The organism is Nocardiopsis sp. CA-288880 (assembly GCF_050955985.1).
GTDB lineage: Bacteria > Actinomycetota > Actinomycetes > Streptosporangiales > Streptosporangiaceae > Nocardiopsis > Nocardiopsis tropica.
The window spans coordinates 5,633,598-5,690,714 of the sequence record NZ_CP192105.1 but is presented as its reverse complement, the minus strand read 5'-3'; the positions used below and the strand labels follow the sequence as shown (position 1 = coordinate 5,690,714).

General features: G+C 74.2%; 51 protein-coding genes and 1 riboswitch (2 of these 52 running past the window's edge). Of the genes, 35 read left to right on the top strand and 16 right to left on the bottom strand.

Annotated features, from left to right (window positions below; translation table 11 throughout):
• On the top strand, positions 1–1,051 hold the 3' portion of the coding sequence (gene metE, locus ACQPYD_RS24650) for a 5-methyltetrahydropteroyltriglutamate--homocysteine S-methyltransferase (protein WP_433697893.1). The gene continues 1,241 nt to the left of window position 1, outside the view; the window shows 1,051 of its 2,292 coding nt (coding positions 1,242–2,292); its start codon lies off the left edge, out of view; it ends in the stop codon at positions 1,049–1,051.
• 226 nt (positions 1,052–1,277) lie between these two features.
• Here the strand turns inward: metE and ACQPYD_RS24645 are convergent, their stop codons facing one another.
• Positions 1,278–2,288 carry a DUF3558 domain-containing protein gene (locus ACQPYD_RS24645; protein ID WP_433697892.1) on the bottom strand — a complete coding sequence of 337 codons (1,011 nt, stop codon included), beginning with the start codon at positions 2,286–2,288 and terminating at the stop codon, positions 1,278–1,280.
• 504 nt (positions 2,289–2,792) lie between these two features.
• A complete protein-coding gene (locus tag ACQPYD_RS24640) occupies positions 2,793–3,827 on the bottom strand; it encodes a coiled-coil domain-containing protein (RefSeq protein WP_433697891.1) in 1,035 nt (344 codons plus the stop codon).
• Positions 3,828–4,525: 698 nt separating this feature from the next.
• Here ACQPYD_RS24640 and ACQPYD_RS24635 point away from each other — a divergent pair.
• From ACQPYD_RS24635 to ACQPYD_RS24605, 7 genes are all read left to right on the top strand, one after another.
• The gene (locus ACQPYD_RS24635; protein ID WP_433702123.1) at positions 4,526–5,482 is read left to right on the top strand and encodes a methionine ABC transporter ATP-binding protein; all 957 of its coding nucleotides are present in this window, start codon (positions 4,526–4,528) and stop codon (positions 5,480–5,482) included.
• Positions 5,479–6,222 carry a methionine ABC transporter permease gene (locus ACQPYD_RS24630; RefSeq protein WP_433697890.1) on the top strand — a complete coding sequence of 248 codons (744 nt, stop codon included), beginning with the start codon at positions 5,479–5,481 and terminating at the stop codon, positions 6,220–6,222. Before ACQPYD_RS24635 ends, ACQPYD_RS24630 begins: the two co-directional genes overlap by 4 nt.
• 109 nt (positions 6,223–6,331) lie before the next feature.
• Positions 6,332–7,201, top strand: a complete 870-nt coding sequence (locus tag ACQPYD_RS24625; protein ID WP_433697889.1) for a MetQ/NlpA family ABC transporter substrate-binding protein — start codon at positions 6,332–6,334, stop codon at positions 7,199–7,201.
• A 158-nt stretch (positions 7,202–7,359) separates the two neighbouring features.
• Positions 7,360–8,760: a GH1 family beta-glucosidase gene (locus tag ACQPYD_RS24620; protein ID WP_433702122.1), complete on the top strand. Its 1,401-nt coding sequence runs from the start codon at positions 7,360–7,362 to the stop codon at positions 8,758–8,760.
• 178 nt (positions 8,761–8,938) lie between these two features.
• Positions 8,939–9,973: a LacI family DNA-binding transcriptional regulator gene (locus ACQPYD_RS24615; protein WP_433697888.1), complete on the top strand. Its 1,035-nt coding sequence runs from the start codon at positions 8,939–8,941 to the stop codon at positions 9,971–9,973.
• A 121-nt stretch (positions 9,974–10,094) separates the two neighbouring features.
• A complete protein-coding gene (locus ACQPYD_RS24610; RefSeq protein ID WP_267945897.1) occupies positions 10,095–10,319 on the top strand; it encodes a hypothetical protein in 225 nt (74 codons plus the stop codon).
• A 35-nt stretch (positions 10,320–10,354) separates the two neighbouring features.
• The gene (locus tag ACQPYD_RS24605) at positions 10,355–11,029 is read left to right on the top strand and encodes a hypothetical protein (protein ID WP_433697887.1); all 675 of its coding nucleotides are present in this window, start codon (positions 10,355–10,357) and stop codon (positions 11,027–11,029) included.
• A 24-nt stretch (positions 11,030–11,053) separates the two neighbouring features.
• Here ACQPYD_RS24605 and ACQPYD_RS24600 read toward each other — a convergent pair whose 3' ends face one another.
• Positions 11,054–12,190, bottom strand: a complete 1,137-nt coding sequence (locus tag ACQPYD_RS24600) for a M15 family metallopeptidase (protein WP_433697886.1) — start codon at positions 12,188–12,190, stop codon at positions 11,054–11,056.
• A gap of 744 nt (positions 12,191–12,934) precedes the next feature.
• On the opposite strand from ACQPYD_RS24600, the gene ACQPYD_RS24595 reads away from it, so the two are divergent.
• The 13 genes from ACQPYD_RS24595 to ACQPYD_RS24535 all read left to right on the top strand — a co-directional run bounded on the left by ACQPYD_RS24595 (position 12,935) and on the right by ACQPYD_RS24535 (position 26,735).
• Positions 12,935–16,198 carry a nitrate- and nitrite sensing domain-containing protein gene (locus ACQPYD_RS24595; protein WP_433702121.1) on the top strand — a complete coding sequence of 1,088 codons (3,264 nt, stop codon included), beginning with the start codon at positions 12,935–12,937 and terminating at the stop codon, positions 16,196–16,198.
• A 232-nt stretch (positions 16,199–16,430) separates the two neighbouring features.
• Entirely contained in the window at positions 16,431–16,832 is a 402-nt protein-coding gene (locus tag ACQPYD_RS24590; protein ID WP_014909276.1) for a roadblock/LC7 domain-containing protein, read from the top strand.
• 107 nt (positions 16,833–16,939) lie between these two features.
• Positions 16,940–17,347, top strand: a complete 408-nt coding sequence (locus ACQPYD_RS24585) for a DUF742 domain-containing protein (protein WP_267945894.1) — start codon at positions 16,940–16,942, stop codon at positions 17,345–17,347.
• Positions 17,348–17,381: 34 nt separating this feature from the next.
• A complete protein-coding gene (locus tag ACQPYD_RS24580; RefSeq protein WP_017565656.1) occupies positions 17,382–17,975 on the top strand; it encodes a GTP-binding protein in 594 nt (197 codons plus the stop codon).
• A 100-nt stretch (positions 17,976–18,075) separates the two neighbouring features.
• Positions 18,076–19,815, top strand: coding sequence for a DUF885 domain-containing protein (locus ACQPYD_RS24575; protein WP_433697885.1), 1,740 nt, complete (start codon positions 18,076–18,078; stop codon positions 19,813–19,815).
• Positions 19,816–20,009: 194 nt separating this feature from the next.
• Positions 20,010–20,582, top strand: a complete 573-nt coding sequence (locus ACQPYD_RS24570; RefSeq protein ID WP_433697884.1) for an HIT family protein — start codon at positions 20,010–20,012, stop codon at positions 20,580–20,582.
• Positions 20,583–20,764: 182 nt separating this feature from the next.
• The gene (gene pgsA / locus ACQPYD_RS24565; RefSeq protein WP_433702120.1) at positions 20,765–21,415 is read left to right on the top strand and encodes a phosphatidylinositol phosphate synthase; all 651 of its coding nucleotides are present in this window, start codon (positions 20,765–20,767) and stop codon (positions 21,413–21,415) included.
• A 21-nt stretch (positions 21,416–21,436) separates the two neighbouring features.
• Positions 21,437–22,381, top strand: coding sequence for a phosphatidylinositol mannoside acyltransferase (locus ACQPYD_RS24560; protein WP_433697883.1), 945 nt, complete (start codon positions 21,437–21,439; stop codon positions 22,379–22,381).
• 7 nt (positions 22,382–22,388) lie between these two features.
• Positions 22,389–23,582 (top strand): glycosyltransferase family 4 protein, encoded by a 1,194-nt coding sequence (locus ACQPYD_RS24555; protein ID WP_433697882.1) that lies wholly within the window; start codon positions 22,389–22,391, stop codon positions 23,580–23,582.
• A 61-nt stretch (positions 23,583–23,643) separates the two neighbouring features.
• Entirely contained in the window at positions 23,644–24,177 is a 534-nt protein-coding gene (locus ACQPYD_RS24550) for a hypothetical protein (RefSeq protein ID WP_433697881.1), read from the top strand.
• Between the two features lie 188 nt (positions 24,178–24,365).
• The gene (gene pdxS / locus ACQPYD_RS24545) at positions 24,366–25,277 is read left to right on the top strand and encodes a pyridoxal 5'-phosphate synthase lyase subunit PdxS (protein WP_433697880.1); all 912 of its coding nucleotides are present in this window, start codon (positions 24,366–24,368) and stop codon (positions 25,275–25,277) included.
• A gap of 103 nt (positions 25,278–25,380) precedes the next feature.
• Positions 25,381–25,989 (top strand): pyridoxal 5'-phosphate synthase glutaminase subunit PdxT, encoded by a 609-nt coding sequence (gene pdxT / locus ACQPYD_RS24540; protein WP_433697879.1) that lies wholly within the window; start codon positions 25,381–25,383, stop codon positions 25,987–25,989.
• Positions 25,986–26,735, top strand: a complete 750-nt coding sequence (locus ACQPYD_RS24535; RefSeq protein ID WP_267945886.1) for a YebC/PmpR family DNA-binding transcriptional regulator — start codon at positions 25,986–25,988, stop codon at positions 26,733–26,735. Before pdxT ends, ACQPYD_RS24535 begins: the two co-directional genes overlap by 4 nt.
• Positions 26,736–27,011: 276 nt before the next feature.
• On the opposite strand, the gene ACQPYD_RS24530 is transcribed toward ACQPYD_RS24535, so the two are convergent.
• Both ACQPYD_RS24530 and ACQPYD_RS24525 read right to left on the bottom strand, forming a co-directional pair.
• Positions 27,012–27,881, bottom strand: coding sequence for an alpha/beta fold hydrolase (locus ACQPYD_RS24530; RefSeq protein WP_433697878.1), 870 nt, complete (start codon positions 27,879–27,881; stop codon positions 27,012–27,014).
• 164 nt (positions 27,882–28,045) lie between these two features.
• On the bottom strand, positions 28,046–29,323 hold the full coding sequence (locus ACQPYD_RS24525) for an NAD(P)/FAD-dependent oxidoreductase (RefSeq protein WP_433697877.1): 1,278 nt from the start codon (positions 29,321–29,323) through the stop codon (positions 28,046–28,048).
• A gap of 462 nt (positions 29,324–29,785) precedes the next feature.
• Here ACQPYD_RS24525 and ACQPYD_RS24520 point away from each other — a divergent pair, with 462 nt between their 5' ends.
• Together ACQPYD_RS24520 and ACQPYD_RS24515 are read left to right on the top strand one after the other, a co-directional pair.
• Positions 29,786–31,351 carry an MFS transporter gene (locus ACQPYD_RS24520; RefSeq protein ID WP_433697876.1) on the top strand — a complete coding sequence of 522 codons (1,566 nt, stop codon included), beginning with the start codon at positions 29,786–29,788 and terminating at the stop codon, positions 31,349–31,351.
• Positions 31,341–31,898 carry a TetR/AcrR family transcriptional regulator gene (locus ACQPYD_RS24515; RefSeq protein ID WP_433697875.1) on the top strand — a complete coding sequence of 186 codons (558 nt, stop codon included), beginning with the start codon at positions 31,341–31,343 and terminating at the stop codon, positions 31,896–31,898. The genes ACQPYD_RS24520 and ACQPYD_RS24515 overlap by 11 nt, the downstream gene beginning before the upstream one ends.
• A 234-nt stretch (positions 31,899–32,132) precedes the next feature.
• On the opposite strand, the gene ACQPYD_RS24510 is transcribed toward ACQPYD_RS24515, so the two are convergent.
• A complete protein-coding gene (locus ACQPYD_RS24510; protein WP_433697874.1) occupies positions 32,133–33,191 on the bottom strand; it encodes a tartrate dehydrogenase in 1,059 nt (352 codons plus the stop codon).
• Between the two features lie 215 nt (positions 33,192–33,406).
• Here ACQPYD_RS24510 and ACQPYD_RS24505 point away from each other — a divergent pair, with 215 nt between their 5' ends.
• Positions 33,407–34,279 (top strand): LysR family transcriptional regulator, encoded by an 873-nt coding sequence (locus tag ACQPYD_RS24505; protein WP_433697873.1) that lies wholly within the window; start codon positions 33,407–33,409, stop codon positions 34,277–34,279.
• A gap of 15 nt (positions 34,280–34,294) precedes the next feature.
• Here the strand turns inward: ACQPYD_RS24505 and ACQPYD_RS24500 are convergent, their stop codons facing one another.
• Positions 34,295–34,720 carry a PPOX class F420-dependent oxidoreductase gene (locus ACQPYD_RS24500; RefSeq protein WP_433697872.1) on the bottom strand — a complete coding sequence of 142 codons (426 nt, stop codon included), beginning with the start codon at positions 34,718–34,720 and terminating at the stop codon, positions 34,295–34,297.
• 148 nt (positions 34,721–34,868) lie between these two features.
• On the opposite strand from ACQPYD_RS24500, the gene ACQPYD_RS24495 reads away from it, so the two are divergent.
• On the top strand, positions 34,869–35,378 hold the full coding sequence (locus tag ACQPYD_RS24495) for a hypothetical protein (protein ID WP_433697871.1): 510 nt from the start codon (positions 34,869–34,871) through the stop codon (positions 35,376–35,378).
• A gap of 147 nt (positions 35,379–35,525) precedes the next feature.
• Here the strand turns inward: ACQPYD_RS24495 and ACQPYD_RS24490 are convergent, their stop codons facing one another.
• The 5 genes from ACQPYD_RS24490 to ACQPYD_RS24470 form a co-directional block, all read right to left on the bottom strand.
• Entirely contained in the window at positions 35,526–36,923 is a 1,398-nt protein-coding gene (locus ACQPYD_RS24490) for an adenylosuccinate synthetase (RefSeq protein WP_433697870.1), read from the bottom strand.
• Positions 36,920–37,915, bottom strand: a complete 996-nt coding sequence (locus ACQPYD_RS24485) for a hypothetical protein (RefSeq protein WP_433697869.1) — start codon at positions 37,913–37,915, stop codon at positions 36,920–36,922. Before ACQPYD_RS24485 ends, ACQPYD_RS24490 begins: the two co-directional genes overlap by 4 nt.
• Before the next feature lie 58 nt (positions 37,916–37,973).
• Positions 37,974–39,095, bottom strand: a complete 1,122-nt coding sequence (locus ACQPYD_RS24480) for a J domain-containing protein (protein WP_433697868.1) — start codon at positions 39,093–39,095, stop codon at positions 37,974–37,976.
• A gap of 97 nt (positions 39,096–39,192) precedes the next feature.
• Entirely contained in the window at positions 39,193–40,029 is an 837-nt protein-coding gene (locus ACQPYD_RS24475; RefSeq protein WP_433697867.1) for an NUDIX hydrolase, read from the bottom strand.
• A gap of 51 nt (positions 40,030–40,080) precedes the next feature.
• Complete coding sequence (locus ACQPYD_RS24470; protein WP_433697866.1) at positions 40,081–40,770, bottom strand: DUF998 domain-containing protein; 690 nt, start codon at positions 40,768–40,770, stop codon at positions 40,081–40,083.
• A 97-nt stretch (positions 40,771–40,867) separates the two neighbouring features.
• Between ACQPYD_RS24470 and ACQPYD_RS24465 the strand changes: the two genes are divergently transcribed.
• From ACQPYD_RS24465 to ACQPYD_RS24435, 7 genes are all read left to right on the top strand, one after another.
• Positions 40,868–41,509, top strand: coding sequence for a TetR/AcrR family transcriptional regulator C-terminal domain-containing protein (locus tag ACQPYD_RS24465; RefSeq protein ID WP_433697865.1), 642 nt, complete (start codon positions 40,868–40,870; stop codon positions 41,507–41,509).
• A 146-nt stretch (positions 41,510–41,655) separates the two neighbouring features.
• Positions 41,656–42,204, top strand: a complete 549-nt coding sequence (ruvC, locus tag ACQPYD_RS24460) for a crossover junction endodeoxyribonuclease RuvC (RefSeq protein WP_267950462.1) — start codon at positions 41,656–41,658, stop codon at positions 42,202–42,204.
• A gap of 51 nt (positions 42,205–42,255) precedes the next feature.
• Positions 42,256–42,870, top strand: a complete 615-nt coding sequence (ruvA, locus tag ACQPYD_RS24455) for a Holliday junction branch migration protein RuvA (RefSeq protein ID WP_433697864.1) — start codon at positions 42,256–42,258, stop codon at positions 42,868–42,870.
• 14 nt (positions 42,871–42,884) lie between these two features.
• Positions 42,885–44,036 (top strand): Holliday junction branch migration DNA helicase RuvB, encoded by a 1,152-nt coding sequence (gene ruvB / locus ACQPYD_RS24450; protein WP_433697863.1) that lies wholly within the window; start codon positions 42,885–42,887, stop codon positions 44,034–44,036.
• 348 nt (positions 44,037–44,384) lie between these two features.
• Positions 44,385–44,750: a preprotein translocase subunit YajC gene (gene yajC / locus ACQPYD_RS24445; protein ID WP_330160450.1), complete on the top strand. Its 366-nt coding sequence runs from the start codon at positions 44,385–44,387 to the stop codon at positions 44,748–44,750.
• Positions 44,751–44,868: 118 nt separating this feature from the next.
• Entirely contained in the window at positions 44,869–45,423 is a 555-nt protein-coding gene (locus tag ACQPYD_RS24440; protein WP_267945868.1) for an adenine phosphoribosyltransferase, read from the top strand.
• Positions 45,424–45,964: 541 nt separating this feature from the next.
• Positions 45,965–48,139, top strand: a complete 2,175-nt coding sequence (locus ACQPYD_RS24435; RefSeq protein WP_330160452.1) for a RelA/SpoT family protein — start codon at positions 45,965–45,967, stop codon at positions 48,137–48,139.
• A gap of 128 nt (positions 48,140–48,267) precedes the next feature.
• Here the strand turns inward: ACQPYD_RS24435 and ACQPYD_RS24430 are convergent, their stop codons facing one another.
• The 4 genes from ACQPYD_RS24430 to ACQPYD_RS24415 form a co-directional block, all read right to left on the bottom strand.
• Entirely contained in the window at positions 48,268–48,735 is a 468-nt protein-coding gene (locus ACQPYD_RS24430; protein ID WP_433697862.1) for a nitroreductase/quinone reductase family protein, read from the bottom strand.
• A 170-nt stretch (positions 48,736–48,905) separates the two neighbouring features.
• Complete coding sequence (locus ACQPYD_RS24425) at positions 48,906–50,096, bottom strand: acyl-CoA dehydrogenase family protein (RefSeq protein WP_433697861.1); 1,191 nt, start codon at positions 50,094–50,096, stop codon at positions 48,906–48,908.
• Complete coding sequence (locus ACQPYD_RS24420; protein ID WP_433697860.1) at positions 50,093–51,454, bottom strand: CaiB/BaiF CoA transferase family protein; 1,362 nt, start codon at positions 51,452–51,454, stop codon at positions 50,093–50,095. Before ACQPYD_RS24420 ends, ACQPYD_RS24425 begins: the two co-directional genes overlap by 4 nt.
• 7 nt (positions 51,455–51,461) lie before the next feature.
• Positions 51,462–51,845: a DUF3870 domain-containing protein gene (locus tag ACQPYD_RS24415; protein ID WP_433697859.1), complete on the bottom strand. Its 384-nt coding sequence runs from the start codon at positions 51,843–51,845 to the stop codon at positions 51,462–51,464.
• A gap of 351 nt (positions 51,846–52,196) precedes the next feature.
• Positions 52,197–52,311: riboswitch (SAM riboswitch) on the top strand.
• A 60-nt stretch (positions 52,312–52,371) separates the two neighbouring features.
• Here ACQPYD_RS24415 and ACQPYD_RS24410 point away from each other — a divergent pair.
• The 3 genes from ACQPYD_RS24410 to ACQPYD_RS24400 form a co-directional block, all read left to right on the top strand.
• Entirely contained in the window at positions 52,372–53,742 is a 1,371-nt protein-coding gene (locus ACQPYD_RS24410) for an aminotransferase class V-fold PLP-dependent enzyme (protein ID WP_433697858.1), read from the top strand.
• Positions 53,743–53,998: 256 nt separating this feature from the next.
• Positions 53,999–54,808 (top strand): ABC transporter ATP-binding protein, encoded by an 810-nt coding sequence (locus ACQPYD_RS24405; protein ID WP_433697857.1) that lies wholly within the window; start codon positions 53,999–54,001, stop codon positions 54,806–54,808.
• A protein-coding gene (locus tag ACQPYD_RS24400) for an FtsX-like permease family protein (protein WP_433697856.1) crosses the window boundary here: on the top strand, positions 54,805–57,117 show its 5' portion. 279 nt of this gene lie beyond the right edge of the window; 2,313 of the gene's 2,592 nt are visible here — the first part of the coding sequence; it begins with the start codon at positions 54,805–54,807; the stop codon falls past the right edge of the window. The genes ACQPYD_RS24405 and ACQPYD_RS24400 overlap by 4 nt, the downstream gene beginning before the upstream one ends.

Genomic DNA, 57,117 nt, shown 5'->3' with positions numbered 1-57,117 from the left:
GGACGCCTACGAGCGCCCCCAGGACAGGGGCGCCCCCACGGACACGCCGCTGACCACGACCACCATCGGGTCGTTCCCCCAGACCGCGGAGCTGCGCCGCGCCCGCGCCGCGCACCGCCGGGGCACCCTGGCGGAGGACGCCTACAAGCAGATCCTCCGGGAGGAGATCGACCGGGTCGTCGCGCTCCAGGAGGAGATCGGGCTGGACGTGCTCGTGCACGGCGAGCCCGAGCGCAACGACATGGTCCAGTACTTCGCCGAGCAGCTGGAGGGCTACGCCACCACCGAGAACGGCTGGGTGCAGTCCTACGGTTCGCGGTGCGTCCGCCCGCCGATCCTGTTCGGCGACGTCTCGCGCCCCGAGCCGATGACCGTCGAGTGGATCACCTACGCCCAGTCGCGCACCGACAAGCCGGTCAAGGGCATGCTGACCGGCCCGGTGACCATGCTCGCCTGGTCGTTCGTGCGCACCGACCAGCCGCTGGGCGACACCGCCCGCCAGGTGGGTCTGGCACTGAGGGACGAGGTCGCCGACCTGGAGCGCGCGGGCATCCGCCACATCCAGGTGGACGAGGCGGCCCTGCGCGAGCTCCTGCCGCTGCGCGAGGAGCGGCGCGCCGCCTACCTGGACTGGGCGGTGAACTCCTTCCGCCTGGCCACGTCCGGTGTGTCGCCGTCCACGACGATCCACACGCACATGTGCTACTCGGAGTTCGGCCTCATCGTCGGCGGCATCGAGGCGCTGGACGCCGACGTGACCAGCGTCGAGGCCGCCCGCTCCCGGATGGAGCTGGTGGAGGACCTGGGCCGCCGCGGCTACAAGCGGGGGATCGGGCCCGGCGTGTACGACATCCACTCACCGCGGGTGCCGTCCGTGGAGGAGATCGAGGGCTCGCTGCGGCTGGCCGTGGCGCACATCGACGCCGGGAGCCTGTGGGTCAACCCCGACTGCGGTCTCAAGACGCGCGGCTACGCCGAGGCGGAGCAGGCCCTGCGCAACATGGTGGAGGCCGCCCGCCGGGTGCGCGCCGACCTGCCCGGCGTCGGCTAGCGGGATGTTCCGTGCCCGGCCCGGGCGCCTCCGGGGCGAGGCGGCCGGCGGTCTCCGCGAGCGCGGGGGCCCGTCCCGGGGCATCGGCCCCGCCGGTGCGTCCGGCGTGCGGTCTCCGCGAGCGCCCGGCCCGGGCGCCCGTGGCCTCTGGCCGGGCACGGGACGAAACGGACGGGGAGGGGCCGCGGCGACGCCGCGGCCCCTCCCCGTCCCTGCGGCGGACCGGTCAGGTGCCGACCACGGCCAGCGCGTCGGCGCCGGCGTTGAGCATGATCTCCTCGAGGTTGTCGGGGAGGACCAGGTCCTCCGCGGAGTCCTCGCCCGTGAAGGACGGGTGCAGCTGGTACGTGATGTGGATGTTCAGGTTCGCGGTCCTGACCAGCAGCACGGCCTCGGGGATGAGGTCGCCCACGAAGTCGTACTTCGTGACGATGAAGTGGGCCTCGTCGCCGAGCTCCACCTCCTTGCTCTCCTCCACGTCGCCGGCGTCGTACAGGGTGCTGTACTCGCTCTCGCCGGTGATCTGGGCGACCGTGTCCTGGAACTGGCTCGTCGCGGCCTCGACGGAGTCGGCGGCGGAGTAGGGGGTCTGGTACACGATCTCGAAGGAGGCGTAGCCGCCGGGGGCGTTGCCCTCCGGCAGGGTGGCGTCCAGGGTGTCGCAGTACGAGTTCTCGTCGCGGACGGACTTGTTGCCGCCGTCGGTGACGAGGAAGTCGGCCACGACCTGCTCGGTGAAGGCGTCGCAGGGCTCGGTGGGGACCGAGTAGGGGGGCTCGCCGGCGGGGGCCGCGTCGGGGTCCGGCTCCGGGGCCGGCTCGTCGCCGCCGGTCGCCTCCTCCGCGCTCGCGGAGGGCTCGGTCTCGGGCGGGGTGGCGACGGTCGTCCCGTCGTTGCCGTTGGTGACCAGCATGACCAGGACCGCGACCACGAGGACGACGATGACCACGCCGCCGCCGATGACGACCCACAGCCTGGCCTTGCCGCCGCCCTGGGGCGGCTGGGGCTGGGGATGGGGGTAGCCGGGGCCGCCGCCGTAGGGGGGCTGGCCGCCCGCGTACATCTGCTGCTCCGGGCCGGGGAAGCCCTGGCCGGGACCCGTGGGGGCGCCGTAGGCGGGCTGCCCGCCCGTGCCCGGGTCGCCGTAGGGGGCGCCGTAGGGGGGCTGGCCCCCGCTGTTGTCCCCGCCACCGTAGGGGTTCTGCGGTGGTTGGTTGTAAGGTCCGTTTTCGCTCATGGCTCCCCTCGCCCGTGATGTGCTGGCCGTGTTGTCTGGGACGCGTGTGCGTGCCGGTGGGTTCTCACGACTTCCGGGACCGCGCGGCCGTGCCGGAGCGCGTTCGGAGCGGTACAGGAGCCGTGCGAGGGGAGGCGCACCTACCGCCACCGCCTTCCCGCGGGCGAGGGCGGAGGCGTGGGGCCGGGCGTTCCCCGTCTCCGTGAGGAGGATCCCGGGGGACCGGGGGTGCCGATCGTGGCAGGCTCCGGGGGGATCCCCGGGCCGAGGTCGGGACCTGTGCATAGTAGCCGCGGGGTATGTCCCCGCGGCAGTCCCGACCAGGGGTAACAGGGTGAATCGTCACTGTTTTGTGTCGGTTGCGTGCGAGATCATGGTTCGTGTGACGCAATCGTGACGCCGCCGTCTGGATTCCGCGCCCGCGCCCGGGTAATGGGGCCGCTGTCCGCCGGGACGCCTCGGCCCGGCCGCGGCCGTCGCACCCGGGCCGGCGCGGCGCACGGCCTAGAACATCGAGATGTGCACGTGGTCGAAGTGGTTCTCGGTGAGGTTGCCCCGGTCAGACATGGCGCGCCAGTCGGTGTCGCCGCGGCGCACGTCCCAGATCTGCTGCCGGTAGATGACGTACATGATCCCGTAGTCGTCGGCGTGCTCCATCGCCCACTCGGAGATCGCCCAGCCGCGGTCGATCTGCTCCTGCGAGGGCATGCCGCCGTTCGGGTCCAGCATGAAGTCGCAGGCCCGTCCCAGCGGGTGCTCCCCGACGACCCAGCCGCCGACCGCCCGGTAGCAGCCCACGCCGCCCGCGTCCCGGCCCTCGCCGAACTCGTCGATGACCCGCTGGCGCATCAGCTCGGTGCGCGGGGTGATGTTGTACTGGCCGCCCATCGGCTGCTCGGGGTGGTCGGCGATCAGCCGGTCCACCTCGGTGCGTCGCTCCTCCAGCTCCTCCAGGTCCGCCTCGACCTCGGCCAGCCGCTCCTCCGCGGCCTCCTGGGCGGTCTCGTCGCGGGAGAGGGCCTGGTCGAGCTGGTCGATCTTGTCCTGGTTGCTGGTGGCGAGGTAGTCGACGACCACGGCCCGGTCGATGACCGTGTCGGGCTCGTCCCCCACGAACAGCGACATCGACGGGTCGATGCCGCCGCTGGTGTAGGTGGCGACCGCCAGGGCGCGCACCTGCTCGCGCGCGGCGTCCACCTCCTCCCGGGTGCCCTCGGCGCGGTTCTCCGCGCGCTCGGCCTCCGCGATGACGCCCTCCATGTCGCGGAGCTCGCCGTTGTAGTCCTCGCTGAGGCTGTCCGCGCGCTCCCGCAGGGAGCTCATGCTCTCGGGGTCCATGGGAGCCGCCGCGACGGCGGCCTGGGGAAGGACGAGGAAGCTCCCGACCAGGCCCGCGGCGAGCGCGGCCACGCGTGCGCGGCCGGGGCGGACGATCGCCGGGAGTACCCGTGCGAGGCCTTCGCCCCGGGCGCGGTCGGTGGGGTCGGGAGCCCAGAAGTCGGCGAAATCGTCCACTCGGCTCAGGTCGTCGGACTGCACTGTGTGGTCGCTCCTCGAGCCCGCGCACACTCCCGTCGGGCACGGGAGAGGGGCGGGCGCTGCTTCTCGTCTGTTCCCGTACGGGGTCGGGCCGCCGTGGCGGCCCCGCCCCCTGACCCCTCGCGCGTGCCGCGGAGGGGGAGTGGGAGTCACGGGATGGTCATGAGTGTAGGCACTCGCGCGGGGATTGGGGAAAGACGGGACGATTCCACCGGTGGACAAGGGTTGTCAATGTGGTCTAAATAACCTGAATTCGGATGATGATTCAGGTGAAGTGGCTGGTCCGCCATGGTTGGCTTGGGACCGTGAAGGCTCCTGAGCGCGACCAAGCGACCACCATTCCCGCCCGGGCGGACGGCACCGCGGGGTGTCCGGCCTCCCGTCGGGTCCTGTGTCGCGCCCGCACGGGCCTGCGGGCCCGCTCCGGGACCCGCTCGTAGGGAGCCGCCCGCCCGCCGCGCCGATCCGGGCCGCCCCGCGGCGCGGGGGGAGTCGGACCCTCCCGACCACACGGGGGCGCCCGCCCGCCGACCCGCCGTGCGCACCCGCACCGGCGCGTCGCAGCCGCCCGCCCGCGGGGCTCTCCGTACGCTCGGACGTGGGCGTCAACCCCACGCCGAGTCCAGCCCCCCGCGCTCCTGCACAGGGCGCCGTGAGACCACCGCTGAGACGTCGATGGGAAAACCGTGATTGACGCAGTGGGCCTGCACAAGGCCTACAGGTTGAAGAAACACCAGGTGACCGCCCTGGACGGGGTCGACCTGCATGTCGAACCCGGGGAGATCTTCGGGGTGGTCGGCCAGAGCGGCGCGGGCAAGAGCACCCTCCTGCGCTCGGTGAACCTCCTGGAGCGCCCCGACGCCGGGACGGTCGAGGTCGCGGGCGAGGAGCTCACCTCGCTGCGCGGGGCCCGGCTGCGCGCGGCGAGGCGCAACATCGGCATGGTGCACCAGCACTTCGCCCTGCTGTCCTCGCGCACCGTCGCCGGGAACGTGGGCTTCCCCCTGGAGGTCTCCGGCGTCGACAGGACCCGCAGGCGGGCCCGCGTCGGCGAACTCCTCGAACTCGTGGGCCTCGGCGACAAGGCGCGCGCCTACCCCGCTCAGCTCTCCGGCGGCCAGAAGCAGAGGGTCGGCATCGCCCGGGCCCTCGCCTCGGCCCCCCAGGTGCTGCTCAGCGACGAGGCGACGTCCGCGCTCGACCCCGCCACCACCGACTCGATCCTCGCCCTGCTGCGACGCCTGCGCGACGAGCTGGGCCTCACCATCCTCCTCATCACGCACGAGATGGACGTGATCAAGCGGATCTGCGACTCCGCGGCGATCATGGAGAAGGGCGTGTTCCTGGAGTCGGGCCGGGTCCTCGACCTGATCGGCACGCCGGGGTCGCTGCTCGCGCGCTCCCTCTTCCCGTTGCCCGCCAACGGCGGCCCGGAGACGGTGTTCATCACCTATCCGCGCTCCTTCGACGAGCCGTTCATGTCCGAGCTCACCCGCCGCTTCGACGTCGACGTCAACATCCTGGGCGGCGGCGTGGAGCAGGTCGCCGGGCAGGCCGTCGGCCGCCTGAGCGTCGACATGCGCGGCGCCCGCCGCACCGAGGCGCTCGCCTACCTGTCCGAGCACGGCCTGCTGGTCGAGGAGGCCGGAAAGTGATGACCAACCCCACCGACGCCCTCACCCTCGCGGCGTCCGCGGCCGAGGGCGGCAGCGCCTGGGACGCGATCGTCGCGTTCGTCCAGGACTGGCCGAACATGTGGCCCAGCCTGTGGCTGGGCACCCAGGACACCGTCTACATGGTGGTGTGGGCGACGCTCATCAGCGTGCTGGTCGGCCTGCCGCTGGGCGTGCTCCTGGTGTCCACGGACCGGGGAGGGCTGACCCCGGCGCCGGCCGTGCGCGCCGTCCTGAGCGCGGTCGTCAACATCGGCCGCTCGCTCCCGTTCATCGTCCTGATGGTGGCGGTGCTCTCACTGACCCGCTTCCTGGTGGGCACGACCCTGGGCCCGACCGCGGCGATCGTGCCCCTGAGCATCGGCGCCATCCCGTTCTTCGCCCGCCTGGTGGAGACCTCCCTGCGGGAGGTCGACCGCGGCGTCGTCGAGGCCGCGCACGCGATGGGCACCCGCCGCTTCACGATCGTGGGCAAGGTGCTGCTGCCCGAGGCCCTGCCCGGCCTGATCGCGGGCCTGGTGATGACCGTGGTCGCCCTCATCTCCTACTCCGCGATGGCGGGCGCCATCGGCGGCGGGGGACTGGGGGACCTGGCCATTCGGGAGGGCTACCAGCGGTTCAACGACCACTACCTGTGGGCCACCGTCATCCTGCTGATCGTGATCGTCCAGATCGCGCAGAGCATCGGCGACCTGCTGGTGCGCCGACTGTCACGGCGCTGACCGGGTCCCGCCCGACGGCCGGGAACCCCGGGGGCGGGCCGCGGGCCCGCCCCCTCCCGCACTCCCCCCGACCCCCCGATTTTTCTGACCGACGAGGAAGGAGACGGCGATGACCGGGAGTACCAGGGCACGAGTGGCGCGGGGGGCCGCCGCCGCGGGGTTGGCCGCGGCGGTGCTGGCGGCCTGCGGCAGCCCCAGCGAGCGGGCCCAGGAGGGCACCGACGCCGAGGGGCTGACGACGCTGAGGATCGGCGCCACGCCGATGCCGCACGCGGAGATCCTGGAGTTCGTCGACGAGAACCTGGCGGCGGACGCGGGCCTGGACCTGGACGTGGTGGTGTACACCGACTACAACCAGCCCAACGCCGCCCTGTCGGAGGGCGAGCTGGACGTGAACTACTACCAGACGGCGCCCTTCCTGGACGAGTACCTGGAGGGCAACCCCGACGCGGACCTGAGCTACGTGTCGGACGTGCACCTGGAGGCGTTCGGCGTCTACTCGCAGGAGCTCACGGACCTGGCCGACCTGCCCGAGGGCGGGGAGGTGGGCGTCCCCAACGACACCTCGAACATGGGACGCGCCCTGGAGCTCCTGGCCGCCGAGGACGTGATCACGCTCGCCGACACCGGCGGGAGCGCCCCCTCGGTCGACGACATCGAGGAGAACCCCCTCGACCTCACCGTCACGCCGGTGGAGGCCGCCCAGCTGCCGCGCTCGCTCCAGGACCTGGACGCGGCCGTCGTGAACGGCAACTACGCCCTGGAGGCGGACCTGCCCGCGACGGCCAACGCCCTCGCCTGGGAGGGCACCGAGGACAGCCGGTACGCCAACGGCCTGGTCGTACGGTCCGAGGACGCCGACGCCGAGGACGTGGTCAGGCTCGACGAGCTGCTGCACAGCGACGAGGTGCGCCGGTTCATGGAGGAGCGCTGGGAGGGCATCGTGCTCCCCGTCGGCGGCGGGGCCTCCGGGGACTGAGCCCTCCGGGGGCGCCCGCGCCGCGCGCGGGCGCCCCCGCGTAACGGTTGGGTTTCGGCCTGCATCCGGTCGATTGACATCGGGGTACTACTCTGTTTGTTTTATGGGAGCGCTCCCACAACGATGTCCCCTCGTCACGGAAGGTGCGTACCGAAGAAGTGAGCAACCGCAACGATTTCCCCGAGGGCTTCCTCTGGGGGGCGGCGACCGCCTCGTTCCAGATCGAAGGCGCCACCACCGAGGGCGGCCGGGGCCGCAGCATCTGGGACACCTTCGCCGAGACACCCGGCAAGGTCCTGGGCGGCGACACCGGTGACCCCGCCGACGACCACTACCACCGCTACGCCGAAGACGTCGCGCTCATGAAGGAGATGAACCTCGGGGCGTACCGCTTCTCCGTGGCCTGGCCGCGGATCGTCCCCGAGGGCACCGGCGCCGTCAACCAGGCCGGGATCGACTTCTACGACCGCCTCGTCGACTCCCTCCTGGAGGCCGGGGTCCAGCCCTGGGCGACCCTGTACCACTGGGACCTGCCCCAGCCGCTGGAGGACGCCGGGGGCTGGCCCGCCCGCGACACCGCCTACCGCTTCCGCGACTACGCCCAGATCGTCGCCGAGGCCCTCGGCGACCGCGTCGGCCACTGGATGACCATCAACGAGCCCTGGTGCTCGGCCTTCCTCGGCTACCACAACGGCCACCACGCGCCCGGCCACAAGGACGCGGCCCAGGCCGTGGCCGCCACCCACCACCTGCTGCTCGGCCACGGCCTGGCGGTGGAGGCCATCCGCTCCACGGGGCACCCGGCCAAGGTCGGGCTGGCCCACAACCAGGCGGTCATCCGCCCCCACGGCCCCACCGCGGCCGACGCCCGCGCCGCGCGCCGCGCGGACGGGGTGCGCAACCGGATCTTCACCGACCCGCTCTTCAAGGGGCGCTACCCGGCGGACGTCCTGGAGGACCTCGCCGAGATCAGCGACTTCTCCTTCGTCTCCGACGGAGACCTGGAGACCATCTCCGCGCCGCTGGACTTCCTCGGTGTGAACTACTACTCGCCGGAGTTCGTCGCCGCCTCCGCCAAGGGGCTGGACCCCGAACTGGTCAGCGGTGAGGGCGGGAACGCCTGGCTGGCCTCGGACCCGGAGGAGGTGCACGTCTCCCAGGGGCTCCCCGTCACCCACATGGGATGGGAGATCGACCCCACCGGGATGTACGACGTCCTCCAGCGCCTGGCCGGGGAGAGCGGCGGCATCGACCTCTACGTCACCGAGAACGGCTGCGCCTTCGAGGACACCGTGGCCGAGGACGGGCGGGTCCACGACACCGAGCGCACCGACTACTACGAGGGCCACCTGAGGGCCGCCGGGGAAGCCGTCCGCGCCGGGATCCCCCTGCGCGGGTACTTCGCGTGGTCGCTCCTGGACAACTTCGAATGGGCGTGGGGATACTCCCGCCGGTTCGGGATCGTGCACGTCGACTACGAGACCCAGCGCAGGACCGTCAAGGACAGCGGGCTCTGGTACGCCACACTTGCTGGGACGGGCCGGTTCCCCGAGCGGTAGACGCGGGCGTACAGGCGCCGGCGGCCCGGTGGGCCGCGGACGGCAGTGGGGCGTCCTCCGGGGCGCCCCACACCGTCGTTCCCGGCGGGACGACACCATGAGAGCGTCCGTCGAACACACCGCCGCCCCGGGGCCCGCCCCGGGGCGGCGGAACACGAACCCCAGAGGGAGCCTCGAAGTGGCCAAGAGCGGTGGCGGTCGGCAGCGTCCGACCCTGGAGATGGTGGCGGAGCGGGCCGGGGTCGGCCGCGGTACCGTCTCCCGGGTGATCAACGGCTCCGCCCAGGTGAGCCCGCACACCAGGGAGGCCGTGCACAACGCGATCGCCGAACTGGGCTACAGTCCGAACCAGGCCGCGCGCACCCTGGTCACCCGGCGCACGGACACGATCGCGCTGGTCGTCTCCGAACCGCGCGACCGGTTGTTCGCGGACCCCTTCTTCGCCGACATCATCCGCGGCGTCAGCTCGGTCCTGCACGAGCGCGACCTCCAGCTGATGCTGACCACGGCCCGTACCGAGGCCGAGCACAAGCGCGTGGGCGACTACCTCAGCGGGTTCCACGTGGACGGGGCGCTCCTGGTGTCCCAGCACCGCGACGACCCGCTCTCCACGCGCCTGGCCGAGGCGGGCGTGCCGGTCGTGCACGGCGGCCGTCCCCACTCCCCGGACCAGCCCGCCCCGTACTGCGTGGACATCGACAACTACGGCGGCGCCCGCGCGGCCACCCGGTACCTGCTGGACCGCGGCCACCGCAGGGTGGCCACCATCACCGGATCGCTGGACATGAACGCCGGCCAGGAGCGGCTCCGCGGCTACCGCGACGTCATGGCCGAGGCCGGGATCGAGGTGGACGAGCGCCTCGTGGTCCGCGGGGACTTCAGCGTGGAGGGGGGAGCCGAGGCCATGGTGCGCCTCCTGGACACCGGTCCGGCGCCGGACGCCGTGTTCGCGGGCTCCGACATGATGGCCATCGGCGGCATGCGCGTGCTGCGCGAGCGCGGGCTGCGGGTGCCCGACGACGTGGCCCTGGTGGGCTACGACGACACGGTCATGGCCCAGCACAGCGACCCGCCGCTCAGCACCATCCACCAGCCCACGGTCCAGATGGGCCGGGAGATGGCGCGACTGCTCGTCGACGTGGCGATCCCCCGCACGGTCGAGGCCGAGACGGTTACCCTCGACACCCACCTGGTGGTGCGCGAGTCCGGCTGACCCTGCGCCGCTACGCCCCGCGAAGCGCCTCTGACCCGGCGGTTCGCCCCCTGCCCGGCTGGACTCCCGTACCACCGCTGTGCAAGGCTGGTCGCGATTTCGCTGGAGACGGTGGGAGCGCATGGAGCCGATGCGGGGACCGACACACACCCGGTGCGCGATTTCGTCGTGCGGGTGGTGCGACCAGGACGGCGTCGAGTGCCGGTTCTGTTCCGGAACGGGATGGTGGCGGCCCGAGCGGCCGCACCGGGACGGGAGCGGTGTGATCGTCTGGCTCAGGGTCGACGAGCCGTGCCGGGGGTGCGCCGGGACCGGCAAGGAGCACAGCCCGACCGCTGTCCTCTGAGGCGCTTCCGCTCCCGCGTGGAAAAGGAGAAGCGCATGCGCTGGGTGACCTATCTCTCGCCGAGTGGCGGGGGCGAGCGCGTCGGGGTGCTGGAGGACGGGGACGTGCTGGGCAGTCCCGACCCCGGCGGCCTGGCGGACCTGCTCGCGGCGGGCGGCGACGCCCTGGCCGCGGCCGGCGGGCGGGCCGCCGCCGCGCCGGTCGAGATCATCGTCGAACCGGAGGCGCGCATGTGCGCGCCGGTGACCCCCACGTCCCTGGTGCCCGCCCTGGTCGGCGGCGAGGTGTGGGAGATCCACCCGGAGCTCGTACAGGGCTCGGACGACGCGGTCCCGCCCGCCGCTCGTACGGCGCTGGTGGGCGTGGCGGCCGTCGCCGGCGGCGACGGCCCGGCGAGCGCCTACACACCCGCCTGCCTGTGGCTGGACGAGGGCGGAGCGGCGGTGCAGCTGAGCCTGGGCCCCGTCCTGACCACCGCCGACGAGGTGTCGGGGGCGCCGCTGGAGCTGAGCGCCTCGGTGGACGACAGGGAGGTCGGCCGGGGGATCGCGGACCCGGCCGACGCCTGGCTGGTGTCGGGCCCCTCCGGAGCGGGCCGGATGCGCGTCCTCCTGCCGGTCTCCACCCCGCGCCTGGACGAGGACGACGAGCTGTTCGTGGACGCGGGCGTCCTGGGGACCTTCGAGGTCAGGGTCGGTTCCCAGGTCTGAGCGGCGCCGGGGCCGGGACCGTCGTCAGGGCGTGAACTCCCAGTGCCAGGGCTCGAACCCGCCGCGCGCCCAGGGCGGGTTGTCCCAGCCGTACCCGGGGGCATGGGCCAGCATCCACTCGTGTTCGGGCGACCCCTCCTCGTGCACGCCCCCGCACAGGTCCACGGCCACACCCAGCCCGTGCCGGCTGGTGCCCGGGCGCGCGGCCATGCCGGGCACCATCTCCTGGAACAGGCTCACCTGCTCGTGGTACGGGCGGTAGGAGTCGGTCACGCACATGGGGCGGCCGAACGCCGCGCGGTAGGCGCCGTCGAGCTCGATGAAGGCCTCGGCGGCGTCGGCCCGCAGCCGTTCTCCGGGCTGGGGGAGGGGGCACAGCACCGACTCCGGCATGCGGCCGTTGGCATGGGCCGCGGCCTCCCCCCGCGCGCACCCCGTGCCGGCGGAGGGCGATTGCCGCGCTTCCCGGCCGTTTCTGTCATCGCCGACATTGTTCCGTTCACGGTTGTCTCCATCGGTGGATGACAACGCCGCGCGCGCGTTGCGCAGGGCCTCCTCACGGCGCCGCTCCCGGCCCCCGGCGTCGCCGACCTCCGCGAGCCGGGCCTCCAGGCGGGTCTGCTCCTCCAGGAGCCACGCGGTCCGCTCCTCCTGGGCCGTGACGGCCTCCACGGCCTCCTCGCGGGCCGCCGCCGCTGCCTCCACCGCCTCCGCCTGCTCCCGCTCCGCGGCCTCGGCCAGGCCGTCGACGGTCTCGGCCACGACCCGCACAGCCCCTGCGCGGTCCAGCTCGGCGGCCCTGTGCTCCCCCAGCACGTGCAGGAGGGCTCCGCGTTCGAGCATGCCCGAGGGGCCCTCGGACCCGCCCCACGCGTGCACCGGCCCCACGTCGGCGCCCATGTAGACGGCCGCCGCCTGGCGGGCGGCGGCGATCCTGGCCTCCTCGCCGCGCTCGCCCGCGGCGTCCGCGCGCTCGGCCGCCTCGGCGCTCCGCTCGGCCAACTCCTCCAAGCGCTCGCTCTCCTCCTCGTAGCGCTCGATCTTGCCGAGGGCCTCCTGTCGTAGGACCTCTGTGCCCGCGCGCAGTTCGGCCAGCTCGACGCGCACGTCCCCGAGGGTGGCCGCCCCGGTCGTGTCGTCGGCCGCGGCCCCCGGGGCCACGGCCAGGGTGAGAAGGGCGAGGAGACCCAGCGGAAGTGCAGCGGTGACCGAAATGGACCGGTTCCGGGAGGCGGCTTCCCTTCCGGAGACCGGACCGTCCGAATGCGTTCCGCTGCGCACGGTAGCCGCACCGGGGCAAGGCGATGCACGCATCTCCGCTTCCTCCTCAGGACCTGCGTCTACGTCTTGTCACGATGTCATGTCGGGGGAGTCTTGATGGGGAAGCTGGTGGTGTGTCCAAAAAGTTACCTGGCCACCCGAGTGGGTTTCGGTCGCCATGTCTGACCTGGGGGATTAGCCATAATGCCGACATTGAGGGCATTATGCTGCTAGGCGGACGAAGATGATCTTGTCCATCGCCGTCAAACGGCGGAAGCGATACCTTCGCACGCATTGGTACGCTATCCACCGCACGCGCACCTCCTGAAGCTTTTGGGTGCGCGCAGCCTCTCCTCCCAGGCGAGTCCGGCGGACAGTCTTCACATCTCCCCACATTCCCCACCGCTCCTGGTTCGGTGGCCCACGTGGTCCCCACCGTTTTTCCCCGAAGAGTCTTCGGCCGGAGTGGTCGGCCCCTGGGGTCCAACCAACCGCTCGAGGCGGTGACACGAAAGGTTGCGAGGGTCCGTGTCGACACGAGCGACAAAAGACGGGGCCAGCGCTCAGAGCGCGGCGGCGCAGGCCGAAAACGCCGACGCCGCGCCCCAGCGCAGAGCCAAACGGTGGCAGCCACGCAACTGGCGGGTGCGCTCCCGGCTGGTGGCCCTCATCGTCATCCCGACCGCCGTGGCGCTCGCGCTCGGCGGACTGAGGGTCTACGAGGCCGCGGTCTCCACCGTCACCCACGCGCACATCGAGGACCGCGCCGAGATCGGCGTCCTCATCGTGCAGCTGGCCAACCAGCTGGGCCGCGAGCGCACCGCGAGCGCGGTGTACATCTCCAACAACGCCGACCCCGCGCGGCGGTCGGACGACCTCCGGCAGGAGATGGAGGACCAGCGCAACGCGACCCGCGACCTCCAGCAGAGCCTCACGGCCCGGCTCGACGACATCGGCGAGGTCGAGGGCTCCCTCGCCAACAACCGGCTCACCGGCATGCGGAGCCAGATCGCGACCCTGGACGCCCTGCGCACCGAGGTCGACGAGACCCGCATCACGGTCCTCCCCGTCGTCACCAAGTACCGCACCGTCTCCCGCGCGCTGACCGAGTTCAACCAGACGATCGCGGACGACACCGGCGACACCGCCCTGCGTGAGAGCGTCCGGACGCTCACCGCGCTCTCCAACGCGCGCGACCAGCTCTCGTACGAGACGGCGCTGATGAGCCACTCGCTGGCCCGCGACTCGATGACCGGCGGCATCTCCGAGGCCATCGACTCCAGCCGCGCCCGCTACGAGAACGAGATCTCGAACTTCGTCCAGGCCGCCTCCACCGAGCAGCGCGCCGTCTTCGACGAGCACTTCACCGGCCTGGAGGTCAGCCAGGTCTCCACCATGCGCATGCGCGTCATGTACCGCGCCGAGCGGGACGACCCGCTGACCGGTGTGACCGCCAACGACGGCCCCGAGGCGTACAAGGACATCGCCGACGTCGCGCTGGAGCGCCTCCAGACGGTCGAGGAGGAGATCGCCGAGGGCATCGCCGCCGAGGCCAACGACCTGCGTGCCGGCGCCATGATGCGCGCCCTCACCGACCTCCTCGTCGTCGCCCTGGTGCTTCTCGCCGTCTTCGTCCTCACCTCCCTGGTGGTCCGCTCCCTGGTGCGCCCGCTGCGCACCCTGGAGGACGGCGCCCGCCGGGTCGCCGAGCGCGACCTGCCCGACGCGATCAACCGGATGCAGGAGGCCGGCTCGGTCCCCGAGGCGGTCAAGGTCACCCCGATCGAGGTCGAGAGCAACGACGAGATCGGCGAGGTCGCCCGCGCCTTCGACGACGTCCACCGCGTGGCCCTGACCCTGGCCTCCGACGAGGCGGCCCTGCGCAGCAACGTCAACGCGATGTTCGTCAACCTGTCCCGCCGGAGCCAGACCCTGGTGGAGCGGCAGCTGCGCCTGATCGACGGCCTGGAGCAGTCCGAGCAGGACTCCGACCGGCTCTCCGACCTGTTCCAGCTGGACCACCTCGCCACGCGCATGCGCCGCAACAACGAGAACCTGCTGGTCCTCTCCGGTCAGGACAACACCCGCAAGTGGGCCCAGCCCGTCCCGCTGGTCGACGTCCTGCGCGGCGCGGTCTCCGAGGTCGAGCAGTACGAGCGCGTCAACGTGCGCGCCCCCTCCCACATCTCGGTGCTCGGCCGCCCGGTCAACGACGTCATCCACCTCGTCGCCGAGCTGGTGGAGAACGCCACCTCGTTCTCCCCGCACGACACCGAGGTCCTGGTCAGCGCCAAGACCCTCGACAACGGCGGCGTGCAGGTCGACGTCACCGACAGCGGCATCGGCATGGCCCCCGAGGACCTGGCGGCGATCAACGCCCGCCTGGCCGCCCCGCCGGTCATCGACGTCGCCGTCTCGCGCCGCATGGGCCTGTTCGTGGTCTCCCGCCTGGCCCACCGCCACGGCGTCAAGCTCCTGCTCGAGGAGGCGCACGGCGGCGGCACCACCGCCCACGTCACCTTCCCGCCGGACCTGCTGATCACCCCCGTCGAGGGGCAGCACGCCCTGGGCGTGGCCGACAGCCGGCCCGAGCTCACCTCCGGTGCGCCGGACACCTTCGCCGACGCCCAGGCGGCCTTCGCCTCCAGCCCGGCGGCGAGCGAGCCCGGCGACCCCTGGCAGACCCACGAGGCCGACTCCGGCGCGGGCGACTTCGGCGGACTGCCCAAGCGCCAGCCCGGCAACGTCCGGTCCGACGAGCACCCGCCCAGCGGCCAGGACCTCTGGCAGAGCAGCGGCTCCGACGTCTGGAGCACCACCAGGGGCTCCGGGACCACCGGGGCGGACGCCGGCGCCAACGGCCGGCCGGTCGTGGACCCCTACGACACGCCCGAGGACGACGACCGGGGCCCGAAGCCGGAGACCGGCGGACGCAGCCTCTTCGACCCGGCCCCCCGCTCCGACGCGGGGAGCGACTCGCCCTTCCGCGACAACGGGTCCGCCGGCCGCTCCTCCGACACCGGATCGTTCGGTCGTCCCGCCGACACCGGGTCGTTCCGCCGCCCCGTCACCGACACCAGCGCCTTCCGGCGCCCGGCCGGGGCCGCCGACTCCTACGACGCCTTCGGCAACACCGGGTCGGCGTCGCAGAGCGGCGGACAGGCCGACCGGGGCGCCTTCGGCAGGGACGAGGGCGCGGGCCGCGACGCGGGCGCCCACGAGCGCCCCGCGGCCCCGGCGCGAGGGGACGACACCGAGACCTTCCCGGCCGTCGCCTCCGACTGGAACGCCGGAACCCAGCAGCCCCAGGCCCCCTCGTCCAACGAGACCGGGAACTGGCGCTCGGGGGGCGGCGACACGCGCGAGGGCTACGGCTCCACCGCCTACCTCTCCCGCCGCTACGGAGGGACCCAGGGGCCGAACAACACCGTCGTGCCGCCGAGCCCGTCGGGCGAGGACAACGACTCGCTGCCGATCTTCGACGCGATCGAGTCCAACTGGTTCAAGCGCCGCACCGGCGGGCCCACCGTGGACACGACCGAGACCGGTCCGATCCAGCAGGTCGGCCCGGACCAGGACCGCCCGGCGCAGCCGACCCGGTCGGCCCAGCGCCCCCAGCCCGCGGCCAACGGCCAGGACACCCGTTCCGAGCAGGAGTGGAACTCCGCGGCCGACCGCGGCTGGAAGGCCGCGCGCACCGCCGCCGAGCCGCTCGCGGGCGGCCTCACCACGTCGGGCTTGCCAAAACGGGTTCCCAAGGCAAACCTTGTCCCAGGAACAGCCCCCAAGCCGGAGAACTTCAAGCAGATGCCCACTCGTAGTGCGGACCGTGTCCGAAACCGCTTCTCTGGTTTCCAGAAGGGTGTCCGCGACGGCCGGAACCAGCTCGGCGAAGGTACGGAGGAGTGACCCCAGTGCAACCTGGTGGGACGGGGTCCCCCTTATTCGGGGAAGCCGGATGCAATAGCATCTACCGAGCTTCTCGGACGCGCCGCACCCACGGCTTGACCAGAGCAGAACACCAGACTCCCGGCCACCCCCACGGGAGGGGCCGGGCAGTTCCTAGAGGCAGTGCTGTCACATGCCGTGCCGGCGGTAGCAGTGCCGAGAGACCAAGCCGGCGAATTGGACAGGAGATCAGATGAGTCGACAGGTGAATGAACTCAACTGGTTGATCACTGACTTTGCCGACCGGGTCCCTGACGTCGCCCACGCGATCGTCGTCTCCTCAGACGGCCTTCCGTTGGCCTCGTCGGCGGGGTTCCCGGCTGACAGGGCCGACCAGCTGGCGGCGATCGCCTCCGGCCTGTCGAGCCTGACGCAGGGCGCGGCCCGGGTGTTCGAAGGTGGGGCGGTCGCCCAGACCGTGGTGGAGATGGAGCGGGGGCTGATGCTCATCATGGCCATCAGCGACGGCTCCTGCCTCGCGGTCCTGGCGGCGGCGGAGAGCGACCTCGGCCTGGTCGCGTACGAGATGACCCTGCTCGTCGAGCGGGCGGGGCGGGCGCTGACACCAACGGCGCGCACCTCGGGAATCCACTGATCCACCACCGACAGGAGGAAGTGGTGGCACCTCACAGTAGAGATGCCGGGAGCGCCTCGTGGTTCGGACAACAGCCGGGCGGACCCCCCACCGGGGGGACGCCGGCCGTGCCGGGCGGCGGAGATGTTCCTCGACCAATCCAACAACAGTACGAACAACGACCCGCGGCGGGGAGCGCGCCCAGTTCTCTGGTCCGCCCCTACGCGGTCACCAAGGGACGCACCAAGCCGAAGTCGCAGCTTCCCCTGGAAGCTCTGATCTCGGCGACCGCCGCGGCCCGTAACGAGTCTGGGACGCTGACGCCCGAATGGCAGGCGATCAGCGACCTGTGCCGGGAATGGCGTTCCGTGGCGGAGATCTCCGCGCTGCTGCGGATGCCGCTCGGCGTGGCGCGGGTGCTTGTGGCGGACATGTCCGAGCAGGGACTGGTCCAGATCAGGTCCTCGCTCAACAACGAAGCCCGTCCCAACACCAACCTGCTTGAAAGGGTGCTCAGTGGACTTCGCAAGCTCTAGCCCAGCCGAGGAAGGCGGTGCTGGGGGGAACGCGATGACGTCGGTCAAGATCGTCGTCGCCGGGGGCTTCGGTGTCGGGAAGACGACATTCGTTGGCTCCGTCTCCGAGATCGTGCCGCTGACCACCGAGGCGGTCATGACCAGCGCCAGCGTCGGGGTGGACGACCTCGCCAAGACGCCGGACAAGCAGACCACCACCGTGGCGATGGACTTCGGCCGCGTCTCCCTCGACTCCGACCTGATCCTGTACCTGTTCGGCACACCCGGACAGCACCGGTTCTGGTTCATGTGGGACGACCTGGTCAAGGGCGCGATCGGCGCCGTCGTGCTGGTGGACACCCGCCGCCTGGCGGACTGCTTCCCGGCGATCGACTACTTCGAGGAGGCGCGCCTGCCGTTCATCGTGGGGATCAACGGCTTCGACGGCTACTACCCCCACGCCGCGGACGAGGTCCGGGACGCTCTGACGCTCAGCCCGGAGATCCCCATCGTCCAGGTGGACGCCCGTGACAAGGCCTCCACCAAGTCGACGCTCATCACCCTCGTCGAGCACGCCATCACGGTGGGGGACCCCGAGGGCGCCGCAGGACAGCCCACTTCCACGGGCGGTCAGAACTCCTGGCGTTAGCCCGCAGGCTTCTGGGCCAACCCGGGCCGGGGTCCCGCACAGAGCACGGCCCGGTTCCCGCGACGCGGGAACCGGGCGTCCGTGCTGGCATCATGGCGGGATGAGCTCTTCCTCCCAGCCCGACGCAGAGGCGATGACACGGCGGTTCCGCGAGGTGGCCGAGCGGGTGCTCGACTTCCTCCTCGACGACGCCCCCGAGTGGGCGCTCGACCTGGGCGACCCCCGGGGCGCGGCCCGCCTCTCCGACCTGTCGGCGCAGGCCGACGCGCACCGCGTCGCGGTGCTCACCGACGCCCTCGGCTCCCTGGACGAGATCGACGGCGACCTCATCCCCGCGGGCGACCTGGTCGATCTGGAGGTCCTGCGGTCGAGGATCAGCGCGGACCTGTGGCACACCACCGAGCTGAGGCCCCGCACGTGGGACCCGCTCCTGTACTCGCCGGGAGAGGCCCTCTACGCCCTCCTGGAGCGCGACGCCCTCCCCCTCCCCGAGCGCCTGGCCGCCCTGGCCTCGCGCTGCGCCGCGCTGCCCGACTACCTCGCCACCGCGCGCGCCCGCCTGTCCGAGGGGCCGGGCATGCCCCGTGTGCACGTCGAGACGGCCCTGGCGCAGCTCGACGGGGCCAGGGCCATGCTGGCCTCGGGCGTGCCCGCGCTGGCCGCGCAGGAGCCGTCGGCGCCCTCCCGGCTCGAACCGGAGCGCCTGGCCGCCCTGGCCGCGGTGGAGGAGTACGCGGACTGGCTCCGCGGCCGGATGGAGGGGGCCGCCGCGGACCCGCGGCTGGGCGCCCGGGACTTCGCCGCCCAGCTCTGGTACACGCTCGACTCCGAGCTGTCGCCCGACGCGCTCCTGGTGCGCGCCGAGAGCGACCTGCTGGCCACGGAGGAGGCGATCGCCGAGGCGGCCGCCGAGTACGAGGGCCGGCCCCGCCGCGAGGGCCAGGTGGCGGACGTGCTGGCGGCGCTCGCCGCGGAGAACGCCACGGACGCCGACACCGTGCGCCCGGCCTGCGCCGACGCGCTCATGCACCTCGACGGGCGTGTGCGCGGGCTCGACCTGGTGACGGTGTACGACGACCCCGTCCGGATCATCCCGATGCCCGAGTCGCGCAGGGGCGTGGCCGTGGCCTACTGCGACCCGCCCGCCCGCCTCCCCGCGCCCCCCTCCAGGGACGCCTTCGGCGCGGTCGTCCCCACCCCGCTGGACCCCGCGGTCCTGGAGCGGCCGACGCTGGTGGCGGTCGCCCCGCCGCCCGCCGACTGGCCGGCCGAGCGCAGGGCGTCGTTCTTCCGCGAGTACAACGCGAGCATGCTGCGCAACCTCATGGTCCACGAGGCGGTGCCGGGCCACGCGCTCCAGCTCGCCCACGCGGCGCGCCACACCGGCGGCACCCGGGTCGGCAACGTCCTGTGGAGCGGCACCTTCATCGAGGGGTGGGCGGTCTACGCGGAGGAGCTCCTCGCCCGGCACGGCTGGGCCGAGGACCCCCGGGAGAACCTGGCCCTGCGCCTGGTGCAGCTCAAGATGCGCCTGCGGATGATCCTCAACGCGATCCTGGACGTGCGCCTGCACACGGGCGACCTGGCCGAGGCCGAGGCGATCTCCCTGCTGACGCGGCGGGGCCACCAGGAGGAGGGCGAGGCGGTGGGCAAGTGGCGCCGGGCCCAGCTCACCAGCGCGCAGCTGTCCACCTACTACGTGGGCTACGCGGAGGTGTCCGACATCGCCCGGGACCTCGCCGCCGCGCGCCCCTCGCTCAGCGAGCGCGAACGGCACGACGCGATGCTCGCCCACGGCTCCCCGCCCCCGCGCCACCTGCGCACGCTGCTCGGGCTGTAGGGGGCCGGGCCGGGGAGGACGCGCGGGACACGGCCCCTCCCGCCGGTCCGGGAACGCGACCGGGACCGGAACCGGGCGGGCCGGGGCGCCTCCCGTGGAGGCCTCCGCCCCGCGGCGCGGCGGCACGCCCGCGCGCGGGCCCTCCTATGCTGGGGACGCGGAGAGTACGGGCAGGCGACGGAAACGGACGACCCATGAACGGTGCCGAGGACGGACGGGACGACCAGCGGGACGCCCCCGGAGCGGGAACCGGTTCCCCCGACGGCCGGGACCGCCTGTGGACCCCGCACCGGATGGCCTACATCAAGGGCGAGGGCAAGCCCACCGGCTCCCGCCCCGAGGACGGCTGCCCCTTCTGCCGCGCCCCGGCGCTCACGGACCCCGAAGGGCTCGTGGTCGCCCGAGGCAAGAGCGCCTACGCGGTCCTCAACCTCTACCCGTACAACAGCGGCCACCTGATGGTGTGCCCCTACCGCCACGTCTCGGAGTACACCGGCCTGGACGAGGACGAGACCGCGGACGTCGCCGCGCTCACCCGCGCCGGCATCCGCGCCCTCACCGCGGCCTACCGGCCGCAGGGCTTCAACGTCGGCATGAACCTCGGCAGCGCGGCGGGCGCGGGCATCGCCGCCCACCTGCACCAGCACATCGTTCCGCGCTGGGGCGGCGACGCCAACTTCATGCCCGTCATCGGCCACACCAACGTGCTGCCCGAGATGCTGGAGCAGACCCGGGAGAAGCTGGCCGGCCACTGGCCCCGCGACTAGACGGCCCCCGAGCACCGACCGCGCGGCGGCCCCAGGGCCGCGACGACGCGCGGCAGCGGCGCCGCCCCCGGCCCGGCACCGGGCGGTCCGGTGGCGCGCCACCCCCACCGGACGCGGTTCCCACCCCCGGGGCCGTTCCCGCCCTACGATCACAAGAAGCCATGCTGAGAATCCTTCGCCCCATCACCTCCCGGGTCACCGCTCCGCTCGGACGGAGCCTCGCCCGGATCGGCCTCACACCGAACCTCGTGACCATCATCGGCGCCACCGGCGTCGTCATCAGCGCGCTCTACTTCTACCCGCGCGGCCAGCTGTACGCGGGCTCGGTCGTCATCACCGTGTTCGCGCTCTTCGACATGCTCGACGGCGCGGTGGCGCGAGCCAACGACAGCGGCAGCGCGTTCGGGGCCTTCCTCGACTCCACCCTCGACCGCGTGGCCGACGCCTCCATCCTCGCCGGGCTGCTCTGGTGGTTCATCGGCGACGGTGACGACCCCCTGCTCGCCGGACTGACACTCTTCTGCCTGATCAGCGGCTTCATGGTGTCCTACATCAAGGCGCGGGCCGAGGGACTGGGCGTCAACTGCGACGTCGGCGTCGCCGAGCGCACCGAACGCCTGGTGATCATCCTGGTGGCCGTGGGGCTCAGCGAGCTCGGCGTGCCCTACGTCCTGGCCGGCGGCCTGTGGCTGCTCGCCGGGATGAGCCTGCTGACGGTCCTCCAGCGCCTGGTCGAGACCAGGGCCCGCCTCAACGACCCCTCCTACGTCGACGTCACCCGGAGCACGGACGGCGCGGCGGAGGACACCGACGACACCGTCGGCGGGGCCTGAGGAAAGGACGGGGAGCACGACGTGGACGAACGCTGGGCCGATCTGGCCTACTCCGCGGGCTGGGAGCTGGTCCGACGCGCCCCCGAGGGGGCGGGCCGGGCGGTCTTCCGGCACCTGGCCGACCGCTCCTGGCGCGCCCACGACGGCGGGACGCGCGGCCTGGAGCGCAACCTGCGCCGCCTGCTCGGCCCCGGGGCCACCGACGCCCGGCTGCGCGCGCTGTCCCGGGCGGGCATGCGCTCCTACATGCGCTACTACTACGAGATGTTCCGGCTGCCGGCGATGGACGAGCGGTACATCCTCGGCCACACCCGGGCCACCGGCATCGAGGTCCTGGAGAAGCACGTCGCGTCGGGCCGGGGCGTGGTCGCCGCACTTCCCCACATGGGCAACTGGGACCACGCCGGGGCCTGGATCACCCTCCGGGGCACCCCCCTGACCACCGTCGCCCAGCGGCTGAGCCCGGAGAGCCTGTTCGAGCGGTTCACGGCCTACCGCGAGTCCCTGGGGATGGAGGTGCTGCCGCTGACCGGCGGGGGCAACACGGTCGCGACCCTGGCGCGCCGGCTGCGCGACGGCGGGCTGGTCTGCCTGCTCGCCGACCGCGACATCCACGGCACGGGCCTGGAGGTGGACTTCTTCGGGGAGCGCGCCCGCGTGCCCTCGGGGCCCGCCGCGCTCGCCCTCAACACCGGGGCCGCGCTCATGCCGGTCTCGCTCTGGTACGACGGCCCGTACTGGAACATCCGCGTCCACGACGAGATCCCCGTCGCGGAGGGGCCCACGCGCTCCGCGCGGATCCGGGCCACCGCGCAGGAGCTGGCCCGGGTCTTCGAGGGCGCCATCGCCGAGCACCCCGAGGACTGGCACATGCTCCAGCCGGTGTTCAGCCTCGACCACGAGCAGGACCGACTGCGGCGCCCGGGGGCCGCCGACCTCCGTCCCCCCGGGCGCCGGGACGGGTGAGGCGCAGATGCGGATCGGCCTGGTCTGCCCCTACGCCTGGGACGTCCCGGGCGGGGTGCAGCAGCATGTCGGGGACCTCGCCGGGGCCCTGACCGGCATGGGGCACGAGGTGTCGGTGCTCGCCCCGGTGGGCGACGCCGGAACGGCCGTGCTCCCCGACTACCTCGTCCCCGCGGGTCGGCCGGTCCCGGTCCCCTACAACGGGTCGGTGGCCAGGCTCAGCTTCGGTCCGCGCACGGCGGCACGGGTCCGCCGCTGGATCTCCGAGGGCGGGTTCGACGTGCTGCACGTCCACGAGCCCTCGGCGCCCAGCGTCTCCCTGCTGGCGTGCTGGGCGGCGGACGGCCCCCTGGTCGCCACGTTCCACACGTCCAACCCCCGCTCGCGGGCGATGGCCGCGAGCTCCCGGGCCCTGCGCTCGGCGACGGAGAAGATCAACGGACGCATCGCCGTGTCCGAGGCCGCCCGGCGGACCCTGGTGGAGCACGTCGGCGGGGACGCCGTGCTCATCCCCAACGGGGTCGCCGTGCGGGCCTTCGAGGACGCCGACCCCCTGCCGGGCTGGCCCGGGGAGGGCGGCTCCCTCGGCTTCCTCGGCAGGCTGGACGAACCGCGCAAGGGCCTGGCCGTGCTGCTGGACGCGTTCGCCCTGATGGCTCCCGCGCGCCCGGGCCTGCGACTGCTGGTCGCGGGTCCCGGGGACCGGGAGGCCGCGCTGGCCGGCGTCCCCGCCGGGCTCCGGGAGCGCGTCGTGCCGCTCGGCCGCCTGGACGACGCCGACAAGGCGCGCGCGTACCGCTCCGCGGACGTCTTCTGCGCCCCCAACCTGGGCGGGGAGAGCTTCGGCATCGTCCTGACCGAGGCGATGGCTTCGGGGGCGGCGATCGTCGCCAGCGACATCCCCGCCTTCTCCGCGGTGCTGGAGGGGGGCGGCGCCGGAGACCTGTTCTCCGCCGGCGACCCCGCCGACCTGGCGGAGCGGGCGGGAGCGCTCCTGGACGACCCGGAACGGCGCCGCGCCCTCTCGGCGGCCGCCCGCAGGGCGGTGCGCGCCTACGACTGGGAGACCGTCGCCGCCGACGTCGTCCACGTGTACGAGACGGTGCTCGCGGGGGAGGGGGCCGGTGACGGGCGCCGCCCGGGGGTGCGCCTGGACACCGGGCCCCGTGCCACGGCCCTGCTGCGGAGGGGGTCGGTGTGAGCGGGACCGGAGCCGCGGATCGGGGTGAGCGGCCCTGACCGAGGACGTCCTCTTCGCCGCCGTGGTCGCCTGGGCGGTCCTGGCCCTGGCACTGTTCGGGTTCTACCTGTCCTGGAGGGCCACGCGCCTGCACCGCCTGCACCACCGGGTCGACGTGGCCCGCGCGGGGCTGGAGGGCGCGCTGGCGCGCCGCCGTTCCGCCGTGCTCGCCCTGGCGGGGGCCGGGTGCGTTCCCCGGGCGGGGGCCCGTGCGCTGGAGGAGGCGGTCGCGGCGGCCGGCGAGGCGGGGGAGCGGAGCCTCGACCTCGCGGAGAGCAGGCTCTCCCGGGTCCTGCGGGACGTCGTCGAGGACGCGGGGGCCGGGGACGCGGCGTCGGCGCCCCCCGTGCGGGCCGAGGTGGAGGCGGCGGCCAAGGGCGTCCACATCGCCCGCACCTTCTACAACGACGCCGTCTCCGACACCCGCCGGGCGCGCCGCTCCAGGATCGTCCGCGTGTTCCGCCTGGCGGGCACCGCGCCCCTGCCGGACTACTTCGAGATCGACGACCGCCCGCCCCGGACCGCGCCCCCGCCCGCCCGCCCCGACACCCTGTAGAAGCCCGGTCAGGGAAACCACCCATCTGGCCAAAGCCCCCGAAAGGGGGTGGAACTAGGATGGGGGGCTGGTCGACCCAGGGTGCGCGGCACCGACGGTGCCCGCGTGCCACCGCGCGCGGCCGCCGCCCCCGCTGCCCGGCGACCGCAGGCCCCCAGCGGCAACTCGACGAACGGGAGTCCACAACCGTGGCCAACAACGCATCGAACAGCACCGAGGCAGTGGTCGGTACCCAGCGCGTCAAGCGGGGCATGGCCGAGCAGCTCAAGAACGGCGTCATCATGGACGTCGTCACGCCCGAGCAGGCCAAGATCGCCGAGGACGCCGGTGCCGTCGCGGTCATGGCCCTGGAGCGCGTCCCCGCCGACATCCGCAAGGACGGCGGCGTCGCCCGCATGTCCGACCCGGACATGATCGACGGCATCACCGCCGCCGTCTCCATCCCGGTCATGGCCAAGGTCCGCATCGGGCACTTCGTCGAGGCACAGGTCCTGGAGTCCCTCGGCGTCGACTTCATCGACGAGTCCGAGGTGCTCACCCCCGCCGACGAGGCCTACCACATCGACAAGTGGGCGTTCACCGTCCCCTTCGTGTGCGGGGCGACCAACCTCGGCGAGGCGCTGCGCCGCATCGCCGAGGGCGCGGCCATGATCCGCTCCAAGGGGGAGGCCGGGACCGGCAACGTGGTCGAGGCGACCCGGCACATGCGGTCCATCCGCTCCGAGATCAAGCGCCTGGGCACCCTGGACGAGGCCGAGCTCTTCGGCGCCGCCAAGGAGCTGCGCGCCCCGTTCGAGATCGTCAAGGAGGTCGCCGGCCTGGGCAGGCTCCCCGTTCCGCTGTTCTCCGCGGGCGGCGTGGCCACCCCGGCCGACGCCGCCCTCATGCGCCAGCTCGGGGCGGAGAGCGTGTTCGTGGGTTCGGGGATCTTCAAGTCCGGCGACCCGGCCCGGCGCGCCGACGCCATCGTGCAGGCGACCCTGCACTACGAGGACCCCGCCGTGATCGCCCGCGTCTCCCGCGGTCTGGGCGAGGCCATGGTCGGCATCAACCTCGACGAGCTCTCCGACGCCCAGCGCTACGCCGGACGCGGCTGGTAGACCCGGGCGCCCCGGCGCCCCGGGCGGGAGGCGGTCCCGAGCCGGTACCGCCTCCCGCCCTCCCCGTCCCCGCTCCCCCCTCAGCCGACGAGTGAGGCCGTTCGTGACCAGCAGACCCACCATCGGAGTCCTCGCCCTCCAGGGCGACGTCGCCGAGCACCTGCGCGTCCTCGACACGCTGGACGTGCACACCGCCAAGGTGATCTCCCCCGACCAGCTCGACACCGTGGACGGCCTGGTCCTCCCCGGCGGGGAGTCCACCACGATGTCCAAGCTGGCCGTCAGGTACGGTCTGCTGGAACCGCTGCGCAAGAGGGTCCGGGCGGGGATGCCCGCCTACGGCACGTGCGCGGGCATGATCATGCTGGCGGACCGCCTCGAGGGCGCCGTCGAGGGCCAGGAGACCGTCGGGGGGATCGACATGACGGTCCGCCGCAACGCGTTCGGGCGCCAGACCGAGTCCTTCGAGGCGCCCGTGGACATCGACGGCCTGGACGGCGCGCCGTTCGACGCGCTGTTCATCCGCGCGCCCTGGGTGGAGCGGACGGGCCCCGAGGTCACGGTGCTCGGCAGCGTACCGGGCCCCGACGGGGCCGGTAGGATCGTCGCCGTACGACAGGGCGGCCTGATGGCCACGTCCTTCCATCCCGAACTGACCGGCGACGCGCGCATCCACCGCCTCTTCGTCGACCTCGTGAAAGGACATGCATGAGCGGCCACTCCAAGTGGGCCACCACCAAGCACAAGAAAGCCGTCATCGATGCCAAGCGCGGCAAACTCTTCGCCAAGCTGATCAAGAACATCGAGGTGGCCGCGCGTACCGGTGGTGGGGACCCCGACGGGAACCCGACGCTCTACGACGCCATCCAGAAGGCGCGCAAGAACTCGGTGCCGCTCGACAACATCGAGCGCGCACGCAAGCGGGGCTCCGGCGAGGAGGCCGGCGGCGCCGAGTGGCAGACCATCATGTACGAGGGCTACGCCCCCGGCGGCGTGGCGCTGCTCGTGGAGTGCCTGACCGACAACCGCAACCGCGCCGCGTCCGAGGTGCGCGTGGCGGTCACCCGCAACGGCGGCAACATGGCCGACGCCGGATCGGTGTCGTACATGTTCAACCGCAAGGGCGTCGTGATCGTCCCCAAGGAGGGGACGACCGAGGACGACGTCACCCTCGCCGTGCTGGACGCCGGGGCCGAGGAGGTCGAGGACCTGGGCGAGGCGTTCGAGATCGTCTGCGAGGCCACCGACCTGGTGCAGGTGCGCACCGCGCTCCAGGAGGCCGGCATCGACTACGAGTCCGCCGACTCCAGCTTCCTGCCGACCATGGAGGTCCCGGTCGACGCCGAGACCGCCAAGAAGGTCATGCGGTGCGTGGACGCGCTGGAGGACTCCGACGACGTGCAGAACGTCTTCACCAACGCGGACATCCCCGACGAGGTCATGGCCGAACTCGGCTAGCGCGCCGGCCGCAGGCGCGGCCGGCCCGGCGCGCGGCCCCGCCGATCCCGTACTCGTGGCCGGTCCCGACGGCCGGCCCCGCCACGAGTACGGGACCACGGCGGCAGGGGCGGGCCCGCCGGCCCCTCGGACCACCGCGCCGGGGACCCCGGGCGTGCCGCGGGGCCGCCGCCCGTGCCGGGCCGCCCCCCGACGGCTCCACCCGTCGCGCGCGACGCGGAGGAGCCCGGGACCGGGCGCGGACGCCGTGCCCCTCCGCGCGGTCGCGCCGCGGGTTCAGCCGCCGCCCCTCCGGAGCAGCTCGCGGACCTGCTCCGGAGCCTCGTGGAGCACCAGGTGCCCCGCGTCCGCGACCTCGTGGACGCCGGTGTCCAGGAGCCGCCGGGCCGCCCCGCGCAGGAGCGCGGGGGAGACGACGCGGTCGCGTGCCCCCGTCGCCACGGTCACCGGCGTCCCGCGCCAGTCGCGGAACTCCTCGCCCCGCAGCAGCCCGGGCACCGTGTCCGCCCGGCAGTGGCGGCCCACCAGAGCCATCCACTCCGCGAGCGGCCCCGGCCCGGCGGACCCGCCCCACGCGCCGATCAGCCGGGCACCGGTGTCCTCGCCGGGGCGGAGCCGCCACGCGCACGTCGCTCGCAGGCGCCCGGGATCCCTCGCCGGGGCGGCCAGGCCGGCCGGGTTGACCAGCAGCAGGCGGTCCACCAGCGGAGAGGGCAGCGAGGACAGCACGGCGGCGGCCCCCAGCGCGTGTCCGAGGAGGACCACCGGGCGGTCCGTGACCTGGGGCAGCAGGGCGTCCAGCCACGCGCCGTAGGCGGCGGCCCGGCCCCCGAGGGGGCGGAGGGGGGAGCTCAGCCCCGGCTGCCCCGGCAGGTCGGCGAGGATCACGGTGCGGTCCCGGGCCAGGAGCCGCGCGGCGCCGGTGAGGGTCGCCGCGCCCAGACCCGCACCGGGCAGGACCAGGACCGGGACCCCGCCACCGCCGCCGAGCACGTGGACCCGGGTGCCGCGGCCGTCCGCCACGATCCGTGGCAGGGGGCGCATCCCCGGGCAGGCGGCCAGCTCCCTCTCGCACCACGAGCGCACGGCGGCCTCGCCGGATCTGGAACGGTACACGCGCACGTGTGCCGGGAACGGGGTCGACATCTCTCACCTTCGGACGGCAGGCCGCGGCGCGCACGGGACCCGGAGCGGCGGGAGCCGTCCGGGGCGCGCCGGGGCACGGGAAGCGGCCCGGCCCCGGGGCGGGGCACGGGCCGGGCAGGAGGGGCGGGACCGGGGCGGTGCACGCACGCGCCGCGGGCCGGGGGTCAGCGCAGCGGATCGAGGAGGCGCAGCTCCTCGGGGCGCTTGCCGGTGGCGACCTGCTCGGCGAGCAGCCGCCCCGTGACGGGACCGTGGGTGAGCCCCCACATCCCGTGTCCCCCCGCCACGTACACGCCGGGCGTGCGGGTCGCCCCGACCAGGGGCGCGCCGTCCGGGGTGACCGGACGCGGGCCGACCCACTCGTCGGTGCGGCCCTCCCAGTCCACCCCGGCCAGGTGGGTGCGGGCCGACCTGACGATCGCCGCGACCCGCCGCCCCTCCATGGCCGCGTCCGGCGGCCGGAACTCCATCGTCCCCGCCACGCGCATCGCGCCCCGGTACGGCGTGCACGCCACCCGTGCCTCGGGGAGGTACACGGGACCGGGGACCGGGACGTCGGTGGGGACGGTGAACGAGTAGCCCCGGCCGGCGCGGACCCCGACCCGGACACCGTGGGCGCGGACGAGGCGGTCGAACCACGCGCCCGTCGCCACGACCGCGGCGTCGGCGGTCAGCCGCTCCCCGCCGGAGGAGCCCCGGGACCCGGCGAGGTCCGCGACGACCCCGCCTCCGTCGGGGCGGACGCCGACGGCCTCCGCGCCGCCCCGGACCTCGCCCCCGCGCTCGCGCACGGATGCGGCCAGGGCCCGGACCAGGGCGCCCGGGTCCACGTGGCGCTGCCCCTCCAGGCGCACCGCCGCGGCCACGCGGCCGGAGACCTGGGGGACCGCCTCGCGGGCCTGGTCGCCGGTGAGCACGGAGCGGTCCACGGACAGCCCCGAACGGGCCACGCGGTCGAGCTCGCGCAGCAGTGCGACGGCGGCGCCGGGCGAGCGGAACACCGCCGTGACGGGTGCGCGGACCCCGGTCGTCGCGACGCCCCCCTCGGCCAGGAGGTCGAAGGCGTCCAGGCACGCGGAGTTCAGGGGCATGTTGGCGCGGACCGCGCGCTCCCACGCGCTCCACCGGCAGTGCGCGGCGAAGCGGGCGAGGAAGGCCCACAGTCCGGGGTCGGGGGAGAGGGGGACCGACAGCGGCGCGGACGGGTCCAGGAGGGCGCGTGCGCCGTAGCGGAGGACGCCGGGCTCGTTCAGGGGCAGTGCGAGAGCGGGCGAGAGCCATCCGGCGTTGCCCCAGGACGCGCCGGAGCCGACGTCGCCGCGGTCGATGACGACGACCCGGGCGCCGTGCTCCTGGAGGAACCAGGCCGTGGACAGCCCGACGACCCCCGCGCCGACGACCAGCACCTTCCGTGCCCTGCCGCCGAGACCCCTGCCCGCCATGTCCGTGCCCTCCGTCGTCCGTGTGTCCGATTCCCAGACTGGTGCCCCGCCCGCACCCGGGTGTTGTCCTCAGAGGACAATACAAGGGGCTTTTGATGTCACGGCGGCACAAGGGGCGCGGCCGTGACAGTGGTGCTCCGGTGGTGCCCGGTGTCCTCGACGCCCTGCCCGGAGGCGTCGCCGGTGCGGCGCGAGGGACCGGTCCCGACGGCCTCGTGCCCGTGGCGGGGCCGGGCGCCCGGCCCCGCCACGGGCACGGGATCACGGCGGGCGGGCCGGGCCGCGTGTGTCCTCGGTGCCCCGCCCCGACCTGTGTGGGCGCCCGGTCGGGTCCCTCGTCCCTCCGGCGGTCGCCGCCGGCCGTGGGCGCCGGGGGCCCGGCTTCGTGCTTCCGGCCACCGAATGTTGAACTATGGTACAAGTAGTACGTTGGTTCAACTACTTCTGAGGGATGTGGCGGGCATGGGAAAGTCGGAGCGCGCCGGGTGGCGCGAGTGGACCGGTCTCGCGCTGCTGGCGCTGCCGACCATGCTGCTCGGGCTCGACGTGACGGCGCTCTACCTCGTCGTTCCGAGCCTGGCCGCGGACCTGGACCCGACCGCGACGGAGACGCTCTGGATCATGGACGCCTACGGCTTCCTCATCGCGGGCTTCCTGATCACGATGGGGACGCTGGGCGACCGGATCGGGCGGCGCCGACTGCTGATGATCGGGGCGGCGGCGTTCGGCGCGACCTCGGTCCTCGCGGCGTTCGCCCCCAGCGCCCTGTGGCTGATCGTGGCGCGGGCACTGCTCGGAGTGGCCGGCGCGACGCTCATGCCCTCGACGCTGTCGCTGGTCAGCACCATGTTCACCGACGTCCGGCAGCGGGCGCTGGCGATCGGCGTGTGGGCGACGATGTTCGCCCTGGGGATGGCGGCGGGCCCGGTCGCGGGCGGGGCGCTGGTCGCCGAACTCTGGTGGGGCGCGGTCTTCCTCGTCGCCGTGCCGGTCGCCGTGCTGGTGCTGGTCGCCGCGCCGGTGCTCCTGCCGGAGTACCGGTCCTCCGCCGGCCCGCTCGACCTGCCGAGCGTCGGGCTGTCCCTCGCGGCGATGCTGCCGACCGTCTACGCGGTCAAGCACGCGGCCGCCCACGGCGTCGATGCCCCGGCGGCGGTCGCGGTCCTCGTCGGCGGTGGCGCCGCGGTCGCTTTCGTCCGACGCCAGCTGCGCCTGAGCGAGCCGCTGCTGGACATGGGGCTCTTCACCGGCCGGGCCTTCTCCGCGGCCCTGTCCGTCCTGATGGTCGGCCTGGCCGGCTTCGGCGGAGCGATGTACCTCGTCACCCAGTACCTGCAGCTCGTCGCGGGCCTCTCGCCGCTGACGGCCGGGCTGTGGATGGGGCCGCCCGCACTGGCCATGCTCGTCGGCGCCGTCGGCGCCCCGCTCGTGGCCGTTCGCGTGTCGCCCGGCGTCGTCATGTCGGCCACCCTGGCGCTGTCGCTGTCCGGATACGCCCTGCTCTCCCTCGCGGGGGCCGACAGCACACCGGGAGTGATCACCGGATTCGCGTTCGTCTACCTCGGACTCGGGGTCATCGCCGCGCTCGGCACCGACATCGTCGTGGGCGCGGCGCCACCGGAGAAGTCCGGATCGGCGGCCGCGCTCTCCGAGACCGTTCAGGAACTCGGCATCGCGGCGGGGGTCGCGCTCCTGGGGAGCCTGACCACCGTGATCTACCGGAGCCGGGTCGAGGCCCCGCCCGGGCTGTCCCCCTCCGAGGCCGACGCCTACGGTGACAGCCTCCTCGGAGCCTCCTCCCTCGGGAACCAGCTGCCGGCCTGGGCCCTCGACCACGCGCGAACCGCGTTCACCGGCGGACTCAACACCGCCGCCGTGCTGGCCGGCCTCGCCGTGGCGGCTGCTTCGCTGGTCTGCTTCACGTCGCTGCGCCACCTCCGGCCCCTGGGCGACACCGCCCGTGAGGCGGAGCCGATAGCCTCGTCGGCAGGAACGGCGACCACTGGTGAGCGGGAAGATGGCGGCTGAACGAAAACCTGTCGACGGGCGCAGGCTGCGCGGTGAACGCCGCCGGGCCCAGATCATCGAGGCGACGCTCGCGATCGTCCGCCGCGACGGGGCCTCCGGCGTCACCCACCGCACCGTGGCCAAGGAGGCGGGCATCACCACCAGCCTGACCCTCTACTACTTCGCGACCCTGGACGACCTGTTGGTGGCCGCCCTGACCAGCGTCACGGACGAGTACACCCGCCGCATCCGCCGGCTCATCGAGTCCGATGACGACCCGATCGCCGGCCTCGCCCACCTCATCGCCGAATCCGCCGGCCCGGGCAGGGAACGCGCGCTCGCCGAACGGGAGCTGTCGACCCTGGCGGCCCGCCGCCCCGCCCTGCGGCCGGTGGCACGGCACTGGCGCGACAACGTCGCGGAGCTCGCCCGGACACGGACCGACGACCCCGCCGCGGTCGAAGCCGTCGTCGCGCTGTCCGACGGCCTGTGCGCGGCCATCCTCCTCGACGACCGAGAGGCCGACCCGGACCACATCCGGGGCGTCCTCGCCAGGGCGCTGGGGTGAACCCGCCCATGGGCCGCTGAGGACGTCGGCGAGTCCCGACCGGCGTCGCTGACGCCCTGCCCCGTGGCAGCCGGGGTCCCGTCCCGCGGTCGCGACCGCACCCGCCCTCCGCCCCGTGGAGGGCGGGGCCCGGTGTCCGGCGCCGTGCGTCCGTCCGCGCCGGCGCCCCGCCCCACGGCCGCACCCGCCACGGGGACCGGGCCGGTGCGGGCGGGGCCCCGGTCCCGGGCGGGCTCAGGGGAGGCGGCTGAGCACCTCGCCCGTGAACTCGTCCGTGCCCGCGGTCCCGCCCAGGTCGGCCGTGCGCACCGGCGAGGACGCCAGGACCTCCCGGACCGCGTCCATCACCTGCGCGCCCGCCTCGGCGTGGCCCAGGTGGTCGAGCATCATCGACGCCGACCAGATCGCGCCGAGCGGGTTGGCCAGCCCCCGGCCCGCGATGTCGGGGGCCGACCCGTGCACCGGCTCGAACATCGACGGGAACTCGCGCTCCGGGTTGAGGTTCGCGGACGGGGCCACCCCGATGCCGCCCGCGACCGCGGCGGCGAGGTCGCTGAGGATGTCCCCGAACAGGTTGGAGCCGACGATCACGTCGAACCGGGCCGGGTCCAGGACGATCTTGGCGGCCAGGGCGTCGATGTGCTCCTGGTCCCACGCCACGTCCGGGTGCGCGGACGCGCGCTCCGCCACCAGCTCGTCCCAGAACGGCATGGTGTGCACGATCCCGTTGGACTTGGTGGCGGAGGTCAGCCGTCCGCCCCGTCGGCCGGCCAGGTCGAAGGCGTACTCCAGCACCCGTTCGACGCCCCTGCGGGTGAACACCGACTCCTGGACGACCGTCTCCTCCGGGGTCCCCTCGAAGACGCGCCCGCCGACCTGCGAGTACTCGCCCTCGTTGTTCTCGCGCACGACCACGAAGTCGACCTCTCCGGGGAGCGCTCGGGAGACCGGGCTCGGCACCCCCTCCAGGACGGTGATCGGGCGCAGGTTGACGTACTGCCGGAACCCCCGCCGGATGGGGATGAGGAGTCCCCACAGCGAGACGTGGTCGGGCACCCCGGGCCAGCCCACGGCGCCCAGCAGTACGGAGTCGTGGTGCCTGATCCGGTCGAGGCCGTCCTCGGGCATCATCGAGCCCTCGGCCAGGTAGCGCTCGCACGACCAGTCGAACTCGTCGTAGGCCAGCGAGAGGCCGTGGTGGCGGCCGATCCGGTCCAGGACGGCGCGGGCGGCGGGCAGGACCTCCTTGCCGATCCCGTCGCCGGGGATCGTGGCGATGCGGTAGTGCTTCATGTCGTCTCCCGTGAGTGAGGGCCGGTGCGCCCGGCGGGGGTGCGGGGCGCCCGGCGGAGGGGGAGCTGTGGGCACGCGGGTCCCGCGGCGCGCGCGGGAGCCCGGCGGACGGCGGCTCGTTCCTGCACCGATCCCAGCAGCCGCGGGGGCGCGCGTCCAAGACCGTCTGCCGATACCTTTGATAGGCCAGGCCTATAAGGAGACGGGAGTTCGTCGTGGACGTCCGGCAGTTGGAGTACTTCCTGGCCGTGGTCGACCACGGCGGCGTGAACCGCGCGGCCACCGCCCTCCACCTGGCCCAGCCCTCGCTCTCCCAGGCGCTCCGGGCGCTGGAGCGGGACCTGGGCAGCGACCTCTTCCACCGGATCGGCCGCAGGGTCGTCCTGACCGGGGCCGGGCACGCGCTGGTCGGACCGGCCCGCGAGGCCGTGCGCGGCCTGGACCTGGCCCGCTCCGCCGTCGAGGCGGCCCAGGGGCTGAGGCGCGGCAGGGTGGACGTGGCGACCCTGCCCACCCAGGCGATCCAGCCGCTGACCGACCTGGTCTCGGGGTTCACGGCGCTGCACCCGGAGATGTCGGTGTCGGTCAGGGTGGCCCTGACCGCGCGCGACGCGGTCGACATGGTCCGGACCGGGGCGTGCGAGCTCGGCGTGGTGGCCACGGCGGGACCTCTTCCCGAGGCCGTGGTCCGCGTGCGCCCGCTGGTCCGGCAGGCCTTCGTGCTCCTGGCCCCGCGGGACGGCCCCTTCCGCGAGGGGGAGACCGTGCCGGTCGAGCGGCTGGCGGGCCGGAGGCTGATCGTGGGACAGCAGGGGTCGGGCATGCGCCGGTTCGTCGACGACCTGGTCGCCGACGGGCTGGAGGCCCACATCGCGGTGGAGACGGAGGACCGGCTCTCCGTCCTGCCGCTGGTACTGGCCGGCTCGGGGCTGGCCGTGGTGACCGACGCCTGGCGCGACCTCGCCGAGAGGGCGGGCGCGCTGGTCCTGGACCTGGTCCCCACCGGTCACCTGGACGTGGCGCTGATCAGCAGGCGCGGGCCCCTCACCGCGGGGGCGGAGGCCTTCGTCGCCCACGCGGTCGGCTGAGCGGGTCCGCTGTCCTCAGCCGGTCATGTCGAAGGCGGCGAGCACCTTCGTGGGGCGCACGCGCACCACGAGTTCGCCCGGGGCGCCGTTGCGCCGGCCGAACTCCTCCGCCTTGTCGGGCCCCATGTAGCGCCGTGCGATCACCGTCGCGGTCCGGACGAGTTCGCCGGGGTCCTCGGACACCGCGGCCTCGCCCTGGACCTGTACGAAGCCGAACGGCGCCTCCTCCAGGTCCACGACCAGCGCCACCCGCGGGTCGCGGGCGATGGCCCGCCCCTTCGCGGTCTCCTTGCCGGTGTTGAAGACGAGCTCGTCGCCCTCGACGGTGAACCACACCGGCGCCGCCAGGGGGCGGCCGTCGGCGGCGGCGTAGGCGAGCTTGCCCGTGCGGGTGCCTTCGAGCAGGAAGGCGCGGACCCGGGGATCGGAGATGGAAGTCACGGCGCAACGCTAACCCGGGCCCGTCCGGGAACGCCGCCGCGACACGTCCCACGCGTGTGCCCGCGCGCTGGGGAAACCACTGATATCTGTACGATCCACGCAGAGAAGGCGTCCGTGGTGGGCGACCGGGCAGGGGAGAGGGGTCGTCATGAGCGAGGTCGTGCCGGAGGGCGGGACGTGGCGGATCGGGGCCCGCGAGGGCGTCGCGCTCTCGGCCCGCTGGTGGAAGTGGGTGTGGTCCGCGCCGGAGGGGTGCGATCCCGTCAGGGACGCCACCGGCCGGCACGCCGCGCTCAACCAGCCGGAGGACCTGTGGTTCCTCGCCGGCACCTACGGGGGCAGGGTCGTGCGCCGGTGCGAGGTGCCCTCGGGGCGCCCCCTGTTCTTCCCGGTGCTCAACCGGCAGCACGCCTTCGAGTACTCCCAGGAGCCGGCGGCCATGCCGGTCGCGAGGGCCGAGGCGCACCTCAACGGCGTGCCCCTGCCGCTGGAGGAGTTCCAGGGGGTGTTCCGCAGCCCGCTGTGGGTCCGCAGGCACAGCTGGGGGCTGTGGGGCGCGGTCGCCCCCCTGAGCCCCGGAGCGTACGTGCTGGAGATTCGGGCGGACAGCGGCCGGGGCTTCCGGGTGGACACCACCTACCACCTGACCGTCGTCTGAGGCGCGGCGGCCGGCGCCCCGGGCCCCGTGCGGCGCCGTCCGGGGCGGGACCGGACCCGCCGGTCGGCCCGGGCCGACCGGCGCCGCGTTCGGGGGCCACCGGCGTCCTCCGGACGCCGGTCCGCTCCGGCCCCGCGGGGAGGCCGGTCAGACGCCCGACGGGACGAGGGCGTCGGCCCGGGTGGGGCCGGAGAACACCGCCTCCAGCGGAAGGCCCAGCACCTCGGCGAGCGCCCCCGGTGCGGCGGGGGCGGCGGAGAGGACCGGGGCGGCGGACTCCAGGGCCCGGGTGAGCCGCTCCTGCCGTGCCAGGCGCTCCGCGGCGCGGGCGGCGTCCGCGGGGCCCGCGCGGCGCCCGCCGGGCTCCCGGAGGGCGGGGTGGCCCGGCTCGGGCGCGTCGCCGGGGACGATCTCCAGCGGGGCCCCGTCCGGGCCCGTGTAGGCGGTGCACCAGCGCAGCCGGCCACCGGCACGCGCGGGCGCGTCGGCGTGCGTGACCACCAGCGAGTCCACCCCGCCGGTAGCCGCGAGCGCGTACCGGTGCGCCACGAGGTCGAGGTGGCCCACCCGGAACGGCCCCTGCCAGGGGTGGGTGCCGTTGTGCCGCTCCACGAGCCGCTCGCCCAGCGCGGGGTCCTCCGCCACCAGCGGTCCGGCGCCGTGCCGGGTGGTGAAGGTGCGCACCACGCCGATCCGGCGGGCGTCGCCCGGCCGCCCGGCCTCGGCCAGCAGGGCGAGCGGGTTCGCGGTGGTCGTGGTCGACCAGGTGGTGTAGGGGTGGAACCCGTGCCACTCGTCGAGGAGCACGCCCTGGGCGCCCTCGAACACCACGGGGGAGCGGGCCAGCAGGCCGGGCAGGTACTCCTCGTCCACCAGCCGCACCCGCCGCGCGAACGCCAGGTACGCGGACACGCACTCCTCGACGTCCGGTACCGGGCCGGCCTCCCGCGGAGCACCGCCCGAGCGGGCGGCCTCCCTCCGCACCGCCTCGAGGTGGTCGGCCAGGCGGCGCAGCTTGCGGCGCAGCAGCTCGGGGCGGTCGCAGTCGCCGGCGGTCGGCGCGTCCTCCGGGCGGGCCAGGGCGTAGGCCATGGCCTCGCCCACGCCCATCCCGCAGGAGCCGTGGCGGCCGGCGCCGCGCGCCCGCTCCCGCACCCGGTTCGCCTCCTGGTGCCAGGGCGTGCTGACCAGCGCCCGGCGGTCGACCGTGACCAGCGAGAACGGATCGGGGACCCCGAGTTCCGCGAGGTGCCGGGCCTCGGCCGCCAGAGCGAAGGGGTCCACGACCACGAGCCGCGACAGGTGGGTGGGGACCGGCCCGCCCGGGGCGAGGGTTCCCGCTCCGAACTGCGCGAACGTGTGGTGCCGGCCGTCGGGGGCGACGACGTTGTGCGCCGCCTGCGCGCCCCCGTTGGCGCGCACGACGGCGCCGAAGCGCCGCCGCGCGCACAGCAGGTCCACCGTCACGCCCTTGCCCGCGTCGCCGAACCCGAGGTCGACGACGACCGCGTTCCCGTCGGACCACCGCGGAGGAGTCCCCGTCACAGCCGGCCCACCCCTCCCTCGTCGGCCACCGCGGGGAGCCCGCCCGGAGCCGGTGCGACCACCACCGAGCCGCGCGCGGAGGACAGGGGGCGCAGCGCCTTGCCGACCGCCTCCCCGGCGTCCGACCCGGCCTCGGCCAGGTCCGCCAGCCCCTCCTCCAGGTCGATGGCCTCCTCGGCCAGCCCGACGGTGAGCGCGATGGTCTCCGACACCGCCTCGAGGTCGTCCAGGTAGATGACGTTCTGGCCCATGTGGGTGTCCCAGAACCCCCTGACCTTCGGGTCGCCGTAGTAGTGGCTGCCCGTGGGCATGATGAAGAAGACCTCGAAGCTGCGCCGCAGCTCGGCGAGGATCTGCGGGAACGGGATGTTCTCGGTGACGTCGTCGCCGATCACCTCGCGCACCTCGCGCGCCTTGACCGACCCGTAGGCCATCTCGTCGCCGATGACGAACAGGTAGCCGCGCCGTCCGCGCTTCTCCAGGCAGTCCATCGCGGTGTGCCGCGCCATGAAGTACATGGCCAGTTCGTAGGACTCGGTGGCCTGGCCGCCCCCTCCGCCCTCCAGCAGGATGTTGCCGAGGTCGTCCTCCAGCTCGTTCCCCGACTCGAACTGGCCGACCTGGAGCGGCGCCCGGTCGCAGGTGGCGTCGCCGATCCCGCCGAACAGGATCTGCGGGTCCTCCACGTACCCCTTGCGCAGCAGGAGTCCGAACAGGTCGGGCAGCTTGGTCTGGAGGACGCGGGGCACGGTGCCCATGGAGCCGGTGACGTCGAACAGCACGGAGATGGCGAGCGAGTTGGGGTGCTCGTCGGAGTCGCGGCTCTCCCGGACGCCGGCGTCCCGGGGGTCCAGGCTCGGGTGGGTCTTCCACTTGCTGCGGGGGGTGGAGGCGAGCACGTCGTCGGTGTAGCCGAAGCTGCTGGACCCGACGGAGGAGTTGTACGCCTGGCGCGCGTGGTAGGCGTCGGTGGACCAGTTGCTGTTTCCCATGGGTGGGTCTCCTTCTGAGGGGACGGGAGCGGCCGGGGAGGGGCCGCGGGTCGGTGCCCTAGCGGGCGGGGGCGGTGGGTGGAGAGGGTTCCGGCATGTGGAACGGGCGGAACCGGCGCGGGCCGAAGACGCGCTCCAGCACGTCGTCGAGTTCGCAGAGCAGGGCGAACCCGTCGCGGGGCCGCCGCTCGGGCGCCGGCAGGGTGCATCCGCGCGCGAAGGAGCGCAGTTCCCGGGGCAGGCGCCCCGCGGTGACGAACTCGACGCACCGGGTGGCCATGTGGACGTCGGTCTGCGGCACGGCCGGGCGTCGCGCGGCCACCTCGGGCGGGTAGAGGTCCTCGCGGCCCGGCACCATGGCCGGGACGTGCGGTGCGGTGCGCGACGCGTGCGAGGTCACCGAGTAGCACCAGTCGACCAGCACCAGCCCGTGCTCGGCGGGGTGGACCAGCACGTGCTCGGGCACGACCGCGCCGTGCACGACCCCTGCCCGCGCCGCGTTGCCGACGGCCACCAGCAGGCGGCGCCACATCCACGCCGCGTCGCGGGGGTCGACCCCGTCGGGGTAGGCCCGCCGCACGTCGGCGAGGGTGTGGAAGCCGTGCAGCCGCCCCAGCACGTTCGCGCGGCGCTCCACCCCGGTCGCGGCGTCGCGGTGCTTGAACGAGTCCACCAGCTCGGGGACGAACGCCCGGTAGTGCTCGTGGCCCTTCTCGCGCATGCGGCGCAGGGCGGTCGCCTCGGCCTCCATCAGGTCGTTGTCGCGGGGGGACCGGGGGAGCTTGAGCACGGCGTCGTGCCACTCCCCGTCGCGGTAGCGGACCGGGTGCAGGTCGGCGACGTCCCCCCGGGCCAGGCGCCCCGCCGCGACACGGTAGGCGCGCTTCCGGGTGGTGAGGGTGAGGTCGTCGAAGCGCAGGTCCCCGGCGGCCATCTCCCGGTACAGGGCCCACAGCCGTGTGAGCCGGGTGAAGGCCTCCGAGGCCTCCGCGCGACGGCTCCCGGGCGCCGGGTCGGGGTGGACCAGGCGGGCCAGGCGGCGGTACTCGGCGGTGGCGGCCGGGGGGACGGCTCCGCCGCCGACCGGCACGGGGCCGAACAGCGCGGCGGGGTCCTCGGCCAGGGAGACGGTGCGCAGGGCCGCGTCGAACGCCGCGGTGTCGTGCTGTTCCGTGCTCATCGGTCCCTCCCTTCTCGTACGTGGCGCGCGGCCCCCGGAGCGGGGACGACGGCGGGGCGGCTCCGGGGCGGGTCCCGGCGCGGTCGGGACGCCCCGGTCACTGGGCGCTCCTCAGCAGGGGCGGGTGCAGGAGCGCGGCGCCGCCGGCCCGGTACAGGCGGGCGCGGCGCCCGCCTCCGGAGCCGCCGTGCTCGGCGAGTTCCCCGGTGTCCTCCACGAACCCGGGGGTGGCGAGGATCTTGCGGTGGAAGTTGGCGGCGTGCAGGGTGCGCCCCCACACCGCCTGGTACACCTCCCGCAGCGCCGTGATGGTGAAGGCGGACGGCAGGAACGCGGTGGCCAGGGCGGTGTACTCCAGCTTGGAGCGGGCGCGTTCGACCGCGTCGGCGAGGATCCGCCCGTGGTCGAACGCGAGGTCGCGGCCGGCCCGGGAGCCCTCGCCGTGCCCGAGCTCGCTCCACGGGACCCAGGCGGCCTCCTCGGTGTCCCTGCCGCTGTGGGGGTCGGGCAGGTCGGGGGCCAGGAGCATGTGGGCGACCGAGAACACGCGCATGCGGGGGTCGCGCCCCCGCGCCCCGTAGGTGCCCAGCTGCTCCAGGTGCAGTTCGGTGGGGAGCCGGGTCTTCTCCGACAGCACGCGCAGGGCGGCGTCGGGCAGGTCGGGGTCGGCGGGGCCGTCCGGCCCGTCCTCCGCGCGGACGAACCCGCCGGGCAGCGCCCACCGGCCGCGCTGCGGGTGGGCGGCGCGCCGTGTGAGCAGTACGTGGGGGGTCCCCGTCCGCCGGGACCCGGTCTCCCCGGTCCCGGCCTCCGGGCGGATCGTGAGGGCGACGACGTCGACGGTGACCGCGGCGGGGGCGAAGGCGTGGGGGTCGTAGCCGGAGAGGAACCTGCTCTCCGGTTCGTCGTGCTCGGGCGTCCTGTCCTCGGTCACGTGCGGGTCCTCGTTATTCTCAATCTGAGTTTTTCTCTGTCTGAGAGGAACTTAGCACGCGGTCCTGCCCCCGTCCACCCCTTTTCCGCCCCCCGTGCCCGGGGCCGGGTCCTTCCGGGCGGCCGAGCGCAGGAGCAGCCATGCCGCGGCCGCGAACCAGGTCAGCCCGACCGTCAGGACGACCCGCTGTCCCAGGCCGTGGAAGCCGTGCTCCGCGGACGCCATGAAGGCCGCGAAGAGCGGCGGGACGAGGGCACCCGTGGCGCAGCAGTACGCCACCCACGCCCGCCGTCCCGGTTCGGCGGCCAGGCGCCACGCCATCGCCAGGGGCGCCGCCGTGAGGGCGGCGTGGAAGGGCAGCACGTTGACCGCGTGGACCGTCCCGGCCGGGGTGGTCGCGCCCGCCGCCCCGACCCCCGCGGGGTCGGTCGGGAACACGCCGGCGACGACCAGGCACGCCCCTGTCAGGGCGGTCAGGGCCGGCAGCGCGAGCGAGCTCCGGCCGGTGGGCGCCGCCCTCCGCACGCCGAGGGAGAAGGCCAGCAGGAGGAGGCCGGTGGCGATGAAGTTGGCCGTCTGTATCCAGCCCCTCTCCCCGAGGGCGAGTTCGCTGCCGAACCGGTGGAGCGGATCGTAGTCCGGGCGGTACGCCCCCTCGGTGAGGAGGACCGGGACGAACAGGGGGGCGGCGGCGCCGCAGGCGAGGAGTGCGCGGGTGAAGCGGTCGGCGGGGGGTGCCATGCCTGTCTCCTTATCAGTGGTAAGTCCTTATCACTGCTAAGCTACCTTAGCGGTGATAAGCTCCCTGTTCCGGAGGCAGAGCACAGAGGGCGGTGTGATGGTGGACCGGCGGACGATCGTCGAGGCGGCACTGGAGCTGCTCGACGACGAGGGGCTGGACCGGTTGACCGTCCGGCGGCTGGCCGAGCGCCTGGGCGTGAAGTCGCCGGCGCTCTACTGGCACTTCCGCGACAAGCGGGAACTCCTCGACAGGATGGCCGAGCACCTGCGCCCGCCACGGAGTCCCCCGGGGCCCGGGGAGGACTGGCGCTCCTGGTCGCTGCGCCGGGCCCGGGAGCGCCGGGCCGCGCTGATGTCCCACCGCGACGCGGCCCGGGTCGTGGCAGGCAGTCGCGCGGGGGAGGCCACCCTCGCCGACTTCGACGCCGAACTCGCCGTCCTGGTCGGCTTCGGCTTCGGTCCCGTGCGCGCCGTTCGCGCCGCGGTCCTCGTCGACCACTACGTGGTGGGCTCGGTCCTCCAGCAGCAGGCCGACGCGCAGCGCCACGCGGCCGCGGGGGAGACGCCTCCCGAGGACCTTCCCGAGGAGGCGCGGGCCGCGCTGACCGGAGCGACGCCCACCCTGGCCGCGGCGCTCGCCGGAGGAGGGGACCCCGGTGGGGACGAGGCCTTCGAGGACGGCCTGCTCATGATCGTCGACGGCATCGCTGCCGGCCTCGAACGGGACCGGACCGCCTGATCCGCAGGGAGATCGCGCGGGGCGTGGCGGTCCGGCGGGGGAGGCGACACGCCCGGGCGGACGGACGGCGGGGGTCGGCGCCCACCGCTAGCATGGTGCGAACGGACGTTCGAGGACATGCGCGAAGACGAGCGAGGGTGGGCGGAGTGCGAGTGTTGGGGATCGACCCGGGGCTGACCCGGTGCGGTGTCGGTGTCGTCGAGGGGGCCATCGGCAAGCCGCTCACCCTCCTCGGAGCCGACGCCGTCCGCACCAGTCCCGACACCGAGCTGCCCCAGAGGCTCGTCGGCATCGAGCGCGGGATCGAGGAGTGGCTGGACCGGTTCCGACCCGACGCGGTCGCCGTCGAACGGGTCTTCGCCCAGCACAACCTCAGCACGGTCATGGGCACGGCCCAGGCCAGCGGCATCGCCCTGGTGTGCGCCGCGCGCCGGGGCCTGCCCGTCGCCCTGCACACACCGAGCGAGGCCAAGGCCGCCATCACCGGCAGCGGCCGCGCCGACAAGGCGCAGGTCGGCACCATGGTGGCGCGTATCCTCGGACTCGACGGCCCTCCCAGGCCCGCGGACGCGGCGGACGCCGTCGCCCTCGCCATCTGCCACATCTGGCGCGGCGGGGCGCAGGCCCGGGTCGCCCAGGCCGCACAGGACTTCGCCCGCAAGGTGGAACTCGCCCGCCGCACCCGCGGCCGCTAGCTCCCCGCCCCCAGGAAGGAGAAGGGCACCGCCCCCCGGTGCCCGCACGAGATGATCGCGTTCCTCACCGGCCGGGTGGCCGCACGCGGCGCCGGCAGCGCCGTGATCGACGTCGGCGGGGTCGGCATGACCGTCCAGTGCACCCCCTCCGCCCTGTCCCGGCTCCACGTCGGCGAGACCGGCACCGTGTCCACCAGCCTCATCGTCCGCGAGGACTCCCTGACCCTGTTCGGGTTCGCCGACGACGACGAGAGGCACCTGTTCGAGCAGTTGCAGACCGCGTCCGGGGTCGGACCGCGACTGGCCCTGGCGATCCTCTCCGTCCACAGCCCGGCCGGCCTGCGCCAGGCCGTGGCGACCGAGGACACCGCTGCCCTGACCCGCGTGCCGGGCATCGGGAGGAAGGGCGCGCAGCGCATCGTCCTGGAGCTGGCGGGCAAGCTGGAGGCGCCCGTCCTCACCGACGGCACGCTGCCCCCCGCGGAGGGGGCCCCTGCGGGGGCGTCCGACGCCGCCCGGCGCGCGCAGGTCGTCTCCGGCCTCGTCAACCTCGGCTGGTCGGCCAAGGACGCCGAGGCCGCCGCGGCCGCCGTCACCGCCGAGTCCGCGAGCACCGACGTCGCCGTCCTGCTGCGCACCGCCCTGCGCAGGCTCAGCCGCGCCTAGGAGGAAGGCACCCCATGCACGAACCGTACGAGTCCGGCGAGGCCCACGGGGCCGCCCCGTACGAGCGCGAGGCGGTCTCCTCCGACGCCAGCCTCGACGACCGCCAGGTCGAGGGAGCCCTGCGCCCCCGCGCCCTGGACGAGTTCGTCGGGCAGGAGCGGGTGCGCGAGCAGCTCTCCCTGGTGCTCGACAGCGCACGGAGGCGCAACCGGGCCCCGGACCACATCCTCATGTCCGGCGGCCCCGGCCTGGGCAAGACCACCCTGGCCATGATCATCGCCGCCGAGATGGGCGCCCCGCTGCGCATCACGTCGGGCCCGGCCATCGAGCGCTCCGGCGACCTGGCGGCCGTCCTCTCCACCCTCCAGGAGGGCGAGGTGCTGTTCCTGGACGAGATCCACCGGATGGCCCGGCCCGCCGAGGAGATGCTCTACGTCGCGATGGAGGACTACCGGGTCGACGTCGTGGTCGGCAAGGGCCCCGGCGCGACCGCCATCCCCCTGGAGATCGCCCCGTTCACCCTGGTCGGGGCCACCACCCGGGCGGGCATGCTGCCCGCCCCGCTGCGCGACCGGTTCGGTTTCACCGCGCACATGGACTTCTACTCCCCGGACGAGCTGGAGCTGATCCTGCACCGCTCGGCGGGCCTGCTCGGGGCTCCCCTCGCGGAGGACGCGGCCCGGGAGATCGCCGGGCGCTCGCGCGGGACGCCCCGTATCGCCAACCGGCTGCTGCGCCGGGTGCGCGACTACGCCGAGGTCCGGGGGGACGGGCACCTGTCGCTGCGGACCGCCCGCGCCGCGCTCGAGCTGTACGAGGTCGACGGCCTCGGCCTGGACCGGCTGGACCGCGCCATCCTCGACGTCCTCATGCACCGCTTCCGCGGCGGCCCCGTCGGCCTGTCCACGCTCGCGGTGTCGGTGGGGGAGGAGGCGGAGACCGTGGAGGTCGTCGCCGAGCCGTTCCTCGTCCGGTCCGGCTTCCTGGCGCGCACCCCGCGCGGCCGGGTGGCCACGCCGCAGGCCTGGGCGCACATGGGCCTCACCCCGCCGCCGGACGCCGCGTTCGGCGCGGGGTCCGCCGGTCCCGCGTCCGCCGGGGCGGCCGCGCCCGGCACCGCCGCGGGAGCCGGCGCCGGGGGCGGCGCCTCCGGGGCGACGCCCTGACCGGACGGTCCGCGGCGCCTCCTGACCGGGCGGGCTGACAGGGGGCGTCGCACCGGGCACAATGGGTCCCGCGTGTGTGAAACGGGGCTGAACCGTTAACACTCCGATCTCCGGCGGTGGGGGATCGGTGACCGGCGCCACGTAAACTTTGGACGAATCAGCCGATACGGGGCAGGGCTCCGTACGTGTTGTTCGACACCGGCGGAACGAGTCGGCCGCCCCGCGCGTTGTACGTGCCGGGTGTGGTCCGGATCGTTCCGGGTTCGGGCGACACGAAGAAGGTGGCCGCCGGCAGTGCCCCACCGGCACCCGCGGACCACATGACGAAACGTCAGGAAGGACGCCCCCGTGCAGGGCCTTTACCATCTCGCCGACGCAGCAGAGCCCACGGGCGGGCTTCTCGGCATGCTCTTCCCGTTCCTGATGATCATCCTGGTCTTCTGGCTGCTGTTCTGGCGCCCGAACCAGAAGCGCCGCCAGCAGGAGGCGCAGATGCAGAGCGCGCTGGCCCCGGGCGTCGAGGTGATGACCAAGGCGGGCATCTTCGCGACCATCGTCGAGATCCACGAGCAGGACGTCCTGCTGGAGATCGCCCCCGGCACGCGGATCCGCATGCTCAAGGCCGGTGTGGGCGAGGTCATCACCCCCGCCGCGGACGACACCCCGGTCGAGGACCGTCCCGACTTCGGCGACGACGACAAGCCCAAGGGCTGAGGCCCCAGGCCCCGGCGGGGTCCACAGACTTCGGTACCGGCCCCCCTCCGGGGCCGGTACCGCCGTGTCCGGCCCGGACGCGACCGCCCCGACACCACAGCAGAAGGTTCCACCGCACATGCCCCACGACACCGCGACCGCGGACGGCGCCCCGAGCACGGAGCTCATCGAGGCGCAGATCCGCGACATCCCGGACTTCCCGCACGCCGGCATCCTGTTCAAGGACATCACGCCGCTGCTCAACCACCGGGAGGCCTTCGCGGCCGCCGTGGACGGCCTCTGCGCGCCCTACCGCGGGCTCGGGGTGGACCACGTGGTCGGGCTGGAGGCGCGCGGCTTCATCTTCGGGGCGCCGGTCGCCATGGAACTGGGCGCGGGCTTCGTCCCCGCCCGCAAAGCGGGGAAACTGCCCGCGCGGACCATCGACCAGTCCTATGATCTGGAGTACGGGACCGCGACCGTCGAGATCCACGCCGACGCGATCGTCCCGGGCAGCCGCGTGCTCATCGTCGACGACGTCCTCGCCACCGGGGGCACCGGCAGGGCCGCGGTGGACCTGGTCCGCAAGGCGGGTGGTACGGTCGTGGGATTCTCCGTCCTGATGGAGCTCTCAGCGCTCCACGGCCGCGAGAAGTTGCCCGATGTGGAGCTGCACGCCCTCCTCTCGGCCTGACCCCGAGCCGCGCCGAGCCAGGCGCCGCCGCCGCGGGAATGCGCGGCGGTTCGTCACCGTTGACGTACTCCACCACGGGGTGTGACGCGTTTGGTGACCCGGGTCACCCGTTGTCGTACCTGGTGGGGTGGGGTCGGGGGCCGAACACTAGACTGGTGGGAGAGGTACCGCGGCGACCATGTCACGACTGGCCCTGATGACACGCACGTGCACCGGTGGAGCCGGGCGGCGCTGACGGCGCCCGCGCCCCCGGGCGAATCCGCGGGAGGTAGGCATGCCAAGCGAAGTGGTTTCGACCGGGGCGGTATCCGCGAGCGAGCCGCGGCGGCCCACCGTGCCGGGAGGGCACGCGGACGGCACCGGTGTGCCGTCCGCGGACGCAGGACCACAGGAGGACCGCCCGGAGGGCGCCGCGACCGGAGCGGCGCCCTCCGACGTCTTCGGGGATGGGACGCCGAGGCATCCGGCGCCCTCCACGACGCCCTCCACCGTGCGAGTACGCAGAAGGCTCGCCCGACTCGGCGCCCAGCGGGGAGTGACGATGAACCCGGTGCTCGAACCACTGATCAAGACCGTGCGGGCCACCCACCCCAAGGTGGACGTGCGGCTGATCGAGCGCGCCTACGAGGTGGCGGCCCACCACCACCGCGAACAGAAGCGCAAGAGCGGCGACCCCTACATCACCCACCCGCTCGCGGTCGCCACGATCCTCGCCGAGCTGGGGATGCAGGAGGCCACCCTCGCCGCCGCGCTGCTGCACGACACCGTCGAGGACACCGACTACTCGCTGGACGAGCTGCGCTCCGACTTCGGCGACGAGATCGCCGAGCTCGTCGACGGCGTCACCAAGCTCGACAAGGTCAAGTACGGCGAGGCCACCCAGGCCGAGACGGTGCGCAAGATGGTCGTGGCGATGGCCCGCGACATCCGCGTCCTGGTCATCAAGCTGTGCGACCGGCTGCACAACATGCGCACCCTGCGCTACCTGCCGTCCAAGGCGAAGAGGGAGAAGAAGGCCCGCGAGACCCTGGAGATCTTCGCCCCGCTGGCCCACCGGCTGGGCATGAACACCATCAAGTGGGAGCTGGAGGACCTGGCGTTCGCCACCCTCTACCCCAAGCGCTTCGACGAGATCGCCCGCCTGGTGTCCGAGCGCGCCCCCCGGCGCGACGTCTACCTCCAGGAGGTCATCGAGGCGGTCTCGGGCGACCTGCGCGAGTCCAAGCTCAAGGCGACCGTGCGCGGGCGCCCCAAGCACTACTACTCGATCTACCAGAAGATGATCGCCCGCAACTGCGGCTTCGACGAGATCTACGACCTCATCGCCGTGCGGGTCCTGGTGGACAGCGTCCGCGACTGCTACGCGGCCCTCGGGACCATCCACGCGCGGTGGAACCCCGTGCCCGGGCGGTTCAAGGACTACATCGCGATGCCCAAGTTCAACATGTACCAGTCGCTGCACACGACGGTGATAGGGCCCTCGGGCAACCCGGTCGAACTCCAGATCCGCACCAGGGCGATGCACCGCCGGGCCGAGTACGGCATCGCCGCGCACTGGAAGTACAAGGAGGACCGCAACAGCGGCCCCGAGGCCAGGCCCAAGGGCAGCACGGACATGCAGTGGCTGCGCCAGCTCATCGACTGGCAGCAGGAGACCAAGGACCCGGGCGAGTTCCTGGAGTCGCTGCGGTTCGACCTGTCGGTGCAGGAGGTGTTCGTCTTCACCCCCGACGGCGACGTCATCCCCCTGCCCCAGGGCGCCACCGCCGTCGACTTCGCCTACGCGGTCCACACCGAGGTCGGCCACCGCACGGTCGGGGCCAGGATCAACGGCCGCCTCGTCCCGCTGGAGAACGAGCTGCACAACGGCGAGACCGTGGAGATCCTCACCTCCAAGACGCCCGACGCCGGTCCCAGCCGGGACTGGCTGAACTTCGTCAAGAGCGCGCGCGCCCGCAACAAGATCCGGCACTGGTTCACGAAGGAGCGCCGCGAGGCGGCGATCGACCAGGGCAAGGACGAGATCGCGAAGGTGATGCGCAAGCAGGAGCTCCCGGTCAAGCGCCTGTTCAGCGGCGAGGCGCTCATCGCCCTGGCCGGCGACCTGCGCTATCCGGACGTGGACTCCCTCTACGCGGCCGTGGGCGAGCACCAGGTCAGCGCGCAGAGCGTGGTGGCCAAGCTTGTCGACTCGCTGGGCGGGCTGGAGAGCCACACCGAGGACATCGCGGAGTCGTCCCTGCCCACCAAGGCGCCGCGCCAGCGCCAGGCGGGCAACCCCGGCGTGGTCGTGGAGGGCGACGCCGACGTGTGGGCGCGCCTGTCCAAGTGCTGTACGCCGGTCCCCGGCGACGAGATCGTCGGTTTCGTCACCCGCGGGAACGGCGTGTCCGTGCACCGCGAGGACTGCGTGAACGCCGCGACCCTGGACACCGAGCGCATGGTCAAGGTGGACTGGTCGCCCACCGAGGACTCGATGTTCCTGGTGGCGTTGCAGGTGGAGGCGCTGGACCGGTCCCGCCTGCTCTCCGACATCACGCGGGTGCTGTCCGACCAGCACGTCAACATCCTGTCCGCGACCGTCCAGACGAGCCGCGACCGGGTCGCCCAGAGCCGGTTCACGTTCGAGATGGCCGACCCCGCCCACCTGGGCAGCGTGCTCCGCGCCGTCCGCGGCGTGGACGGCGTCTACGACGTCTACCGGGTCCGCAACTAGGGGTCGGCGGGGAGACGGCGCGCACCGGCCCGCAGGTCCTCGCGGGCGGCGGCCGCCCCGGACGGAGGGAGGCCCCGGCCGCGCCCTCGCGGGCCGGCCGGGGCCTCCTCGTGTTCCCGCGCCCGGTGTCAGATCCGGATCGTCGTGGAACGCACGATCTCGAAGACCGGGTGCCGGTCGGCCTCCTCCGCGAACGCCTCGTCCGGGGCGTCCGGCGGCGCGTCGAAGTACGGCCCCACGACGGCGGCCCGCGGGTGGTTGACGTACTCCTTGAGCAGGGGTCCCGCCTCCTCGTGCCCGAGTTCGCGCACGCTCACCAGTTCGATCCAGCCGCCCTGGCGCAGGGTCGCGAACCCGTCCTCGCGGATGTTGCGCACCCAGTCGACCTCGCCGTACGGGGACACCAGGAACCTGCCCCGGTCGCTGTCCAGCACGTCGAGCGGGACGGTCCGCAGGAAGCCCGACTTGCGCCCGCGCGTGGTGAGCAGGTGGGTCGCGGGCGTCCCCAGGCCGTACTTGACCAAGCCGCTGACGAAGGCGTTGGCGACCCGCCGTACCCGCGTCATCTCGAACCGCTTCGTCGGTTCGTTCACCATCTCGGCAACTCCCTCGATCGGATGCTCCCCATTGTGGTGGTTCCGGGCGGCCGACGACACCGGCGGAGGGCCGTGATCCCGCCTCCGGGCCGCTCCGCCCGTGCCGCTGGCCCCCGCTCCGCCCCGCCTCCCGGGGCGCCGTGCGGACCAGGGGGCCCGGAGGGCACGGGTCAGCGGAAGGCGGAGATCCCGGTCACCGCCTGGCCGATGCTGAGCGCGTGGATCTCCTCGGTTCCCTCGTAGGTGGCGACCGTCTCCAGGTTCACCATGTGGCGCATCACCGGGTACTCCAGGGTGATGCCGTTCGCGCCGTGGATTCCGCGCGCGGTGCGCGCGACCCGCTGGGCCGCGGCCACGTTCGCGAACTTGCCGAAGCTCACGTGGTTGTGGTGGCAGTCCCCCCGGTCCTTGAGGCGGCCGATCCGCAGCGCCGTCATGCCCGCGTGGTTGACGTCCACGACCATGTCGGCGAGCTTGCGCTGGGTGAGCTGGAACCCGCCGATCGGCTGCCCGAACTGCTCGCGTGTCGCCGCGTACTCCAGGGCCGCCCCGTAGCAGGCGCGCGCGGCGCCGACGGCGCCCCACACGATGCCGTAGCGGGCCTCGTTCAGGCACGACAGGGGCGCCCCCAGCCCCTTCGACGCGGGCAGCACCGCGTCGGCGGGCAGGCGCACGCCCTCCAGGACGAGTTCGGAGGTGATGGACGCGCGCAGCGACAGCTTCTTGTGGATGACGTTGGCGGAGAACCCGGGGGTGTCGGTGGGCACCACGAACCCGCGGACGCCCTCCCCGGTGGCCGCCCACACCACGGCCACGTCGGCGACGGACCCGTTGGTGATCCACATCTTGGTGCCGTCGAGCACCCAGTCCGTGCCGTCCCTGCGGGCGCGGGTGCGCATGGAGCCCGGGTCGGAGCCGGAGTCGGGCTCGGTCAGCCCGAAGCAGCCGACGGCCTCGCCCGCCGCCATCCTCGGCAGCCACGCGTCCTTCTGCTCCTCGGAGCCGAACTTGTGGATGGCGGCCATGGCCAGCGAGCCCTGCACGGACACGAAACTGCGCAGACCCGAGTCGACGGCCTCCAGTTCGCGGCAGGCCAGCCCGTAGGCCACGGCGCTGGAGCCGCCGCAGCCGTACCCCTCCAGGTGCATGCCCAGGAGCCCGAGGTCCCCGAAGGCCTTGGCGAGCCCGCGCGGGTCGGGCAGGGTGCCGGCGTCGAACCACTCGGCCACGTTCGGCAGCAGTTCTCGCGAGGCGAAGCCACGCACGGCGTCGCGGACGTCCCGCTCGGTGTCGGACAGTTCGGCGTCGAGGGCCAGGAAGTCGTGCGGGTCCGGGGCGGCGGGCCTGCGGGAGTCGCTCATGGGTGGGTGTCCCTTCGTGGTGCGTCGGCCGGTGCGGCCTGGGGCGGGGTTGCGGGGGCGGTCCGGCGGCCGACCGCCGGCACGGGGCCGGGCTCCTGGACGGCCCCGCGTTCGACCATGGCGTCCACGCGCGCCGCGTCCACGCCGAGTTCGGCGAGGATCCGGCGGGAGTGCTGTCCCAGGAGCGGCGGGGCCGTGAGCGGCGGTGGGGCGCTCTCCAGCCGGAACCCCGCCCGGACCTGTTCGATCGGCCCCGCCGCGGGGTGCTCCACGGTGCGCAGGACGTCGTCTCCGGCGGCGTCGGCCGTGCGCAGCGCGTCCAGCACCCCGCGTACCCGCCCCACGGGGACCCCGGCCCCGACCAGCAGGTCCATCCAGTGGTCGGCCGGCTCGGCGCGCAGGACGGCCGACAGCTCCCCCACCAGTTCGTCGCGGTGGGCCACGCGTCCCGGGTTGGTGGCGTAGCGCGGGTCCTCGGCCAGGTCGGGGCGGTCCAGTGCCCGGCACAGCCGCTGGTACAGGGCGTCGTTTCCGGCGGCGACCACGATCTCGGCGTCGGAGGCCGGGAAGACCTGGTAGGGCACGATCGTGGTGTGGGCGTTGCCGACGCGGGCCGGCTCCGCCCCCGTCACGAGCGCCTGCTGTGTGAGGTTGACCAGGCCGGACAGCGTGGAGTTGATCAGCGACGCGCTGACGTTCTCGCCGCGGCCGGTCGCGCGGGCCCTCGTCAGCGCCCCGAGGATGCCGACGGCGGCGTTGAGCCCGGTCAGCACGTCGGTGAGGGCGACCCCCACCTTGCTCGCCGGTCCCTCGGCCGGGCCCGTGGTCGCCATCAGGCCGCTCTCGGCCTGCACGACGATGTCGAACCCGGGGCGGGCGGCCGGCTCGTGCTCCGGGCCGAAGCCGCTCACGGAGCAGTAGACGACGGCGGGGTTGCGCGCGCTCACCGCCTCGTAGCCGAGCCCGAGCCGGTCGATCACGCCGGGGCGGAAGTTCTGGACGACCACGTCGGAGGACGCGCACAGCTCCTGGACGGCGGCCAGGCCCTCGGGGTCCTTCAGGTCCACGGCCAGGCTGCGCTTGTTGCGGTTCACCGACAGGAAGTAGGCGGCCTCGCCGGGGCCCCCGCCCCCGTCGGCGGGGCCCGCCCAGGGCGGGCCCCACGCCCGGGTGTCGTCGCCGCGGCCGGGCTGCTCGACCTTGACCACCTCCGCGCCCATGTCGGCGAGGAGCATGGTGGCGTACGGGCCCGCCAGGACGCGGGAGAGGTCGGCGACGCGCACCCCCGCCAGGGGCAGCGGGGCGGCCGGGTCGGAGGGGTCGGGCGCGGGGTCCGCGCCGGATCGGGTGTCGGTCACGGGGGTGTCACTCCTCGGAGTCGGCGCCGCCGGGCAGCTGGTCGCCCTCCCGCAGCTGGTAGTAGGACTCCAGGCAGCGGCGCAGGGCCGTGGTCAGCGCGGCGCCGGACTGGCCGGCGTACCGCGTCTGCACCCGGCTGACCAGATCGGCGATGTCCTCGGTGACCGAGGCCCCCTCGACCAGGGCGCGGAAGAAGTCCTTGCCCAGGTCGGTGAGCAGGGTGGTGTCCGCGGCGACGATGCGGCCGTCCGCGGTGTCCACGGCGAGGACGACGCCGAGCCGCTGGTACTGGGAATGGCTGGCCACGGAGTCGGGAAGACGGGCGTAGCCGGAGATGAGGACAACCCTGGGGTTGCGGAGAACCTGCTGGATACGGTCGTCGCCGTGCAACGGACACACCTCTCGCTCGCGGGCATGCGAAAACTCCAACGCTCTGGAGTCTCGCGCCTGGAGGGCGGCCGGGGGACACCGGGCGCCCGCAGCGTGAGGGCAGGCACCCCAAGTATGTCCTGACCGGTTCGGCGGCTGTCAAGCGGGGCGCGGCCCGTCCCGTCCCGTTCGCCCCCCTTGCCCCGCGCCCTCCGATGCGGCCGTGCGCCCCGCGCCCGGCCTCCCGTACGGATCGATCCGCCGGTCCTCCCGCGCGGCCGGCCCTTCCGAGCCCCGGTCCCGCCGGTGTGCGGCCCGGGCCGCAGGGGACCCCTGGTTCCTCCCGGGGCGCGTGTGCTAGCCTGCCTCGCAGGTCACGAGTACCAGCGCTAAGCCCCGGCTTGCTGGTCGGCAACCCTCCTTCCGCGGTGGGGTGCCCCGGGTGAGGACCAGGTCCCGACACGACCGTGTCGGACAAGCGCGGACCCCTGTGGTGTAGCCGTGACGGCGCCCCCGCGGGTCCCACGACCCGCAGAAGAGGTGCCCCATGACCGTCGTCAGCCCCATCCACACCGCGCGCTCGTTCCGTTCCGCCGCCCCGTCCGCACACCCCTCGGGCGGCGCCGCCGAGTGCACGGTCGTCGCCTCGGACGAGGGCGTGCCCCTGGTCACCGGTGAGCGCGTGGAGTACGCGAACTTCGACTACGCCGCCAGCGCCCCCTGCCTGACCCCGGTCGCGGACGCCCTGGCCGACGCGCTGCCCTACTACGCGAGCGTGCACCGGGGCGCGGGCCACCACTCCCAGGTGAGCACCGACGCCTACGAGCGGGCCCGCCGCAGCGTCGCCCGCTTCCTCGGGGCCCGCTCGGAACCCGCCGACGCGGTGGTGTTCGTGCGGGGCACCACCGACGCCCTCAACCTCCTGGCCCGCTCCGTGCCGGAGGGCTGCACGGTCGTGGTGTTCGAGACCGAGCACCACGCGGCCCTCCTGCCCTGGGAGCACCCCGCCGCACGCGCCGGGAGAGTGGTCCGCCTGGCGCTGCCCGCCACCCCCGAGGCGGCCGTCGAGGCGGCCCGCACCGCGCTGCGGGAGTCCCCCGAGGGCCCCAGGCTCCTGTGCGTGACCGCCGCCTCCAACGTCACGGGCGAGATCTGGCCGGTCGGGGAACTGGTCGCGGCCGCGCACGCCGAGGGCGCCCGCGTGGTCGTGGACGCCGCCCAGTACGTGCCGCACCTGCCGTTCAGCCTGGAGGAGACCGGCGCCGACTACGTGGCGCTGTCCGCGCACAAGCTCTACGCGCCCTTCGGCTCCGGGGTGCTGGCCGGCCGCGCCGACTGGCTGCGCGAGGCCGCCCCGTACCTGTCCGGGGGCGGCGCCACGCGCCTGGTCACCGAGCACGAGGTGGTGTGGAACGACCTCCCCGCGCGCCACGAGGCGGGCAGCCCCAACGTGCTCGGCGCCGTGGCCCTGGCCGCCGCCTGCGACACCCTCACCCCCGACGTGCAGGGACTCCTGCACATCCGCGAGTCCGCCCTGTTGGAGCGGCTGCGCGCCGGGCTCGCCGACGTGGAGGGCGTCACCGAGCTGACCCTGTGGGGCGACGAGCACCCGAGGGTCGGCATCGTCTCGTTCACGGTGGACGGGCTGCCCGCCGACCTGCTGGCCGCGGCGCTCTCCGCCGAGCACGGCATCGGGGTGCGGGACGGGCTCTTCTGCGCCCACCCGCTCACCCGGCGCCTGCTGCCCGAGGGCCACGCCCAGGCGGTTCGGGCGAGCCTGGGGGTCGGGACGACCCCGGAGCACGTGGACCGGCTCGTCGACGCGATCGCCGACCTGGTCGCCCACGGGCCGGCCTGGGAGTACGCCGACTGCGACGGCCGACTGGCCCCGGTCCCGGACCCGCGCAACGTGCTCTGACGCGGGAGCGGTGCCCGAAAGGAGGCGCCCCGGCGGCCGGCGGGCCGCCGGGGCGCTCCCGTGCCCGGCCCCGCGGGCCCCGGCCCCGCAGCCCCCGGGCGGACGGCCCCGGCGCCGCGATGGTGGTGCTGGCTGTAGCTTCCTTCGGACAGCGCGCAGCATGGTGCGCCGGTACCGGGCTCCGTAGTGTCGTCAGGGACGTGGACGGCCCTTCCCGAGCCACGTCCTCCCCGACGCCGACCTGCGAGGACTCGCCATGCCCGCCCCTTTCCGCACCCCCACGCACACGGCTCCGGGCGGCCGGCCCCCCGCACCGGGCGCCGTGGGCGGCCCCGCCGGGGCCGCGGTCGCCCTCACGGCGGTCCACCGCTCCTACACCGACGGCGACGGCCGCGTGTCCGCCCTGGACGGGGTCACCCTCAGGGTCCCCCGGGGGACCTTCCTCGCCGTCATGGGGCCCTCCGGCTCCGGCAAGAGCACCTTGCTCAACTGCGCCTCCGGCCTGGACCGCGTCACCTCCGGCACGGTCGAGATCGGCGGGAGGGACATCAGCGGCCTCCGGGAACCGGACCTCACCGTCTTCCGCCGCGACCACGTGGGATTCGTCTTCCAGTCCTACAACCTGGTCCCCACCCTCACGGCGGAGGACAACATCACCCTTCCGCTGCGCCTGGCCGGGGTGCGGCCGGACGCCGGGTGGATCGACGAGCTCGTCCGCAGGGTGGGTGTGGCGGACCGGCTGGGACACCGGCCCACGGAGCTGTCCGGCGGCCAGCAGCAGCGGGTCGCCATCGTGCGCGCGCTCGCCGCCCGGCCCGACATCGTCTTCGCGGACGAGCCCACCGGCGCCCTCGACGGCGCCACCGCCGACCGGACCCTGTCCCTGCTCAGGGGGATCGTGGACGACCTCGGCCAGACCGTCGTCATGGTCACCCACGACCCCGCCGCCGCGGCCCGCGCCCACGACACCGCCGTGATGGCCTCGGGGCGCGTCGTGGACCTCCTCCACGCGCCCGCCGCCGCGGACCTCGCCGGACGCCTCGCCTCCCTGGGGGCGGACCGATGACCGGGAAACCCGACGCACGTCCCGCCCCCGGCCGTGGGGGCGACGGTTCCCTGGCCCTGAAGCTGGCCCGGGGCCGCGCCGCGTCCCTGGCCGCGGTCGCCGTCGCGGCCCTGGGCGGGTCCGCGCTCATCACGGTCGGCGGGGTCGTCGCCGACACCGGCGTCCGCTCCGTCCTCCCGGCCGGCCGCCTCGCGGGCGCCGACGTCGTGGTCACGGCGCCCCAGAGCGTGGAGGTGCCCGAGGACCTCGACATCGCCCTCCCCGAACGGGCGCCCGTCCCCGGGACCGTGGTGGACGCGCTGGCCGAGCTGCCCGAGGTCGGCCTGGCCGTCGGCGACGTGGGTTTCCAGGCCGCGGTCCTGGGCGAGGACGGGCCCGTGGCGGGCGCCGATCCGCGCACCGCCGGGCACGGGTGGTCATCGGCCTCCCTGGCGGGAGGGGACGGCCTGACCGGCGAGCCGCCGGGCGCCCCCGGCGAGGTGGTCCTGGACCGCGCCTCGGCGGCGGCGTCGGGCGCGGAGGTCGGCGGGGAGGTCCGCCTCGCGGCAGGAGGCCGGACGGCCGCGTATCGGCTGACCGGCGTCCTGGACACCCCGGCGCCCTTGATCCTCGTGGACGACTCCACCGCCGCGGACCTGGCCGGACGCTCCGAAGGCCCCCGCGAGGGCACCGTCGACCTGGTCGGCCTGCACGCCGCGGAGGGCGTCACCGACGCCGAACTCCGCTCCGCGGTGGAGGCGAGCGCCGTGTTCGGCGAACACGGCCTCGTCGCCCTCGCCGGCGACCGGCGCGGCGACGCGGAGTCGCCGGGGGCGGCGTCCGCACGGTCGGAGCTGGTCGCGATCGCCGCCTCGCTCAGCGGCACCGTCCTGATCGTCGTCGGTTTCACGGTCGCCGGCGCCCTCTCGGTGTCCGTCGCGGCCCAGCGCCGGGACCTCGCCCTCCTGCGAGCGGTCGGCGCCACACCGCGCCAGATCCGCCGCCTCGTCGCCTTCCCCAACCTGATCGCCACCGCCCTGGTCCTGCCCTTCGGGATCGCCGCGGGCTACCTGCTGGGGGACGGTGCGCTCCGGGGCCTGGCCGCACTGGGGATGACGCCCGCGGGCCTGCCCGCCGTCCTCGGGCCCGCGCCCGGTCCGGCCGCCGCGGTCCTGACCCTCCTCGCGGTGTGGGCGGCCTGTGCGGGGGCGGCCCGCCGCACCGCGGGGGCCGCCCCCGTCGACGCCCTCGCCGAGTCCGTCGCCGAACCGCGCGCCCCGGGCCGCGCGCGCACCTGGGCGGGGACCGTCCTGCTGGTGCTCTCGGTGGCCGCGTCGGTGCCCGCGCTGTTCCTGGACGCCACGGAGGCGGTGGCCGGCGCGGCCGTGGCGTCACTGGTGGCGGCGGTCGGCCTGGCCCTGGCGGGACCGGCCCTGGTCCGCCGGGCGAGCGGGATCGCCGTCCGCCTGCTGCCCGCCCGGGTCTCCCCGCTGACCTGGCTCGCCGTGCAGAACCTGCACGGGCACTCCGTCCGGGTGGCCGGCGCGGCGAGCGCCCTGGCCATGACGGTGGCCTTCGCCCTGGGACAGACCTACGCGCAGACCTCGCTCTCGGCCGCGGGCGGCGCCCAGCGCGCGGCCGGGGAGAAGGCCGACCTCGTGGTCACCGCGCCCGGCCTGGGCGGGGTGCCCGCAGACCTCGCGGAGGAGGTCCGCCGGTCGCCCGCGGTGGAGGAGGCCGTCGCGGTCACGCCGACCGCGGTGGTCGGCGACGGCGGCTTCGCCCTGCCCGGGGAGGAGGCCGGGACGACGCACATGGAGGCGGCCGCCCAGGTCGTCGGCCCGGGGGCGCAGCGGGTCCTGGACCTGGACGTGGTGGAGGGGGACCTGGGGAGGCTGTCCGGGAGGACGGTCGCGGTGAGCGCCTCGGCGGCGCGCCACTTCGGCACCGGCCTGGGGGAGACGTTCGCGTTCCGGACCGGCGACGGCGCGCGGGTCGACGCGGAGGTCGTCGCCGTGTATCGCAGGGACCTGGGATACGGGTCGGTCACCCTTCCGTCGGACCTGGCGCGGGGCCACGTCACCGGCGACGTCGACGCACGGCTCCTGGTCCTGGCGGCTCCGGGGCAGGAGGACGAGGCGCGCCGTGTGCTGGAGGCGGCGGCCGAGGACCACCCCGGGGCGGAGGTCGCGGAGGCGGGCGCCGCGGAGGAGGGCGCGCGGGGGCCGGACGCCGGCGCCGTCCTCAACCTGGTCGTCCTGCTGGCACTGGTCGGCTACATGGTGCTGTCGGTCGCCAACCGGCTCGTCGCCCAGACCCTGCAGCGGCAG

What these genes read in the sequence shown, in the direction of transcription:
- ACQPYD_RS24645 (WP_433697892.1), bottom strand. Translation starts at nt 2,288, where the DNA reads ATGAGCGAAAACGGACCTTACAACCAACCACCGCAGAACCCCTACGGT.
- ACQPYD_RS24625 (WP_433697889.1), top strand. Translation starts at nt 6,332, where the DNA reads ATGACCGGGAGTACCAGGGCACGAGTGGCGCGGGGGGCCGCCGCCGCG.
- ACQPYD_RS24610 (WP_267945897.1), top strand. Translation starts at nt 10,095, where the DNA reads ATGGAGCCGATGCGGGGACCGACACACACCCGGTGCGCGATTTCGTCG.
- ACQPYD_RS24605 (WP_433697887.1), top strand. Translation starts at nt 10,355, where the DNA reads ATGCGCTGGGTGACCTATCTCTCGCCGAGTGGCGGGGGCGAGCGCGTC.
- ACQPYD_RS24590 (WP_014909276.1), top strand. Translation starts at nt 16,431, where the DNA reads ATGAGTCGACAGGTGAATGAACTCAACTGGTTGATCACTGACTTTGCC.
- ACQPYD_RS24580 (WP_017565656.1), top strand. Translation starts at nt 17,382, where the DNA reads ATGACGTCGGTCAAGATCGTCGTCGCCGGGGGCTTCGGTGTCGGGAAG.
- ACQPYD_RS24575 (WP_433697885.1), top strand. Translation starts at nt 18,076, where the DNA reads ATGAGCTCTTCCTCCCAGCCCGACGCAGAGGCGATGACACGGCGGTTC.
- ACQPYD_RS24570 (WP_433697884.1), top strand. Translation starts at nt 20,010, where the DNA reads ATGAACGGTGCCGAGGACGGACGGGACGACCAGCGGGACGCCCCCGGA.
- ACQPYD_RS24555 (WP_433697882.1), top strand. Translation starts at nt 22,389, where the DNA reads ATGCGGATCGGCCTGGTCTGCCCCTACGCCTGGGACGTCCCGGGCGGG.
- ACQPYD_RS24535 (WP_267945886.1), top strand. Translation starts at nt 25,986, where the DNA reads ATGAGCGGCCACTCCAAGTGGGCCACCACCAAGCACAAGAAAGCCGTC.
- ACQPYD_RS24530 (WP_433697878.1), bottom strand. Translation starts at nt 27,881, where the DNA reads ATGTCGACCCCGTTCCCGGCACACGTGCGCGTGTACCGTTCCAGATCC.
- ACQPYD_RS24525 (WP_433697877.1), bottom strand. Translation starts at nt 29,323, where the DNA reads ATGGCGGGCAGGGGTCTCGGCGGCAGGGCACGGAAGGTGCTGGTCGTC.
- ACQPYD_RS24520 (WP_433697876.1), top strand. Translation starts at nt 29,786, where the DNA reads ATGGGAAAGTCGGAGCGCGCCGGGTGGCGCGAGTGGACCGGTCTCGCG.
- ACQPYD_RS24515 (WP_433697875.1), top strand. Translation starts at nt 31,341, where the DNA reads ATGGCGGCTGAACGAAAACCTGTCGACGGGCGCAGGCTGCGCGGTGAA.
- ACQPYD_RS24510 (WP_433697874.1), bottom strand. Translation starts at nt 33,191, where the DNA reads ATGAAGCACTACCGCATCGCCACGATCCCCGGCGACGGGATCGGCAAG.
- ACQPYD_RS24495 (WP_433697871.1), top strand. Translation starts at nt 34,869, where the DNA reads ATGAGCGAGGTCGTGCCGGAGGGCGGGACGTGGCGGATCGGGGCCCGC.
- ACQPYD_RS24485 (WP_433697869.1), bottom strand. Translation starts at nt 37,915, where the DNA reads ATGGGAAACAGCAACTGGTCCACCGACGCCTACCACGCGCGCCAGGCG.
- ACQPYD_RS24480 (WP_433697868.1), bottom strand. Translation starts at nt 39,095, where the DNA reads ATGAGCACGGAACAGCACGACACCGCGGCGTTCGACGCGGCCCTGCGC.
- ACQPYD_RS24470 (WP_433697866.1), bottom strand. Translation starts at nt 40,770, where the DNA reads ATGGCACCCCCCGCCGACCGCTTCACCCGCGCACTCCTCGCCTGCGGC.
- ACQPYD_RS24465 (WP_433697865.1), top strand. Translation starts at nt 40,868, where the DNA reads ATGGTGGACCGGCGGACGATCGTCGAGGCGGCACTGGAGCTGCTCGAC.
- ruvA (WP_433697864.1), top strand. Translation starts at nt 42,256, where the DNA reads ATGATCGCGTTCCTCACCGGCCGGGTGGCCGCACGCGGCGCCGGCAGC.
- ruvB (WP_433697863.1), top strand. Translation starts at nt 42,885, where the DNA reads ATGCACGAACCGTACGAGTCCGGCGAGGCCCACGGGGCCGCCCCGTAC.
- ACQPYD_RS24440 (WP_267945868.1), top strand. Translation starts at nt 44,869, where the DNA reads ATGCCCCACGACACCGCGACCGCGGACGGCGCCCCGAGCACGGAGCTC.
- ACQPYD_RS24435 (WP_330160452.1), top strand. Translation starts at nt 45,965, where the DNA reads ATGAACCCGGTGCTCGAACCACTGATCAAGACCGTGCGGGCCACCCAC.
- ACQPYD_RS24430 (WP_433697862.1), bottom strand. Translation starts at nt 48,735, where the DNA reads ATGGTGAACGAACCGACGAAGCGGTTCGAGATGACGCGGGTACGGCGG.
- ACQPYD_RS24425 (WP_433697861.1), bottom strand. Translation starts at nt 50,096, where the DNA reads ATGAGCGACTCCCGCAGGCCCGCCGCCCCGGACCCGCACGACTTCCTG.
- ACQPYD_RS24410 (WP_433697858.1), top strand. Translation starts at nt 52,372, where the DNA reads ATGACCGTCGTCAGCCCCATCCACACCGCGCGCTCGTTCCGTTCCGCC.
- ACQPYD_RS24405 (WP_433697857.1), top strand. Translation starts at nt 53,999, where the DNA reads ATGCCCGCCCCTTTCCGCACCCCCACGCACACGGCTCCGGGCGGCCGG.